The 50,079-nt window shown below is 69.4% G+C and carries 51 protein-coding genes; 8 read left to right on the top strand and 43 right to left on the bottom strand.

Features of this window, described 5'->3' with window-relative positions; all coding sequences use genetic code 11:
• From ACIP94_RS14200 to ACIP94_RS14185, 4 genes are all read right to left on the bottom strand, one after another.
• Nucleotides 1-1,231, bottom strand: a 1,231-nt coding sequence (locus ACIP94_RS14200) for a hypothetical protein (protein WP_402424397.1), incomplete at its 3' end; no start/stop codon positions are given.
• Complete coding sequence (locus tag ACIP94_RS14195; RefSeq protein WP_040896654.1) at nucleotides 1,228-1,872, bottom strand: WhiB family transcriptional regulator; 645 nt, start codon at nucleotides 1,870-1,872, stop codon at nucleotides 1,228-1,230. The genes ACIP94_RS14195 and ACIP94_RS14200, both read right to left, overlap by 4 nt.
• A gap of 155 nt (nucleotides 1,873-2,027) precedes the next feature.
• Entirely contained in the window at nucleotides 2,028-2,744 is a 717-nt protein-coding gene (locus ACIP94_RS14190; protein ID WP_055493677.1) for a hypothetical protein, read from the bottom strand.
• A 2-nt stretch (nucleotides 2,745-2,746) separates the two neighbouring features.
• Entirely contained in the window at nucleotides 2,747-3,634 is an 888-nt protein-coding gene (locus ACIP94_RS14185) for a helix-turn-helix domain-containing protein (RefSeq protein WP_402424394.1), read from the bottom strand.
• Nucleotides 3,635-4,479: 845 nt separating this feature from the next.
• On the opposite strand from ACIP94_RS14185, the gene ACIP94_RS14180 reads away from it, so the two are divergent.
• The 4 genes from ACIP94_RS14180 (at nucleotide 4,480) to ACIP94_RS14165 (ending at nucleotide 8,148) form a co-directional block, all read left to right on the top strand.
• The gene (locus ACIP94_RS14180) at nucleotides 4,480-4,950 is read left to right on the top strand and encodes an XRE family transcriptional regulator (RefSeq protein ID WP_234377040.1); all 471 of its coding nucleotides are present in this window, start codon (nucleotides 4,480-4,482) and stop codon (nucleotides 4,948-4,950) included.
• Between the two features lie 71 nt (nucleotides 4,951-5,021).
• Nucleotides 5,022-5,498, top strand: a complete 477-nt coding sequence (locus ACIP94_RS14175) for a hypothetical protein (protein WP_006143105.1) — start codon at nucleotides 5,022-5,024, stop codon at nucleotides 5,496-5,498.
• On the top strand, nucleotides 5,495-6,703 hold the full coding sequence (locus ACIP94_RS14170; RefSeq protein ID WP_006143104.1) for an MAB_1171c family putative transporter: 1,209 nt from the start codon (nucleotides 5,495-5,497) through the stop codon (nucleotides 6,701-6,703). The genes ACIP94_RS14175 and ACIP94_RS14170 overlap by 4 nt, the downstream gene beginning before the upstream one ends.
• Nucleotides 6,700-8,148 carry an amidase family protein gene (locus tag ACIP94_RS14165; protein ID WP_006143103.1) on the top strand — a complete coding sequence of 483 codons (1,449 nt, stop codon included), beginning with the start codon at nucleotides 6,700-6,702 and terminating at the stop codon, nucleotides 8,146-8,148. The genes ACIP94_RS14170 and ACIP94_RS14165 overlap by 4 nt, the downstream gene beginning before the upstream one ends.
• On the opposite strand, the gene ACIP94_RS14160 is transcribed toward ACIP94_RS14165, so the two are convergent.
• The 16 genes from ACIP94_RS14160 to ACIP94_RS14085 form a co-directional block, all read right to left on the bottom strand.
• Complete coding sequence (locus ACIP94_RS14160) at nucleotides 8,126-8,644, bottom strand: AAA family ATPase (RefSeq protein WP_402424390.1); 519 nt, start codon at nucleotides 8,642-8,644, stop codon at nucleotides 8,126-8,128. The two genes, ACIP94_RS14165 and ACIP94_RS14160, sit on opposite strands and share 23 nt — an antisense overlap.
• Before the next feature lie 39 nt (nucleotides 8,645-8,683).
• On the bottom strand, nucleotides 8,684-9,319 hold the full coding sequence (locus tag ACIP94_RS14155) for a M15 family metallopeptidase (protein WP_040896757.1): 636 nt from the start codon (nucleotides 9,317-9,319) through the stop codon (nucleotides 8,684-8,686).
• 278 nt (nucleotides 9,320-9,597) lie between these two features.
• On the bottom strand, nucleotides 9,598-10,425 hold the full coding sequence (locus ACIP94_RS14150) for an NUDIX domain-containing protein (protein WP_402424387.1): 828 nt from the start codon (nucleotides 10,423-10,425) through the stop codon (nucleotides 9,598-9,600).
• 132 nt (nucleotides 10,426-10,557) lie between these two features.
• Nucleotides 10,558-11,631: an NUDIX hydrolase gene (locus tag ACIP94_RS14145; protein WP_402424384.1), complete on the bottom strand. Its 1,074-nt coding sequence runs from the start codon at nucleotides 11,629-11,631 to the stop codon at nucleotides 10,558-10,560.
• A gap of 374 nt (nucleotides 11,632-12,005) precedes the next feature.
• Nucleotides 12,006-12,620 carry a GFA family protein gene (locus tag ACIP94_RS14140; protein ID WP_402424381.1) on the bottom strand — a complete coding sequence of 205 codons (615 nt, stop codon included), beginning with the start codon at nucleotides 12,618-12,620 and terminating at the stop codon, nucleotides 12,006-12,008.
• 190 nt (nucleotides 12,621-12,810) lie between these two features.
• Nucleotides 12,811-15,135 (bottom strand): methyltransferase, FxLD system, encoded by a 2,325-nt coding sequence (gene fxlM, locus ACIP94_RS14135; protein ID WP_402424378.1) that lies wholly within the window; start codon nucleotides 15,133-15,135, stop codon nucleotides 12,811-12,813.
• A 50-nt stretch (nucleotides 15,136-15,185) separates the two neighbouring features.
• Complete coding sequence (locus ACIP94_RS14130; RefSeq protein WP_402424376.1) at nucleotides 15,186-16,565, bottom strand: phosphotransferase; 1,380 nt, start codon at nucleotides 16,563-16,565, stop codon at nucleotides 15,186-15,188.
• A complete protein-coding gene (locus ACIP94_RS14125; protein ID WP_402424373.1) occupies nucleotides 16,562-17,398 on the bottom strand; it encodes a class I SAM-dependent methyltransferase in 837 nt (278 codons plus the stop codon). Before ACIP94_RS14125 ends, ACIP94_RS14130 begins: the two co-directional genes overlap by 4 nt.
• Nucleotides 17,395-17,928: an HIT family protein gene (locus ACIP94_RS14120; RefSeq protein ID WP_402424371.1), complete on the bottom strand. Its 534-nt coding sequence runs from the start codon at nucleotides 17,926-17,928 to the stop codon at nucleotides 17,395-17,397. Before ACIP94_RS14120 ends, ACIP94_RS14125 begins: the two co-directional genes overlap by 4 nt.
• Nucleotides 17,925-19,157, bottom strand: coding sequence for a methyltransferase domain-containing protein (locus tag ACIP94_RS14115; protein WP_402424369.1), 1,233 nt, complete (start codon nucleotides 19,155-19,157; stop codon nucleotides 17,925-17,927). Before ACIP94_RS14115 ends, ACIP94_RS14120 begins: the two co-directional genes overlap by 4 nt.
• A gap of 191 nt (nucleotides 19,158-19,348) precedes the next feature.
• Nucleotides 19,349-19,798: an NUDIX domain-containing protein gene (locus tag ACIP94_RS14110; RefSeq protein ID WP_402424366.1), complete on the bottom strand. Its 450-nt coding sequence runs from the start codon at nucleotides 19,796-19,798 to the stop codon at nucleotides 19,349-19,351.
• Nucleotides 19,795-21,186, bottom strand: coding sequence for an MFS transporter (locus tag ACIP94_RS14105; RefSeq protein ID WP_402424363.1), 1,392 nt, complete (start codon nucleotides 21,184-21,186; stop codon nucleotides 19,795-19,797). The genes ACIP94_RS14110 and ACIP94_RS14105 overlap by 4 nt, the downstream gene beginning before the upstream one ends.
• Nucleotides 21,187-21,462: 276 nt before the next feature.
• Nucleotides 21,463-23,331: an ABC transporter ATP-binding protein gene (locus ACIP94_RS14100; RefSeq protein WP_402424360.1), complete on the bottom strand. Its 1,869-nt coding sequence runs from the start codon at nucleotides 23,329-23,331 to the stop codon at nucleotides 21,463-21,465.
• Between the two features lie 569 nt (nucleotides 23,332-23,900).
• Complete coding sequence (locus ACIP94_RS14095) at nucleotides 23,901-24,971, bottom strand: DNA-3-methyladenine glycosylase family protein (RefSeq protein WP_402424358.1); 1,071 nt, start codon at nucleotides 24,969-24,971, stop codon at nucleotides 23,901-23,903.
• A 23-nt stretch (nucleotides 24,972-24,994) separates the two neighbouring features.
• Nucleotides 24,995-25,462, bottom strand: coding sequence for an NUDIX domain-containing protein (locus ACIP94_RS14090; protein ID WP_402424355.1), 468 nt, complete (start codon nucleotides 25,460-25,462; stop codon nucleotides 24,995-24,997).
• A gap of 470 nt (nucleotides 25,463-25,932) precedes the next feature.
• Nucleotides 25,933-27,141 (bottom strand): hypothetical protein, encoded by a 1,209-nt coding sequence (locus ACIP94_RS14085; RefSeq protein ID WP_402424352.1) that lies wholly within the window; start codon nucleotides 27,139-27,141, stop codon nucleotides 25,933-25,935.
• Nucleotides 27,142-27,313: 172 nt separating this feature from the next.
• On the opposite strand from ACIP94_RS14085, the gene ACIP94_RS14080 reads away from it, so the two are divergent.
• Nucleotides 27,314-27,814, top strand: coding sequence for an NUDIX domain-containing protein (locus tag ACIP94_RS14080; RefSeq protein ID WP_402424350.1), 501 nt, complete (start codon nucleotides 27,314-27,316; stop codon nucleotides 27,812-27,814).
• Between the two features lie 20 nt (nucleotides 27,815-27,834).
• Here the strand turns inward: ACIP94_RS14080 and ACIP94_RS14075 are convergent, their stop codons facing one another.
• The 21 genes from ACIP94_RS14075 to ACIP94_RS13975 all read right to left on the bottom strand — a co-directional run bounded on the left by ACIP94_RS14075 (nucleotide 27,835) and on the right by ACIP94_RS13975 (nucleotide 44,884).
• Nucleotides 27,835-28,380, bottom strand: coding sequence for an NUDIX hydrolase (locus tag ACIP94_RS14075; RefSeq protein ID WP_402424348.1), 546 nt, complete (start codon nucleotides 28,378-28,380; stop codon nucleotides 27,835-27,837).
• Complete coding sequence (locus tag ACIP94_RS14070; protein WP_402424345.1) at nucleotides 28,377-29,222, bottom strand: class I SAM-dependent methyltransferase; 846 nt, start codon at nucleotides 29,220-29,222, stop codon at nucleotides 28,377-28,379. Before ACIP94_RS14070 ends, ACIP94_RS14075 begins: the two co-directional genes overlap by 4 nt.
• A 60-nt stretch (nucleotides 29,223-29,282) precedes the next feature.
• Nucleotides 29,283-30,212 (bottom strand): DUF2797 domain-containing protein, encoded by a 930-nt coding sequence (locus ACIP94_RS14065; RefSeq protein WP_402424343.1) that lies wholly within the window; start codon nucleotides 30,210-30,212, stop codon nucleotides 29,283-29,285.
• Nucleotides 30,213-30,248: 36 nt separating this feature from the next.
• Nucleotides 30,249-30,941 (bottom strand): dTMP kinase, encoded by a 693-nt coding sequence (locus tag ACIP94_RS14060; RefSeq protein ID WP_402424340.1) that lies wholly within the window; start codon nucleotides 30,939-30,941, stop codon nucleotides 30,249-30,251.
• Nucleotides 30,938-32,017 carry a hypothetical protein gene (locus ACIP94_RS14055; RefSeq protein WP_402424337.1) on the bottom strand — a complete coding sequence of 360 codons (1,080 nt, stop codon included), beginning with the start codon at nucleotides 32,015-32,017 and terminating at the stop codon, nucleotides 30,938-30,940. The genes ACIP94_RS14060 and ACIP94_RS14055 overlap by 4 nt, the downstream gene beginning before the upstream one ends.
• A complete protein-coding gene (locus tag ACIP94_RS14050) occupies nucleotides 32,014-32,841 on the bottom strand; it encodes a hypothetical protein (protein WP_402424334.1) in 828 nt (275 codons plus the stop codon). Before ACIP94_RS14050 ends, ACIP94_RS14055 begins: the two co-directional genes overlap by 4 nt.
• Nucleotides 32,838-33,467: a GTP cyclohydrolase I FolE gene (folE, locus tag ACIP94_RS14045; protein WP_334540804.1), complete on the bottom strand. Its 630-nt coding sequence runs from the start codon at nucleotides 33,465-33,467 to the stop codon at nucleotides 32,838-32,840. The genes ACIP94_RS14050 and folE overlap by 4 nt, the downstream gene beginning before the upstream one ends.
• Before the next feature lie 56 nt (nucleotides 33,468-33,523).
• Nucleotides 33,524-34,267 carry a 7-carboxy-7-deazaguanine synthase QueE gene (locus ACIP94_RS14040; protein WP_334540805.1) on the bottom strand — a complete coding sequence of 248 codons (744 nt, stop codon included), beginning with the start codon at nucleotides 34,265-34,267 and terminating at the stop codon, nucleotides 33,524-33,526.
• On the bottom strand, nucleotides 34,264-34,674 hold the full coding sequence (locus ACIP94_RS14035; RefSeq protein WP_073948153.1) for a 6-carboxytetrahydropterin synthase: 411 nt from the start codon (nucleotides 34,672-34,674) through the stop codon (nucleotides 34,264-34,266). The genes ACIP94_RS14040 and ACIP94_RS14035 overlap by 4 nt, the downstream gene beginning before the upstream one ends.
• A 59-nt stretch (nucleotides 34,675-34,733) precedes the next feature.
• A complete protein-coding gene (locus ACIP94_RS14030; protein ID WP_402424330.1) occupies nucleotides 34,734-35,201 on the bottom strand; it encodes a DUF6082 family protein in 468 nt (155 codons plus the stop codon).
• A gap of 73 nt (nucleotides 35,202-35,274) precedes the next feature.
• A complete protein-coding gene (locus ACIP94_RS14025; RefSeq protein WP_176119292.1) occupies nucleotides 35,275-35,850 on the bottom strand; it encodes a DUF6624 domain-containing protein in 576 nt (191 codons plus the stop codon).
• Entirely contained in the window at nucleotides 35,847-36,419 is a 573-nt protein-coding gene (locus tag ACIP94_RS14020) for a hypothetical protein (protein ID WP_073948156.1), read from the bottom strand. Before ACIP94_RS14020 ends, ACIP94_RS14025 begins: the two co-directional genes overlap by 4 nt.
• 74 nt (nucleotides 36,420-36,493) lie before the next feature.
• Complete coding sequence (locus ACIP94_RS14015) at nucleotides 36,494-36,985, bottom strand: LuxR C-terminal-related transcriptional regulator (protein ID WP_402424326.1); 492 nt, start codon at nucleotides 36,983-36,985, stop codon at nucleotides 36,494-36,496.
• 127 nt (nucleotides 36,986-37,112) lie between these two features.
• Complete coding sequence (locus ACIP94_RS14010) at nucleotides 37,113-38,366, bottom strand: acyl-CoA dehydrogenase family protein (protein ID WP_402424323.1); 1,254 nt, start codon at nucleotides 38,364-38,366, stop codon at nucleotides 37,113-37,115.
• An 87-nt stretch (nucleotides 38,367-38,453) separates the two neighbouring features.
• Complete coding sequence (locus ACIP94_RS14005; protein ID WP_402424320.1) at nucleotides 38,454-39,095, bottom strand: GAF domain-containing protein; 642 nt, start codon at nucleotides 39,093-39,095, stop codon at nucleotides 38,454-38,456.
• A complete protein-coding gene (locus ACIP94_RS14000; RefSeq protein ID WP_402424317.1) occupies nucleotides 39,095-39,727 on the bottom strand; it encodes a GTP-binding protein in 633 nt (210 codons plus the stop codon). Before ACIP94_RS14000 ends, ACIP94_RS14005 begins: the two co-directional genes overlap by 1 nt.
• Nucleotides 39,728-39,734: 7 nt before the next feature.
• Nucleotides 39,735-40,139, bottom strand: a complete 405-nt coding sequence (locus tag ACIP94_RS13995; RefSeq protein ID WP_006143017.1) for a DUF742 domain-containing protein — start codon at nucleotides 40,137-40,139, stop codon at nucleotides 39,735-39,737.
• Entirely contained in the window at nucleotides 40,136-40,651 is a 516-nt protein-coding gene (locus ACIP94_RS13990) for a roadblock/LC7 domain-containing protein (protein ID WP_061916021.1), read from the bottom strand. Before ACIP94_RS13990 ends, ACIP94_RS13995 begins: the two co-directional genes overlap by 4 nt.
• Before the next feature lie 70 nt (nucleotides 40,652-40,721).
• On the bottom strand, nucleotides 40,722-42,239 hold the full coding sequence (locus ACIP94_RS13985) for an ATP-binding protein (protein ID WP_402424314.1): 1,518 nt from the start codon (nucleotides 42,237-42,239) through the stop codon (nucleotides 40,722-40,724).
• Between the two features lie 26 nt (nucleotides 42,240-42,265).
• On the bottom strand, nucleotides 42,266-44,161 hold the full coding sequence (locus ACIP94_RS13980; RefSeq protein WP_402424312.1) for a glycoside hydrolase family 15 protein: 1,896 nt from the start codon (nucleotides 44,159-44,161) through the stop codon (nucleotides 42,266-42,268).
• A 231-nt stretch (nucleotides 44,162-44,392) separates the two neighbouring features.
• Nucleotides 44,393-44,884, bottom strand: coding sequence for a DUF6415 family natural product biosynthesis protein (locus tag ACIP94_RS13975; protein WP_402424309.1), 492 nt, complete (start codon nucleotides 44,882-44,884; stop codon nucleotides 44,393-44,395).
• Nucleotides 44,885-45,073: 189 nt separating this feature from the next.
• On the opposite strand from ACIP94_RS13975, the gene ACIP94_RS13970 reads away from it, so the two are divergent.
• Nucleotides 45,074-46,462 carry a Tat pathway signal protein gene (locus ACIP94_RS13970; RefSeq protein WP_382102953.1) on the top strand — a complete coding sequence of 463 codons (1,389 nt, stop codon included), beginning with the start codon at nucleotides 45,074-45,076 and terminating at the stop codon, nucleotides 46,460-46,462.
• A 72-nt stretch (nucleotides 46,463-46,534) separates the two neighbouring features.
• Nucleotides 46,535-47,035, top strand: coding sequence for an SAM-dependent methyltransferase (locus tag ACIP94_RS13965; RefSeq protein WP_382102928.1), 501 nt, complete (start codon nucleotides 46,535-46,537; stop codon nucleotides 47,033-47,035).
• Nucleotides 47,036-47,097: 62 nt separating this feature from the next.
• Here the strand turns inward: ACIP94_RS13965 and ACIP94_RS13960 are convergent, their stop codons facing one another.
• The gene (locus ACIP94_RS13960; RefSeq protein WP_167794341.1) at nucleotides 47,098-47,607 is read right to left on the bottom strand and encodes an ATP-binding protein; all 510 of its coding nucleotides are present in this window, start codon (nucleotides 47,605-47,607) and stop codon (nucleotides 47,098-47,100) included.
• A gap of 131 nt (nucleotides 47,608-47,738) precedes the next feature.
• On the opposite strand from ACIP94_RS13960, the gene ACIP94_RS13955 reads away from it, so the two are divergent.
• On the top strand, nucleotides 47,739-48,980 hold the full coding sequence (locus ACIP94_RS13955; protein WP_145870868.1) for a helix-turn-helix transcriptional regulator: 1,242 nt from the start codon (nucleotides 47,739-47,741) through the stop codon (nucleotides 48,978-48,980).
• Nucleotides 48,981-49,054: 74 nt separating this feature from the next.
• On the opposite strand, the gene cutA is transcribed toward ACIP94_RS13955, so the two are convergent.
• Nucleotides 49,055-49,375: a divalent-cation tolerance protein CutA gene (cutA, locus tag ACIP94_RS13950; RefSeq protein ID WP_402424305.1), complete on the bottom strand. Its 321-nt coding sequence runs from the start codon at nucleotides 49,373-49,375 to the stop codon at nucleotides 49,055-49,057.
• Nucleotides 49,376-50,079 lie beyond the last annotated feature (704 nt).

Raw genomic sequence — 50,079 nt, 5'->3', positions numbered from 1 at the left:
CCCGGTTCCCGGTGGGCTCGGTCCCCGACTCGGCGGCGTTCGGTCCTGGATGCGAATCAGGGCCTTGAGCAGCTACTTCTCGCTTAGTGCGGTCGGTCCCCACGCCTCCGGCGTCCCCCTGTGAGGCTTCCGGGTCGATGGGACCGGTCCCCGGGACCCCACCTGTGGCTGGAACCTCGGTCCCCACCCTGGTCCCCGCGTTCTCGCCCCCGGTCCCCGCGCCATCCGACGCCTTAGAGTCCGCAATCTTGGGGACCGGTCCCCTCGGGGCGCTCGGTCCCCGGTCCCTGTACGACTCGTGGGGGCCGGGGGGATCGGCTGCGGGGACCGGCGCCGTCGAGGCCGGATGCGAGGGGACGGCGGCTGCCCTCGCGGTGATGTGCGCCGGGGACCAGGGCGAGGGAAGCGGGACCGTGGCGAGCGCGAGTGCGTGCCGGCGCGCGGCGAGCTGGTCGAGCAGCTGTGCGCGCTGGCGGGCGTCGGTCCCGACCGAGGCCCTGCCGACCGCCTTCGACAGGCGCCGCGTCAGCCGCCGGCCGCGTCGGCTCTGCTGCTGCTCGGGTGTGCGTTCGGCGAGGCGGACGGCGAGGGCGACTGCGCGGGCGGTGGCCCGGTCCTGGGTGATCTGTGCGGCGTCGCGGTCGCGTGCGGCGATCCCGAGGCGGGACAGCAGCCGCTCGCGTGCTTCCCGCCCCAGGAGGGCGATCAGTCCGTGGGAGGCGGCACCCGGGGTGCGCAGGCGCAGCTCGATCCCCATGGCGAGGTGCCACAGCATCGCCGCCATGACCGGCCCGACGAAGGCCCTTACCGTTCCGCCGATAGGACCGCTCTCGGCATAGGCGGGGATCACCTGCACTCCGGTGATCATCCAGACCAACGTGCCCGGAAGGCCGGGGGCGCCCTCGGTGGCCAGGTTCTGCCGTGCCATTAGCGCCGTCGCGAAGAGCGCCAGCTCGGCTGCGGCGAACATGCCGGCCCGCTCGGCGGTGCCGGCCATGTCGAGGTAGTCGGCGGCGAACCGCCAGCTCGTGTCCGCGGAGTAGCAAGTACAGCCGAGGGCGGCAAGGGCAGCGACCTTGACCGCCGGACCGCTGAGACGTTTCTGCGGGCGTGTGCCCTGGCGCCGGATCGTCCAGGCGGTCAGCACCAGCACGACGGCGGCGGGCACCACGGCGGCGAGGAGGAGAGAGAGGTCCGGAGCGGCGCCGAGGGACAGGAAGGGGTGGGTCATGCGGCCTTTCCGAGAGAGGCGTGCGCCGGAGTCGACGCTGCCGGGCGGGCTGCTGGCTGCTGTGTGCCGGGTGCTGAGGCGGGCGGGGGGCCGCCTGCTGCTGGGGCGGTCTTCTTCCGCTTCTTCTTGGGCCGCGGCACGCCGTAGGTGCGGTCGCGGTCGAACACCTTGTTGGCCGCCTGCCGCAGCAGGTCGCGTGCGTGCTTGTGGCTGATCTGAAGGGCGGTGGCGAGCCGGTCGGGCCGCCAGCCGCGTACGTAGGCGTGGTCGATGACGACCTGCCGCTCGGCCTCGGTCAGATGCACGTCGCGTCCCAGGAAAAAGGAGGTTACGCGTCGGTAGTCGAGGCGCTGGTGCAGTCCGTCGTGCCAGGGACGCCGCTCGGCCTCGGTGAGGCCGCCCCAGATGCCCTCCTTGAGGACGTTCTCCAGGGCGAAGTTGAGGCAGTCGCTGCGTACCGGGCACCAGCCGCACAGCTCCTTCGCCTCGGCGATGGCTTCGTGGTCCCGCGGGAGCGGGAAGAAGACGGCGTCAGCGTCCTCGACGTCCATGCCGTGGCACGCTCCCTGGGTGTGCCAGTTGGTGTCTCCGATACTGCGCAGGCCGGTGGCCGGCGCGTCGTGGGTGGTGATGTGACGCAAGGGTGGTCTCCGATGTGCTGCCGCGTCGGCCGGCTGGGGCGGTGCTGGGCGCGGCGTCGGGTGGCCGCAGCGCGCGGGCGTGCGCCGCAGCCGGGGCGGGACGGTGATAGGGGGTAGCGGTGCATCGGGCGGGATGCACGCGACCGATGCGCCGGTCAGGCCACGGCGGGCTGCTGGACCTGCTCGCTCGGCTGGGCCTGCCGGGCGGCGGCGAGGTCGACGCGGCCGGGGTGCGGGGTGGCGCGCGGGGCGGTCGTGCGTACCCCGTCGTCGGGACCGATCCGGCGGCGACGACACGGCTCACCGGGCTGGGCCAGGCACCACTCGCACTTGACGCTCAGGGCGTCGGGCAGCCCCTGAGCGACGGCGGCCTCGCGGGCTGCGCGAGCGGGCCGATAGGGGGCGAGGGCTGCGCGGGCGGCGGGCGGTATGCAGGAGCCGATCTGCCGCAGCCTCGCCTCCAGCCTTGGGTCGATGCGGTCGCGACCGCTGGTGATGGCTCTGGCCTGGGCGGGCTGCGCGGTGCCGGCGGCGACGGCGCGGCGGGTGCCGACCAGCTCGGCGGTCCAGGCGGCCTGGTCGTCCGGGTCGGCGGACGGCGTGGGATCGGAGTGCCGGGCCAGGCGGTCGCGACGGTAGCTCTCCCAGGGGCGGGCGACGTCCGCGGGCAGGATCTGGTACGGCGAGACTCTGATGTGCTGGCGGGCGGCGACGCGGGCGTCCCAGCCGTGCGGAGTGGCCATCGGCACGTCGCCAAGCAGCTCGTGCCACTGTGCGAGCTGGTCGCGTGCCTCGCCCTGGTTGGTGCGGATGGTGCGGGGGTCGAGTCGGCCGATGTAGGCCAGCAGGGCTGCGATTTCACGGCGGTCCACGACTACTGCTCCGTTCCGGTCGGCTCGTTCAGGGCGGCGAGAAGTGCGGCGGTGTGGGCCTCTGCCCGCGTCATGCCGCCGGGCTGGCCGGGACCCGTGCCGGGCACGGCGTAGAGGTTCGGGCGGCCAGGGGGGTGCTCCCGGGCGACCCAGGAACGCCAGTCGGCAGCCCACGCAGCCGCCGGCCTCGGCTTGAAGCCGGAGCGGTGGGCACGCCATTTCGCGTCGGCCGCCTGCAGGCCCTGCTCGCCCAGACGGTCGAGGTGCCCCTGCTCGCGGGCCCAGGTGTGGGTGGCTGGGTCGACCTGCCACTCGGCAGCTGAGAGGACGGCAGCACCACCACTGCTGTACCTCCGGTTCAAATCCGGTTCACTACGGTTCTGTGTGCCGGTTGCCGGTACATCGCTGTGCCGGTTCCCGGCACGTCGAGGTGCCGGTTTCCGTCCGGACCTGCTGGATTCCGGTACTGCCGGTTTCCGGGCCCTCGCAGGGGATTCCGGCACCTCACGCGGGCGGATGTTGTAGCGCCGCAGGGCCGAGATCCGGAGCGCCGGGGTGGCTTCGGTCCCCTCCGCCGGCGTCTGGTCGGGGTCTTTGTCGTCCACGGTCTCCGCCAGGACCTTGGCGGCGAGGGGGAGGCGGTAGACGGTGCTGCGCTGCGGGCCGGTGAGGTCTTCGAGCTGCTCCAGCTCACCGGCGTCGACCAGACGGTCGATGGCTTCACGGACCGTGGAGACGGAGGCGCGGGTGCGCTTGGCCAGGCTCGACAGGGAGGCCCAGGAAACGCACTGCTCGTCGCCCACCCGGTCGGCGATCGACAGCAGGACCAGACGCGCCGTCCCCCGGCTGCAACTGTGCTCCCACACCCAGTCGCGGGCTTCGCTGCTCATCGGCAGCTCCCGACGAGCGGGCGGGTCCCGCAGCTCGGCGGGGCCATGAACGTGCGGTCCGGCTCGGGGCGCTGAGGCGCCGAGGCGGAGATGGCTGCCGCGCAGGCCAGGCGAAAGGGCCTTTTGCGCAGGGCAGGAGACATGCGATACTCCCCTTTGCAGTGTTGCCACGCTGACGCGCCCCTTGGAAGGACTCAGCGTGGTGATGGTGGGCAATCTCCGCCCTTGCCGGGGCGGGTATGCCACTTAGCGTTCGGCGTCCGTGAGTTACCGCTCCCGGGCGCCGTCGCTGTTTGTGGACCTTCGCGGTCCGGTCCGTCCTCGTGCTCTCCTCATGTCCGTCGCTGCGGGCGGGCTGCCCGGGGACGACGAACATACGCACGGACCCGTATCAAGATCCAGACTTGGTTCTTAAACTCTGTACTGGTTGCAGAGAGTCATCGGATGATCGTGTGCCGCAAGTGTCCGTACGGCGCGACCTGGGGCGCACCCCCGCGTCGAAGCGCACCGTTGCCGCGGTTGCCTCGAACGCCGAGAGCGTGTCACTGTGTCCGAATTGGAACGGGTGTCTGTTATTCCCTGCAGTGGAAATGCGAGGCGGATGGGGTGTTTCCACTGCCGCCTCCGCGCTTTCCGGTCGAAGATAAAATCCTGCGTGCCAGACGTGACCTATGTCGCTGGCTGTGGCTTGTGCCACTCACCCGGCATACTCCTGCCGGTAGAAACGGACAGGCCGACCTGAAACAGGCGGTACGCGTCACACGGAAACGTGCTGGTGAGGAAGAACTTTCCATACAGTGGATCAGCTCGTCAACTCACGTTTATCGCGGGGTAGGGTGCTTGAAGTGACGACGAAGTCCACCCAGGAAAGGATCATGAAAGACTCGACCGAAGGCCAGGTGAGCCCCAAGGGGCTCATGGACCGCCTAAACCGCCTGTTCGACACAGTGCACCCGCCCGACCGCGGCCCCTTCAGCAACGCCGAGGTGGCCGAACTCATGGAGAAGCGCGGGCTGGGCAAACTGTCGGCCCAGTACCTCTGGCTCCTGCGGACCGGGCAGCGCGATAACCCGACGAAGCGTCACCTCGAAGCGCTAGCAGGGTTTTTCGGCGTGGACCCCGCATACTGGTTCGACGACGTCGTCGCCGAAAAGACCGTGCAGGAACTTGAGTTGCTCGCACTGCTTCGCGACACGAAGATCAAAAACGTGCTCCTTCGCCTGTCCGACGTTTCCGCAGACGGAAAGGATGCCGTCCTGGGAATCGTCGAGAGCGTACGAAAATCCGAGGGGTTGCCACCCTCAACTGGCTCGTAAAACGGCCGCGTTCAGTAAGTGATCAAGGAAAAGCAATGTGGTCCGCACGTAGGCTGCGCCGGCCTGACCTCTTGGCCGAGCTGCAGCTCCCGCACGTCACCAATATCCGCGACCTCAGCGACGAGGTCTCACGCCGCACGGGACGGAAGGTGGTCCTGGAGGCCCGTGAGCAGGCGCCCTCCGTGTGCGGGGCATGCGCCGTCACGGAGAGTGCCTTCCACGTGTACTACGACCCGCGGACCAGCTCCCTGCACCAGGACCACATCATCGCCCACGAGTTCAGCCACCTGCTGCTCGGCCACCACGAGAACCGCCCGGCGTCCGCGCTCTCCTCAACGATCTTCACCAGCGTGGGCTCGGCCACCGTCGAGATGATGCTGGGCCGTACCAAGTACGACGAGGACGAGGAGCGGGACACCGAACTCCTCGCCTCGTTGATCCAGCGCTGGATCATCGACCGGTGGCTGCGCAGCGACGAGTCCTCCGGAGACGAAGTGCAGGACCGGGTCACGCACACGCTGCTGCGCCGACGGGAGGCCCGGCCGTGAAGGACCTGCTCCACCCGATCAGCCTCGTCGTCGCCACGCTCGGCTTCCTCTGCTTGCTGCGGGACGTGCCGACCCGCCGCCGAGACCCCGCCTTCACCGCGCTGGCCGCCGTCTTCCTGCTGTCAGGGCTGTCGTTCCTGTTCTCCATCACACTGATGTGGCAGTACCTCGATCATGTCCTGGGCGTGGTGAACCTCTCCGTACCCCTGGCGATGGGGTGCGTGGTCGCGCTGCTCGCCTGCCAGCAGATCGTCCTCACCTACTGGGGATCACCCCCCGAAGTTGCCCGCAGGAGGGCACGGGAGTGGGTAGCCGCAGGCTTCGCTGTGATCGCAGGGCTGCTGGTGCTGTTCGCCCTGCTGACGCCTAACGCGCCGCGACCGATCAACTTCACGCTGTACTACGCGCATGATGGCTGGTACGCCGCGTATCTCACCCTGTACGTCACGGCCTACACCATCGGCGAACTGTCCCTCGCCCGTGCCTGCTGGCGCCTGGCCCACCGCAGCACACGCGGGTCCGTCCGTATCGGCCTGCGCATCGTCGCCCTCGGCGCGACCGTCACTCTCGGATACAGCGCCGTGCGCATCGGGAACGTGATCGCCGGCGCCTTCAACGCGTCGCTCGCGGAGTGGGAGGGCTTCGCGTGGACCTGCGGCGATGTCGGAGCCATGCTCACGCTCATCGGCTGGCTAGTGCCCACCATCAACGATCAGGCTCAGAGTCTCCAGTACCGGATCAAGCAATACCGCAGCTACTACGGCCTACGCCCCCTGTGGCTGGCGTTCTACAGCGAGGCGCCCGAGATCGCACTGCCGATCGACCGAGTCGACCCGGCCCAGAGGCGCCGCTTCCGCAGCATCTCGATCCGGCTCTACCGCCGAGCAGTCGAGATCCGAGACGGACGGTTCGTGATCCGTCAGTACCTAGATGCCGCAGTCCGCGAAGCCAGCGAAGCCCGCCACCGGGCGCGAGGACTTCACGGAGAAGAGCTGTCCGCGGCCGTCACCGCCGACCAGATCCTCGCCGGAATCGCCGCCCGGGCCGCCGGTACCCGCCCGGAGACCGACCAGCTCACCGAGTTCGCCGACTCCGAACGCCAGACCAGCAGGCCCATGGACGACATCGACGCTCTCCTCGACGTAGCGCGCCACCTGCCCCGCCAGCCCGCACGAGCCCCCCACCTTGAGCAGGTCTCCGCATGACGACCGACCTCACCCACCAGCCCGCCCACGTCCAGCTCCAGGCCCTGGATCGCCGCGAGATCTCCAGCCGCGAACTGCTCGACCTCCACCTGGCGCAGATCGACGCCAGCCAGATCAACGCCGTCGTTACCCGCGACGACAGCACGGCCCGAGCCGTCGCACACGCAGCCGACGAACGCCGCGCCCGCAACGAGAGCACCGGCATCCTCGACGGCCTTCCCCTCACGATCAAGGACAGCTTCGAGACGGCCGGCCTGCGCACCACCAGCGGTGCCGAGGACCTCGCCGATCACGTTCCCGCACACGACGCCGACGCCGTCGCCCGGCTCCGCCACCAAGGCGCCGTCATCATGGGCAAGACCAATACCCCGGCGTACTGCCAAGACCTGCACACCGACAACGTCCTGTTCGGCCCCACGCTTAACCCGCATGACCCCAAGCGCACTACCGGCGGCTCCTCCGGCGGCCCCGCCGCAGCAGTCGCCGCCCGTCTGACCCCCGCCGACCTCGGCAGCGACCTCGCCGGCTCCCTGCGGCTCCCCGCCCACTACTGCGGTGTCTACGGCCTGCGCCCCACGCAGGGACTCATCCCAGCCCGCGGCCACGTCCCTCGCCCGCCGGGGTGGATCACCAGCAGCGACATGGTCACCCCCGGCCCCCTGGCCCGGCACCCCCGAGACCTCGACCTGCTCCTCGCCGCACTGACGACACCGTCACCCGACGAGAACAACCCCTGGAGCGTCACGCTGCCCACGGCGCAACGCGAGATCGGCCAGCTCCGCGTGGCAGTGTGGGCCGACGACGCGAGCTGCTCAGTCGACCGCAACACCGCCGATGCTCTCGCCACCGTCGAACGGACGCTGACCTCCGCCGGCGCAAGTGTCCGCCACACCACGGGGCCGGTCGGCTTCGCTGACTCTCTGCGCCTCTTCGAGCAGCTCCTTTACGCCACCACGACCGCAGCCACCGACGACGACGCCGGCGCCGCCGAACTCGCCGCTGCCCGTGACCTGCACACGGACGATGCGAGCCCTCGAGCCGCCTTCCTCCGCCACCGAACGCAGACACACCGTGTCTGGCTCCGCGCCAACGAGGAGCGCCACCGCCTCCGGCAGACGTGGCACCGGTTCTTCGCCGACGCCCAGCACGACGTCCTCATTACGCCCGCCGCTCCTACGGCGGCGATCCCGGCCGGGAGCCGCTCTCTCGTGGTCGACGGCGTTGAGCGGAGCTTCTTCGACCAGACCGGCTGGGCCAACCTGACCAGCCACGTCGGTCTGCCCAGCCTGGTCATGCCTGCTGCGCGTAGCGCCGATGGCCTCCCGATCGGTGTGCAGCTGGTAGGACCGGCCTATTCGGAGCGGTCCTTGCTCGTGATGGCCGAGCACCTGGCGCCTCTGCTCGGCGGGACGGCCGGGGGCGTCATCGGATCATGGAGCGGATGACCTCTGCGTCGCCGTTGTAGGTGATGACGGCACCTTCATCGTCGGTAGGCGGTTCGAACCGAGCGAAGAAGTCGTCCAAGGCTTCGGAAGTCACGTTCAAGGCATTGGCGTCCTTGCGCTGGTTGCGCGCGGCGAGGCGCCGCAGGAACTCCTCCCTGGAGGCCGGCAGGTAGACGAGCAGCGGGAGTGCGCCCGCGGCCCGGACTGTCTTCTTCCATTCCTCGCGATCGGAACGACGCCACAGGCCGTGGTCGAGGACGACGGCACGGCCCGCGCGCAGGTGCTCCGTGAGCTGCGCACGTACCGTCTCGACCGCAGGAGCCTCGCGCTCGAAATACCCGTGCTCGGGGTAGTCGACCCCATACCGGCCGTGGAGGCGGTGGACCTCCTCGTCAACGCTGAGGCGGACAAGGCCCGTCGCGGCGAGGGCCTGTGCAAGGTGCGTCTTGCCGGAGCCGGTGATCCCGATGAGCAGGACGGCGGTCGGCTTGCTCACGATGTCGCGCTCCCTCGCGGTACTGCTGATAGCTGCTGCTTACGTGCGGTCGCGTGGTCCGTAGACCGCGGCTGCCTGGCTGGTGTGGAGGGCCCAGTATCGGTCTCCATAGCTGAAATGCCACCACTCCGTTGGATAGTTCACAAAACCGGCGGCTGACATGACGCGGCAGAGCGTGTCGCGATGGGCCCGGGCAGCGCCGCTGATCGAGTTCGCGCGGGTGTAGCAGGCGCCGTCGCTTTCCTCTGGGGAGGCGTTCATCCTCGTCCCCATGTCCACCTCCTGGCCGTCCGAGGCCGCGAGGGTCAGGTCGACGGCCGCGCCGGCGCTGTGCGGCGCGATCTCCGGTGGGGAGACGTAGCGGCTTGCGGCCTCGTGGACGCGGCTGTCGCTCCAGTCGGGGTTTCCGCGACGCAGCTCGGTCGCGTACTCCTCGAAGTACGCCCGCTGGAGCGCCGGAGGCCGGTACCCCTCGACGACGAGCAGGCGGAACTCAGTGGGAAGCAGTCGCTGGGCGTGTTCCAGGCGCTCGATGAGCCCGTGCCGCAGGTGCGCGAAGTGGCCGTCGGGGTCCTGCTTGCGTTGATCGACGAGGAACAGGCCGGACGCCCGTATGTCGATGAGTTCCTCGCCGCAGTCCTGAACAGGGATGGCGGCGACCCGAGGGTCGGACATCAGCACGATCTTCAACTACGTCTCCTTCGACAGTAAAAGATGAGCGGTGCCGCAGGCGTACGAGGGTGCTGGCGGTCAGGCCAGGCCGTCGCCCGGCATGGCCGCTGGTCCGGATGCGAAACGCGTGGAGTGCGCTGGTGAGTGGTCGATGGCCAAGTCGGGCCGCCATGCGGTGAGGATCTGGGCGCTGCACACGAACAGGCTGTCGGGGAGCTGATCGAGCGGGTGCCAAGCCCAGTCGCCGACGCTTTCGTCCGGCTGGGTGGGTGCGCTCGGGATCAGGTGTGCGTGGTGAGGTAGGCGGGGCCTTCGCCACGCCGGGCCCGTTCGATGGCGTCGAGGCGAGCGAAGGCGCGCGGCGCCATCAGGCCCTGCCAGGTGGCGAGGTCGTGCACGGCCCACATGTCGTGCTCGGCGGGATCGAGTCGGATCCGACCGAGCTGCTCTGCGGTGAGCCGGCCTCCGTCGAAGATGAGCCCTACCTTGTTCAGCGGCAGGCGGGGCCCGGCGTGCAGGAAGTGCGTCAGGAGTAGCTTCGGCGTATCCAGGCCCAGTTCGAGGCCAGTCTCTTCGACCGCTTCGCGGCGAGCGGTTTGCAGCGGGTCCTCTCCTTGGGCGTCCAGGTTGCCGCCCGGGAACTGCCAGAGGCGCGAGCCGTAGACCGAGCGCAGTTGAACCGGCCGGTCGTGTTCGTCGCGGATGTACAGGCAGCCGTACACCGTATGATGGGGGACGGTCTGCGCGTACTGCGCGGGCGTCATCGGCATCGGTCGGCCTGGCCGTGCAGGGCGGTGGTCGAATGCGAAGGCGAGGACGCCGAGGCCCTCCTTGGCTGGCGGGTAGATGCTGCGCAGGTTGGCGAGCAGTTCTCCGGGCGGCCCGTTCGGGTCGATGCGCCCAAGGTCCTCTGAACTGAGCAGATCCTCGAAGGAGGGGTACGGGGTGATCCGTTGCACGATGACGTCGAGCTCCCGGCCTGTGTCGCGGTCGTGGAAGACGACCGTGTCACCGACGGCAACGGCGCGCTTCTGCGGGGTGGCCGCCCTCACTTCGATCGTCTTGCGCCCTGCCTCTACTTGACGGTAGTACCGCGGGAGCAGGTGCATGTGGTGCTCCCGCGGTCCACCTCCTGTCGCCGGGCTCGGGACAGATGAGATCGCCTGTTGGGTGTCGTCAGGCACGCGTGCCTCCGATCGATGGTTTGGCTGGTCCAGAGTTGAAAAGGGCGGTCGCTCGTGTCAGCTCAGCCGCATCCCCTCCGCAGGGACTTCGTCGATTGCGGTAGGGCGAGCGGTGGGCAGGCCCCAACGCTCTCGGGCTGTCTCAGCGGCGAGTCGGGCTTGCCGCGCTCCTGGCGGCCCCCATCCCAGAAGGGCAGCTGCCTGGGCGGGGGTTGCGAGCAGGCGTGCGAAGGGGTGGCCGGTGGCGGGGTCGACGGTCGCCGGCCCGATATCGGTGACCCGGGCGGCTAGGCGGAGCCGGGCGTTGGGGCCCACTCCGCCGTAGACCTCGCCGGTCTCGTCCAGCACCCAGCCCAGTCGCACCGGGTCGGTCAGGGTGAGCTGGGCTTCCTCGGCGGCTTCGCGGTGGAGGGTGTCCTCGGGTGTCGTGTCGGTCCTTTCCACAGTGACGCCTGGCAGCATGGGCAGCGCGCCCCGGGGGCTTGGGTCGGCGACGAGGACGACCCGGCCGTCGGGCACGAAGCACCACGCCCAGGCTTGCTGCACGGGGAGCCGTTCAGGGACAGGGTCACGGTTGAGGGGGCTGTCCCACAGGGGCCGGTAGCGGACGTGGACGTCATGGCGGTCCAGGGGTGGGATATCGAGGATGTGCCGGCCGTCGGCGAGGTGGGCGGTGGCGGTGTTCCCGAGGCGGGCACGGTAGGCGGCGAGCATGATCTGCCCGTCCACGGGGCGCAGCCGCTGCATCGCGTCCCGCGTTTCGAGGAAGGCGTACTCGGATAGTTCCTCGCGCGGCAGGCGGATCGCCTTCGCCTGGTCAGGGGTGAGGGTTCCGCCGTCGAAGACGTAGCGGATCTCTCCGGGGCATGGGATGCCGCGCCGGATGGCGGCGTGGTGTGACGAGAGGGAGTGGACGGCGAGCACGCTCGCCAGGGGCAGGTTCGGCAGACCCAGTTCTTCGGTGATCTCGCGTCGGCAGGCGTCGTGCGGGTGTTCGCCGGGTTCAACGATCCCTCCGGGCAAGAGCCACCGGTCGTCCTCATGGTAGGTGGGGTGTACCAGCAGGACGCGGCCGACCTGGTCGGTGACGATCGCGGCGGCGCCGAGCCACACCGCATGCCGGGAGGACACGGCGTACTGCGCTGCCGAGAGGGCAGCCCGAGGTGCAACGCGATCCGAAGGAGAAGCGGGGGAGGCCACGTGGCTCTGCCTTTCAGGACGGTGGGCGGGCGTGTCATGGCGCGGACGGGGGAGCGTGGATCAGGCGGCGCCGCCGCTCCGTCGCTGCAGCTCCCACTAGGACTGGAACAGCCTCGGTTCCTGGGTGAGTTGGTCGTAGGTGCTCTCCTGGGTGATCCGTCCTTCGTCCAGGACGCCGATCCGGTTGCCGATGGCCACGTTGGTGAGTCGCGTTGGCCGCAGGGGTGTGGACCGTGCTGCCGATCGGCGTCCGCCAGCGGACGACCGGCACGCCTGGGCCGGCTTCGGCAGCCCGGCGACGGACATCAGCCGCCCGGCGTGCGGGCTAGTGATGAACCGCACGGTAGCGTGGCCGCGGACCGGGGCGGTTCTGGGGCGAGAGTGATCTTCATCCACGGAACGGCGTTCTCTCGGAAGGAATGCCCAACGGGCTCGATACCGCGTTGGTGGGGGAGGTCGAGACTGAAGCCGGTCACCATGATCATGTCCGTGGAGTCAGCGACGGAGATCAGGTGGGTGCCGCAGCGGGGGCAGAACCCGCGGCGAAGGTCTGGCCATGTCGCGTACCAGGTCGGTTCACCGCCGGGGCCTGTCCAGGCCAGCCCGTTCTTGTGGAAGCCGACCCAGAGTACGGCTGGACCGCCGGAGATCCGGGTTTCATGAGGACATGAACACAGATGGGGATCATCCGGGAGGCCGCTTACCTCGTATGAGATGTCACCGCACTGGCATCGGCCGGTTCGGATCTCTGGGGCCAAGAGGGTGACAGCCTGTTCGGTGGCTTCGGATCCGTCGGCTTGCTGGCTGTCGGACACCAGGCGGGACGGTGTGTGCATCAGCACCGGGTCACCGGAAGGACCGCGTGTGGTGTTGCAGATTTCGCGCTCGGCTTGTTCGGAGGGGCGGGTCGTCTCGGCCATGGATCTCCTCGAGGAAACGGGATGCGGACGGCAGGGTCGTGGAGGCTTCTAGCAGGTGCAGGGATAGATGAGGGGTGGGACTCGACGCCCGTGAGCCGGGGTTCCGTCGGGCTCACGTATGCCGGACATAGCAGGCCGTCCCGGTCCGGCGCGCTTCAGCGCCAGCCCCACGTCTTTCGTCCGGCCGGGTCTACGGTGAAGGCACACGGCCCGGCCACTGGAACACGAGGCGGCTGTGGGGCTTGTCCAGGACGTCCCCGGCGGGTAGCTGGCCGTCGGGGGTGCTAGCCGGGTGAACGGTCAGGACAGGGTCGCTTTGCTTGCCGTCGTTCGTGCGTACGTCGCGGTCCCAGGCTCTCACCGTGGCCGCCAGCTGCTCGGCGAGCTGCGGGCCGTGCTGTCCGAAGGCATGGACGACCCACTCCCACTCCTTTTCCGCAGGGCTGTCAGCGCGCCGGGTCTGGACGTGGATGAGGTAGGCCAGTGAGGCGTCGCCGAGGATCGCCGGCGCATCGCCGTCCATCGCGATCTGGGTGACGCCGGTGCCTTTGTCCCGGTGGGCGGACAGACGGACGAAGCCTGGCAATGTGGTGGCCGCGTAGAGCTGCAGCGAGCCGAAGTAGAAGCCCGCCCCCATGGTGACCCCGGTGGCGACCTGGTGGCGCGGCCCGCGCAGCGCCTCTTCCAATCCCTTCGTCGAGGCGGGGGTGCCGTCTTCGAATCGGAGCTTCAGCTCGCCGTCGAGGAGGTCCACGGCCGGGATAGGGCGGGCGTGTTCGCCCTGGGCGCGGAGGAATCCGCAGTGCGTGAACTTCCGCGCGTGCAGTACCTCGCAGCGTCGCTCGAACGCGATCGCCCGGGTGTATCCGTGGATTTCGAGGGGCAGGACTAGGCGCCCGCCCTCAGCTACCTGCTCCCGCCAGGAGGGGGAGATGTCCCAGGAGTTGTAGGTGATCACGATTGCGTCGAAGCCGCCGCGCGGTACGAGGTGTGAGGGGGCGCCGAGTGCCGCATCGCCCTGGAACGCGGTGACACGGCCGCTGCCGGCCTCTGTGGTCAACCGCCGGGTGCGGTGTACGACGTAGGGGTCGATGTCGCCAGTGACCAACCTGCCCGTGGGGCCGGCCACATGGGCGATGAGCTCGGCGTTGTAGCCGCCGGATCCCGCCTCGAACACGATCGCTCCCGGCTTCAGGCACAGGCTTTGGAGCATGTCGGCCTGGAGCCAGGCAGCGGACACCGAACTGGTCGCCTTCCCCGTCTCGTCGCGGCGGGTGACGACGGCCCGGTCGCCGCCGTCGTACGCGGTCTTCAGGGCTTTCTCGGGGACGAAGCGGTGCCGGGGCACCGTGCGCAGCGCCTGCTGTACCGGTTCGGAGGGCGCCCAGCCGCCGTCGATGACCGTCTGGGTCATCTGCTGGCGCAGCCGGACAGCTTCGGCCGGTTCACCGGGCACGGGCGGCTGGTCGATCGCGAGCGGATAGGAGTGGACCGGTGCAAGGCCAGGAATAACCCCGGGCCAGGTCGCGCCCAGGGCCTGCGCGGCTGGAGCGAACACGGGACCGAGGCAGGCCACGGCGTGCAGGTCATGCCACTCCCACCGGTCGAACAACTGCCGTTCTCGGTTGGCGAGGGTGCCGGACCATGCGGTGATACGGACGACCGCGGTGAGCCGCGGCACGCCGTGGCTGTCGTCGGCCAGCATCGTGACCACGTGCGCGTCCGAGGCCGAGGCGGTCAGGCCCGTCTCCTCGGCCAGTTCCCGAACCGCCGCCGCTTCGAAGGACTCCGCACCACTGGTCTTCCCACCGGGAAGTTCCCACATGCCCCGGCGCGAGCGGCCGAGCAGGACCCGGCCGGCCTCGTCGGTGACGACCGCAAGGGCGCCTGTCACAGCCAGACCGGTGGGCGGTCGCTGTCGCTCCACCGCCCGGGTGCCGGTGTGGCACGGGCCGCGCAGGACCAGGACAGCGAGCTGGTCCGCCTCCAGCCGCTCGACGGTCTCCCAGCCTTCGGCGAGCAGGCGGACCTCGTCCTCGTCGAGGGCGATGTCCCGTCGTTCGGCCGGGGTGTGCTCGACCACGGGGGTGATGGCCACAAGCGTGCCGCCGGGCCGCAGTCGTTCACCGAGCCCGTGCAGGACGCGGCTGCGATCGCGCAGGAAGGGGTACATCAGCCGCATGGTGACCAGGTCGTAGCCGTCCTCGTGCAGATCTGCCGGGTCGTCGCGCTCGATGTCCAGGCAGATCCAGCGCACCCGCTCGACGTCGGCGTGTTCGTCCCGGGCCCGGGCGAGAGCACTGTCGGCGAAGTCGACGGCGTCCACCGTGTAGCCGAGGGAGGAAAGGTAGGCGGCCAGGCTGCCGGTGCCGCAGCCCACATCGAGCGCCCGTCCGCCGCCATCGGGAACGGGAGCGTGCTCGGCGAGCAGGGCCCGCTCGCGCTCACCGAGTTCCCGGAACCCCTTGCCGTCGGCATAGTGCTGCTGCCACTGGTAGCGGACGACGTACGCCACGGGCGTGCTCCTCAACTGCTCTTCAGCTGGTGGGTGGTGTGGTGTGCTGGTCAAAGACGGTCCGTTGCGCGGAGCCGGGCCAGGGTGCGGCGGCCTCGCTCGACGAGTTCCGGATCGCCGTGGGCGGCGCCGTATTGGATGCCGGAGACGGCATCCAATACGGACAGGACGACCAGGTGCTCTTCTTCGGCGAGGGACAGGGGGCGGCCGTAGCCGGTCATCAGGGCCTCGTGCAGGTCCGGCCGGCCGTGCCAGGCGTCGGACAGGCGGACGAAGTCCCTGACGGCCGGACCGTGTTCGCTTCTTTCGAAGTCGATCACGTACAACGTGCCAGTCGTCTTCTCCCAGCGAAGGTTCCGCCGCTGGAAGTCGCCGTGCGTGGGAACCCTCTCCAGTGCCGGCAGACCTGCTGCCCCCTTTGTGGTGGCGCGGATGAATGCCTCGTCCCCGGGCTCAAGGTAGGCGCGTGCGCCGTCCAGGTGCCGTTCCAGCTTCTCAAGTGGCATGGAGTCGGGGAGGGGCGGCAGTGCCGGGGCGCTGCGGTGGATGGTTGCCGCGAGCTGCCCGATGCGGTGGAAGATCCGTCGCTCTTGTTCGGGTGGGTGGACGGCGCCGTGCAGAGAACGGCCTGGCACCGCGGTGAGGACGACGGCCCGTAGTGATTCATCGGCGGCCATCAGCCGGGGTGCCATCGGGCCCAGACGGGGGACCCAGCTGCGGAAGGCGGCCACCTCGCGCTGGTGGAAGCGGTCGTTCTGGTGGGTCTTGACGAACCACACCCCATCCTCGGCATCGCGTGCCCGCCACACCTGGCTGCCCTTACGTGCCCAGGAGACATCCGTCCAGTCGGTGATCCGGCCGACCGCCCGCTCGACGAAGCCCCGCACCGCGTCCTCGGGCATCGTGCTGCCTGGGCCGGCGTGGGGGAGGAGGCGCAGCCGGTCGACGGCCGGGTCGTAGGCGATGGGATCGCCGGGCTCCTGGAAGTGCAGGGCGAGCCGGGCTCCGGCCCGGTAGGCGTCCAGCCCGGCCCGGCAGTAGGCCACCATCGGCTGTGGCAGCGCGTCGAGCGGGAACCAGGCCATGGCGTCGCACCGGTCCGGCTCCATGACGCGGGGGCTGCCACGCCAGTGCCGGACCTCGAAGAAGAACCCCACGCGCGTGCCCCCGCCGGGGGAACGGTGGTGCACGGTGACGGCCGCGCGGACATCAGCGGGGTCGACGAGGACGCCCGTCTCCTCTCCGGTCTCCCGCACGAGCGCGGTGACGACATCCTCTCCGGGGTCGAGGTGACCAGATGGGAGGTGCCAAAGTCCTGTCGCGTAGACGTCGCCGGCCCGCCGGGACAGGAGCACTTCGGTGCCGGCCTCGGTATCGCGGACCGCGACCAGGTGCACGTCCAGCGGCTCGGTGTGCCGCCCCCCGCTCACCGGTCACCGCCGGGGCGGCGGGCGAGCAGCACGGTGAACACAGCGTCCTCAATGAGCCCTTCATTTCGTCCGTGTTCCTCCAGCAGCAAATGAGCCTCCTGCTCGAACCGTGCGTGCAGATCGCCGAAGAGCGCCGGGCGGGCGAAGCTCGTGCTGCGCAGATAGCCGACCACAGCTGCGGGTGTCCACCTGCGGCGGACTGGGAACCGGTGCTCGGTGACGTCGCTGAACGCGGACTCGGCGAGGTCGTCCTCGTAACGGCGCACCGGCTCTGTGTACGCCCCAGCGGTGCCGGCCCGTCGCTCGGGGCCGAGGTAGGACTGGATGAGCCGCTTCAGCTCCGTCGTCCATTGCGTTGGGTGGGTCCAGAGGCTGCCATCCCCCATGATCGCCATGCTGACCCCGGGAGCGGTGACGCGGTCGGCCATCGAGAGGACTGCGGGCCGAGGCATCCAGTGAAACGCCCGCGCGCAGGTGACCAGGTCTGCTCGGTAGCCGTCGAACGGCGGCGTGAAGTCTTCGGCTCCGACGCGGTGGAAGCCAGCGGGGCAGTCACCTAGGAGCGGGGCGAGGGTTTCAGCGGCCTCGCGGAGCATCCCTGCGTCCGGATCCACTAAGTCCAGGCGGGCCACATGCGCAAGAGCGGGGAGCAGCGCAGCTGCAACCTGCCCGGTCCCGGAGCCGAGATCGAGCACGACAGGCCGGGCGGCACCTCTCACTGTGCCGGCGAGTAGGCGGACCGCTTCGGACGGGATGCCCGGCCGGTATCGGGCGTAATCGGCCGCAGCAGAGGCGAACAGGTCCCCGGACTCTTCTTCCGGGCGGCCCGTCATGCCTGCTCCAGCAGCGCGCGCAGCGCGGCGGCGTCCGCCTGGAGCTGTTCTTCGTCCTGGCGGTTTGTATCTAGGGCCGTCCACGGGAGCGGCCCGCCTGGCGCCGGGTCGGCGTGGTCGGCGTAGCGGGGAACGATGTGGGTGTGGAGGTGGGGCACCACGTTGCCGAGGGTGGAGTAGTTCATCTTCATCGGCTGGTAGAACGCCGTCAGGGCCTTGCCGAGCGTGAGGGTGTCGGCCCAGTACGCGGCGGCCTGGGCGTCTGAGAGGTCGGTGGGCTCGGCGACGTGCGGTGCGCCGCGGTGAATGAGTACGCAGTAGCCCCGGACCTGGCCCGAGCGCCACAGGTAGGCGTTGGCCACTTCGCCCTGGTGGAGCAGGATGCCCCAGCCGATGTCTTCGGCGGCGAAGTCGTTGTCACACATGGGGCAGCCCTGGCCGTCGCGGTGGCGGAGGAATTCCTCGGACCACCCGGCCGGTCGACTGGGGCCGTCGGCGGGCGGGGGAACGGGTTGCCGTTGCTGGGTCATGGACAACTCCCGAGCGATGGAGACGTCTGGTGGGGGACGGCGGCGAGCGGGGGCAGCGTCCAGGTGAGGGCCATCCGGCCGGGACCGGAGGCGACGCGCTGCGGGCCCCCGCCGTCCGGAATATCGACCCGGTACGTGTCCGGACGGCCCGCCCGCTCCCAAGCGTCGTGGACGTTTTCGAGTTCGGCCCACACGTCACGCGGCCCGTGCACGCGGACCGTGCCGTCGCCGGGGCCGGCCACCGCCCAGGAATCCTCCTTCGGGGCGACGATGGTCATCGTGTCGGCCTGGAAATCCCTGATCAAGCCCGGTGCCAGGTACGCGGCGGCGATCCAGAAGCCGTAGGCGTCATCGTCGGGCGGCGCGAGCCGGGTTGGGCGCGGTCGGCCGGGGTCGGCCTTGACCTGGGGACGGTGGTTCACGGCGGTGAGCCACTCGTAGCCGAGCAGGGGCCGGTGGCCGCGCGGCCGGCCCGTCAGCACCGCCTGAAGCCTGCCCTTCATCGTGCGGGTGGCGCTCATCTGGCCGGGCCAGCTGGGCGTTCTGGTCACGAGCGTGGTCAGCAGCGTTCCGCCGGGGCCGAGCTGCTCCACCCAGGCCAGCGGGATGCAGGGCACGCCGATGCCGGAATGGATCCGGTCATACGGTGCCCCGGTGGCGTGTCCGTTGAGCGCGTCACCTTCGACGACCGTCGCTTCCAGCCCGAGCCGGTCCAGGTTCCGCTGGGCGAATACGCTCATGTGCGGATCGCGTTCGACCCCGGTGGCACGGCCAGGGCCCGTGATGGCAGCGGCGAGCGCCAGGGAGATCCCCGGACCCGAACCAAGGTCCAGGAACCGCTGCCCGCAGTCCAGTTGGAGGCATTGCAACACCTCGACGGTGGCAGGGGCGTAGGTGCTCATGGAGGTCATGTGGCCGCCGGTCACCGGTCCCCGGCGAAGGGCGTCCAGCGGCTCGCCGTCACGCTGGAGCAGGACGGAGTCGCCACTGTGGACGAGGTCGAGCCACTCCGCTTGGTCGTCGGGGTGCGAGCCGTCGAGGAGCCGCCAGTCGATCGGATCCGCGCCTGGGCCGCTGACCCGGACGTACGCGTGGGGGAGAAGCACTTCCCGCCGCACACGTAGGAGAGCATCGCGCAGCCGCGGGTCGGTCAGCACGCCGTCGGCGACGAGGCGGTCGACCATCGCGGTGCGGGCGGCGGCCGTTGCGGCGAACAGGTCAGCGGACATCCTCGGACGCTGGGACGTGCTCGATGCAGAACCCTCTCCTTGTTCCTGACCGGTTCGGCCTACGGCCGTCCTTGCAGTGCTTGCGCCGGGAGGTGCGGGTGTATCCGGGATCTCTGCGCGGTGTTTGCAAGAGGAGTCCGGCTGTTGGGCGGCTTCGGGACCAGGCCAGTGCGTGTCCATTTCCGGGGCGCTCACTTCTGCCGCTCCCAACCGATCTCGGTATACAGCCGGCCGGCACGAATCCCCTCGATGGCTGCTCGGGTGTAGGGAACGGTCGGCTCCGGCAGGCCGTCGACAGGCCACCAGGCCCAACGGAGGCACTTGTCCGGCTCCAGCACGCGGGGCTCGCCCTCCCACCGGCTGGCCTGGAAGAAGAAGCCCACGCGCGGTACGGCGTCCTCGTGGTCGAGGAGGTGCACCGTATGCACGAGGACGAGGTCCTCCTCGGCGACGACCAGCTTCGCCTCCTCCATCGCCTCCCGTGCCACGCAGGTCCGGGCCGGTTCTCGTTCCACATGGCCGGCGAGCAGATGCCACTGGCCGCCCGCGTATGCCGAATCCGGGTGCCGCTGCCCGAGCAGCACCATGCCGTCCCGCTCCAGGTACAGGTGGCCGCCGATCACATTCAGTTCCGCGCTCACGCCGTACCACCTCCGCCCACCGCGGGATTGCGCTGTCCGTCGCCGGCGGGGGCGGCGCCGGGTGAAGGTGAGGGGGAGGGGACGGGTGGTTGCATGAGTGGATCTCCTGGAGGGGAGGGGACGGGCTTGGCTCCGGGCATCTGGCGGAGGCCGCGTAGTGGGGAGCGGTAGAGGACCATGAGGGGGACGAGGAGCAGGCAGGTGCCGACGATCAGGGTGGGCCGTACGCCGATCCGTGTCCCGAGGCCGCCAGCGACCAGGGCGGCCACCGGCCGGGCGCCTGAGGTGAGCCAGGTGCTCACGGCCTGCATGCGGGCCTGCATGTCATCGGCGGTGACGACCTGACGAATGGAGCGCTGGGTGGTTCCCGCCGCCGCGGCGCAGGCCAGCTGGAGAAACAGGGCGGCGCCGATCCCGGTCTGCCAGGCCGGGGCTGGGGAAGCGAGCAGCAGCGGGATCTGGGTGAGCGGGGTGAGCGCGAGCGCGACGAGCATCATCGGCCCGGGCCCGTACCGTCGCGCGAGGGCTGGCGCGGCAAGCGCTCCTGCCGCCGCGCCGAGGGCTCCCAGCCCCAGGACCACGCCGAAGGCGGTCGGGCTCATCGAAAGGGACTTGAGCAGGTACAGGGCCCACAGGGTGTTGAGGAGTGCCAGGGCGGCCGAGGTAGTCGCGTTGACCAGGGTCAGCGTGCGCAGCCGGTGGTCACGGCTTACGTACCGTAGGCCCTCACCGATCTCGGTGTGCAGACGGTCGCTTCCTGCTCGCGCCCGGGCGGTCTCGCGAGTCTGGATGCGGGCGGTGCACCAGGCGCTGACGAGGTAGGAGCCGACGTCACCGAGCAGTGCCCGGGCCGGTCCGAGGAGCGCGGTCAGGGCGGCGCCGAGGTTGCTGCCGGCGGTGGCGGCGACGGCGAACAGGGCGCCGATACGGCTGTTGCTCCGTTGGATCAGGGACCGGTCGACCAAGCCGGGCAGGAGACTGATCGCTGCGGCATCATGCAGCACCCCTGCCGCACCCTGCACCGCAGCGACCACCATGAGCTGAGCCAGGGACAGCCTGTCCAGCGCCGCCGCTGCGGGCACGCTGGCCAGCGCGGCGGCACTGACCAGATCTCCGGTGATCATCTGCTTCCGCTTGGAGTACCGGTCGGCCAGCGCTCCGGCGTGCAGCGCCAGAAGGGCGGGCGGGAGTTGGCCCATGAACGTGATCCAGGCAACCCGGGCAGGGCTGGCATCCAGTACGAGAACGGCCAGCACGGGCAGGGCCATCGCGCTGATCGAGCTGCCGGCCACACTGGCGGCCTGGCCGGTCAGGTACCGACGGAAGTCCTGGTGCCGCCACAGCGACGTCCGTCCGGCCGACGAGACGGGGTCATACGAGGAGGACACGACCTACCCCCTCGGCTCCCGTCGGGCGCACGCCCGGCACGACCGTGGATGCGTGATCTTGTTGCTCGGGCATCCCAGGCACCGCAGTGTCCACGCCCGGGTCGCTGCCCCGGATACAGCCGCGGAGCAGAAACCCCTTCCGCCGCAGAAGGGGGGCGTCAGATGGCTGTGGGCCGGTCAGCACATCGGCATCCGGACGGGCAAGCATGGCGGTGTGCTGTGTGCTCACGGCGGCGGACAGGTCTGTGAGCACGATGCTCTTCCGCGGGCGTGTGCTCATGCGGACGCCTGCCGCTGTTCGTCATCGTCCCGGGCATCCGAGGAGAGCTGGCACGACAGCAGCTGTCGGAACAGACCTGGTTGCTCGGCAAGCTCTTCGTAGGTGCCCTCCTGCACGACCCTGCCCTCGTCGAGAACGACGATCCGGTCGGCTACGGCGACGCTGGTGATGCGGTGGGTCACCAGCAGTACCACCCGGTCCCGGGCAAGACCCCGTAGCCGCTGGAAAATCCGGTACTCGGCAAGCGGATCGAGGTTCGCGGTCGGCTCGTCAAGAACCAAAAGCCCCGCCTGGCGGAAGAACGCCCGCCCGAGAGCGATGCGCTGCCACTGGCCCCCGCTCAGTTCCTCCCCGTTGAGCCACTCGCGGGCGAGAAGGGTGTCCAACCCGGCGCCGAGCTTGTCGACGACCTCGTCGGCGCCAGCGGCCTCACACGCCTCGCGTACCGCTGCGTCCCCACGCGCCGTGGGCTGCCCGAGGGTGATGTTCTCCCGCACCGTCAACGGCCAACGCGCGTACGTCTGTGGCACCAGAGCCACCTGCTGCCACAGCGCCTGCGGATCGGAGTCGCCGGTGGGAACGCCGTCCCACAGCACCTGCCCCTCGGTGGGCAGGTACAGGCCACTGATCAATTTCGACAGCGTCGACTTACCCGAGCCGTTGAAGCCGACAAGGGCGGTGACCTCGCCCTGGCGCAGGGTGAGCGTCACGTCGGACAGAGCGTCTTGGTTCTTGCCCGCGTACCGGTGTGTGACCGACTTGATCTCGATCTTCTTCGGCGGCCCCGGGCGATGTGTGCCCCGGCGCATGCGGAACCCTCCGGCCTTGTCCAGGAAGCCGCTCCAGTCGTCCATGTACAGGCCCGTTCGCACGGCGCGCGCGCCTACCGAGACCAGACCGCGGACCGACTGGCCCACCGTCTGCAGGGCGAAAACAGCCGTCCCGGCATGTCCGACGCTGATGCGGCCGGTGGCCAGCAGCCACACGACCGCCGCCCAAACAACCGCCGATCCCACGCCGCCGCACAGCGCGCCGATCAGGGACATGCGGGCTCCCTTGTCGGCGGCGGCGCGGTCCTCGCGGTTGATCCGGGCGACCGTCTGCCGGTACCGGTCGGAGAGGAAGCCGGCCATGGTGCCGGCACGGATCTGGTCGGCAGCCTCCTTGGTGTAGATGTGCCAGCGCAGGATCGACAGCATCCGCAGGTCGCCGTTGCTGCGCAGATTCGCCAGGTATCGCACCCGTGCGGCGCTGACCTGAGCCAGGGCCTGCGGCAGGCTGGCCGCGACCAGAAGGGGGAGAAGGACCCAGTGCACGCCGGCCAGCACGATCGCACCAGCGACAAAGGAGGCCGACGAAGCGATCAGGTCCTGCCCCTCGTCGATCAGGTCCCCGGTGACCTGCGCCCCACGGTCGGCGGCTTCCCTGTCGTGGTTGAAATCGGGCTCGTCATAGGCGAACAACTCCACCTCGGCGCACCCGGTGAGCAGCATCTGTTCGGCCTCGCGCGACATCAGTGGGCCCAACCGGGAAGACAGCCAGGAGACGGTGATCCCCAGAAGGGCGCGTACGCCGGCGGTGCCGGCCAGCAGGGCCACAGAAGGCCACGCCTGAAGGAGCCGCTGGTAGACGTCTCCACTGGTCAGCAGGGCGGTCAGGGTGCCGCTGATGGCGACCAGGCCGAGGGCTTGCATCACGCCGGTGACGGCCTGGCACAGCAGGAGACCGATGGTCGCTCGGCGGTCGACCCGCCACGCGAGAGCCAGTGACCGGCGTACCAGCTGCGGCAGCCGCCGGGCCATATCGCGCATCCTGATCGAACGGCCGGCCGCTTCACGGCTGCCCGTCAGATCGACATACCGCATCTGCGGCTCCCTGGCAGCCGTTTCCGATGTCTCATCCGGCTCGGCTGTAGAGGACGCGTTGGGCCCGGTCGTCGGTCCGGGAGGCAACGAGGAGGGTGTGGACTTCAGCGGGGGGGTGCGCGGCCCCGGGATGTTGTCGGGTGATGCATCGGTGGGCTCACTCATGCCGCCCACCCCGTATCCGGTCGTGCTGCGCGCTGGGCGGCGGCGTCAACTTGCCGCCCGGATCGTGCGGAGCACGGGACAGCCGGCATAGGACGTTCGAATGCAGCGATGGGATTCGCAGGGACGGGCACAGGGTTCACGGAGTCCTCCAGATGGACGCACGAGGGGTACTGGTGCTCTAACAACGGCCCCCGTACGGGTCTGTCACGGGCAGATCCGGGGCAGGTCGTGGACGGATGTTCTATTGCTTGACTGTGGTCAAGCGGGCCTTGTTGTGGGTCGCGCCGGTGTCGCTCGAACAGCTGGGATCACCCTTTCGCCGGAGATCCCGTCGGGCGCGGTGCGGGCATGGCAACGAGGAGCAGAGGCGGCGGTGGCGCCCGCTGCCCTCGCCCTGGGGCGGGTCAGGTTCCGGTCTTCTCCAGGGCCGCGTTCCAGGCGGTGAGGGCGTCGGCGCCGGAACGCAGGAGCGGGGCGACGGGGTTGGTCAGGTACTCGTGCTCGACGAGGTAGAGGCCGGCGGTGCCGGCGTAGCCGGGGAACAGTTCGTTGAGGCGGGTCATCACGGTCTCCGGCGCGGCGTCGTCAGCGTCGAGGAGGCGGCGCGCAAGGATCTTGCGGTTCCACACGTCGATGCCGAAGACGGCAGGGTCGCGGGAAGCGTGGGAGGCAATTACCGCGGCGGTGTAGGGGCCCACTCCTTTGATTTCCTGGACCGCCTCCATCAGGTTTCCGGCGGCTTTGAGGTCCTCGGTGCTGTGGTCGCGGAAGTAGGCCGCGTAGTGCGGAAGGCTTTTGGCACGAAAGCCCAGCCGGTCCCGCTCCTTCAGCGTTTCCGGCGGGACGTGGGCGATCTCGTCTGGGGTGAACCAGGCCCGCAGCGTGATCCCGTCGAAGTGGACAAGACGGCCGTAGTGGACCAGCAGATTGCGGGTCATCTGGGCGGTGCGGCGGATGGTGACGTTCTGGAGCAGCAGGGCGATCACGGCGATCTCGAAGTGGTCCTCCGGGCACGACTGCCGCATCCCGCCCAGGGCTGCGAGTGCCTCGCGCATTGCGGGCACTCGGGACGCGAGTTCCGTGAACGCCGCCTGGTCTTCGTCCAGCCCGTATGAAGAGATGAGCCGGCGCGTCAGCTCCTCGCGGTCGGCGGGCTTGAAGTCACCGTCGCTGTAGATGTCGGCGATCACTGTGCGGTCCTCGGCACGCAGCCGGACTCCCACCACGAGGTCGCCAACTCGGAAGGTACGCCAGCTGCACGACTCGGTGTGGGCTTCCAGACCGGTGGCGTAGTGGGACGGCTTCCAGAAGGTGTGCAGGGCGTTGAAGGGACCGTCGCCGGTGACGGGCAGTTCAAGGGTGTCGGTGTGGTCGAGGGTGCGGGGGTTCACGTCATGCTCCTGGGTGGCGGCCGTGGGTCGCAGGGGGCCACCGAACAGCTCGTGTTCGGCGTCGGAGACCTGCGGATCAGCCATCGTGACCGGGGCGAAGAATCTCTTCACCGGGCGCCTCTCGCAGGCCAGTTGATGGCCCGGTAGGACGGGCCGTGGGTGAGCATGTGGAAGATGGTGGCGGTGTAGGGGTGACAGTCCGGCGACGGTCGTTCCATCGGCACCCAGAAGAGCCCTTCGTGCTTGTGTGGCTCGGCGTTGTACGGCTCACCCGTCCACGACTGCGCCACGAACACGGCGGTGATCCGGTCCAGGCCACCGTCGGTGTCGTGGTGGTGGATTAGCCCGCAGAACTCCTGCTGCTCAGCAGTGATAAGGACCCCCACCTCCTCCATGGCCTCGCGTCGCGCAGCATGGTCGAGTGGTTCACCGACTTCCAGGTGACCGCCCACGACAGTGAGCTGTCCCGGTGCGAGGGCGGCGTCCAGTGCGCGGCGTACGCACAGGGCGGCGCCGCTCGTACGGAGCAGGACCTGTGCCACGTCGGCGATCAGCTGGTGGGGTGAGTCGCTCACGAGCGGCCCTCCTGTACCAGGCGTTCTACGGTGTGCCGACCGTTGGTCACGAGGGCACCGCCGTGCCGAAAGCTATGGGTGAGGACGGAGGACGAGAGAGGTGTGGGCTGCGTCATGCCAGGTACCTCGTCTCCGGTCGTGACCTGTCGGCGAGCAGAGCTGCGCGACTGGAGGTGAGGCGAAGGCTGGCGCCCGAGGGGGTAGTGGCATTTTCGAACGCAGGATGAACGAGTCCAGGGCGGCGTACGGGATGCATGGGGACTCCTCGGGGTGAGATGCGGACAGGTGATCGGGTAACGGCGGTCCTGCTGTAGCCGTAACGGGTGGAGGGGAGCGAAATCTAGAACGTGATTTCGAATACCGGGCTCTCTCCCTGTGCGGTCGGGCGGGGCGGGCTGTGATGCAGTGTTCGATCACTCATGTGGGTTGCGGTACCTCCTGCGGGGGATTGCCGGGGGGCGCTTGGTCAGTCATGGCGTGGCGAGGTCCGGGCGGAGGGCGACGGCGTCGCGAAGGAAGCTGCGCTTGGAGTAGAAGGTGTGCTCGGCGGCCCAACCGTGACTGGCGAGGTACTCGCAGAGCCAGCTGTCGATCCGCTTCATCTCGATGAGGATCTCGTCCTGGTCGTGGTCGAGGATTCTGCGTGAGCGGAGGTACTCCAGCTCGCACTGGGAGAGCACCACGTCGGGGGCCGCCAGGAGGGCGCAGCGGTCGAGGAAAATGCCGTAGACGTGTCCGGTGCGCAGCGACTCGCACTGGATGTCGTAACGGACGCGCTGGAAGGGCGGCATGGCCCGGACCTGGAGGTTCAGGTCTTCGCGCAGGAACGTCTCGAAGCGGTCGGGGGTGATGTCGAGGCCAGGGGTGAGTTCCTCGCGGCGGGCGAAGGCGTCCTCGGTGAACCACTTTCGTTTGAGCACGTGCCCGGCGGTGACGGTGGGGATGAAGGAGGCGTAGCCGATCTCGGGCTCGGGGCCGGTGACGTCGAACAGATGGTTCTCGGTGTGGTGGATCTGGAACTCTTCCCGGTACTCCGGACGGCAGCCTTCCAGCTTGCCGTCGCGCAGTGCCTTGAGCAGTTCCATGGACGCGGACCAGATGTCCGGTGCCGGGGCAAGGGTGTACTTGAACTCCAGCTCGGTGCCGGAGAAGTGCTTGCGGAAGTACCGCAGATGGTTGTTGAGCGCCGTGCTCGACTCTGCGTGCGCCGTCAGCACGGGGTCGAACCAGCGCAGTTCCTCGACCGGGCCGTGGCCGACTGGTTCCCGGGTGGTGCGGACGAAGCAGGCGTCCTCGGGATGGAAGCGGATCTGCGCGTACGCGTGGTAGCCGCCGCCGGGATGTTCAGCCAGGTAGCACAGCGGCACCAGGCCGGGGGTGTCCTCGGTACCGACCAGGCCGCGCAGGGCGCGACCGGCGATGGCGTCGGGGAACAGTTCGCCGCCGTCGATCCTGGCCGCCCCGAGCCGGGTGCCGCCGGAGTGCAGCGCTTCGGCCGGGCAGGGCCCCAGCGCGTTCCAGCGGACGATCACGGTGGTGGCCGGCTGGCATACCTCCTGCGGTGGCACCCGGACGAGCACGATCGGCTCGTCTGGTCGCCGTGGCGCGGTGCCGTTGAGGAGGTGGACGCCGCCGAGGACGACCCAGGCTCCCCGGTCCGAGGGCTGCTCATCGGGCACGCTGGTCTCCTTCGTGTGAAGCGGGTGCCACGGGTGATCGCCCTGCAGCCCGAAGGGGCCACCGGGTCGGCCGGACATCCCCGGATGGCTGCCTGCTCGTCGCTGCGACGTCCGGCCGGTTCGTCGGCCTAGGGTGGGGCGGGTGAGTCATGGTGAAGTCGGTCAGGTGATCTTGGACGAGGCTGTTGCGGATGCCCGCCTCGCCGCGTGGGAGTTCGACGGTGCACGGGCCTGGCTGGAGGAAGCCCGCCGACATCCCATGGAGCCGCTGGCGGCCGAGGTGTGGGTCACCGACCCTGCTTTCGAGCACGTCCTGCTGGTCAAGCACCGCGTGCGCGGATGGGTGCCGCCCGGTGGCAAGGTGGAGCCGGGCGAGGCGCCGCGTGCGGCGGCGGCACGAGAGCTGCTGGAGGAGACCGGCCTGCGCACCGAGTTGCTGCCCGAGCCCGCTGCCGTGGCGGTGCGTTCCTACCGGGCCGACTGGTCTCCGACGCTGGGCCTGTCCTACGCCGCGATCGTGGGCCGTGACGTGCCGCTCGCCGGGGAGCAGAACCAGCCGGCGGCATGGTTCCGCCTGGACACAGGCTGGGACAGTGTCTTCCCCGAAGACCGCGAGCGGATCCGTGCGCACGCTTGCCGTCTGGCAGCCGGCCGGGCGGTCGGCTCCCGCTGAGGTAGGCCCCTGGCCGCCGTTCACAGGAGGGCCTCGATCCGGTCGAGGTCGGCCGAGGGCAGGGTGACGAGCTCAAGGTCGTGCAGGAAGCGGCACCACACCGGCTCCAGGCCGGGTGCGCGTTCGAACTCCTCACGGTCCAGGCATCCGTTGGCGTGCGCGGCGGTCTGCAGCGCGTGCTGCTGCAGCTGGGCCGGGTGGATCCACCGAGGGGCGCGGACCTCCCGGGGCGAGGGGCACAGCGACCCGGAAACCTCGGCCTGGAAGATCCACCAGTGGTGGCCGACCGGACCGCTGGGCGTGCGGTGGCAGTGGTTGGGCCGCCACTGGTCCAGCAGCAGGTGCAGGTGGGTGACGGTGAGACCGACCTCTTCCGTGACTTCGTCGCGCGCGGCCTGCTCGGGGCCGCCATGCTCGTCGATGTGGCCGGCGACCGGGGCGATTCCGGCCGGAGGAATCGCCCGCTCGAACACCAGCAGGCCGCTCGGGGAGGAGATCAGTACCCCGACGCTTGCGTGGTCACAGAGGCGGGCCCCGCCGCCGGGAGCCGGGGCGGCCGGAGTCATGCGGCGGCCTTTGGCCGTTGGGCGACGACGACGAGCCAGCTCGTCACGGCCGGGGCATCGGGGGTGGTCATGGCGTAGGCGGTGTCGAGGATCTGCATCCGCTGGGCGTGGGTGAAGTCGCCTTCGGGCCGCGCGAAGACGGGGATGGACAGCCACGCCTTCTTCTCGGCCATGGTGCTGTGCTGGGCGGTGAGCTCTGTGCCGACGATAGTCAGTCCGGCTGCGGTCAGCTGCTCGGTGACTGTTTTCAGCGGCAGCTTCGGCGGCCTGTCCGCGTCGCGCGGCGGTGGGGTGTATCCGTGGGTCTCAGCGGCGACTTGGCGGATGAGGGCGTTTAGGGAAGGCCCGGTGCGGGTTGACAGTTCGTCGGGGTGCCGGACGCCGGCGAAGCCGCCGCCGATGTTGAAGACGAAGTGCCCGCCTGGGCGCAGGATGTGGGCGACGGCTGCGAACACTGCGGCGGTGTCGGTCTTCCAGATCGCGGAGTTGCACACTACGGCGTCGGAGCTGCTGGCGTGCAGGTGGTCGGCGAGCCGTTCGGCCGGGGAGGTGATCCAGGTCAGGCGGGCGTCGGTCAGGGTGCGGCGACCGACACGCTGCATCGCGGCGGCGTTGTCGACGGAGACGACCCGAGCGCGGGCCGGGATCACGTCGAGGATCGCGCGGGCGGTCGCGCCGGCGCCGCCGCACAGGTCGACCACCAGGCTGGCGTTGTCCAGATGGCCTCGGCGGGCAAGGTCGCGGCTGGTCGCGTCGTACATGGGATGGGCGCGGGTGAAGGCGTTGTATGCCTCGGCGTTGCTGTCCTCGTCCCAGCCGAGGATGGCGTCCTGGGGTGCCATGTTGCTGTGGCCTCGCTTCTCAGAGCGGCCCGGCAGTGCAGGCCGGGTGTTCGGGCAGGGTCAAAAGAGTGCGGCCTGTACGGCGGCGGGCGGTGAGGAGAACTGTGCGCCGAGGACGATGCGCCGGCCCTTGAGGGTGCCGAGGTCGAGCAGGTAGGGCAGTTGTTCACCGTCGCCGTCGAGGGTGGCGAGGACCTGGGAGCCGAGGCAGGAGAGCACCGTCAGTCCGTGCTCACCGGAGCGTGGGTCGTGCGGGTACAAGGCGCGCCCGGTCTTCGGCGTGCGCAGCAGTTCGCCTTCGCCGGACGGCGTCCACGGCTCCGGTGTGGCCGGGACGTTCAGGCCGCTCAGGGCCGCGGTGGCGCGGTCGAGGTGCTGATGGTGGGCGGCACCGGCCGGGGCGAGGTCGCGCAGCTCGGCCAGGGCCGTCAGCTTGGCCGCGGCTCGCACGGTCTGCGTCAGGCCGAGGTGGCGGGTGAGGGCATCCTCCAGGAACCGCACGGCGCGGCCGTCAGCACTCCGGGCGAGGTAGGTAGCGATCAGGGCACCCTGTTCGTCGAGGCGGGAGCGCTTACGGGGTTCGGCCGCGGTGCCGATCTTGGTGGTGCCGTCGGCGAACGTCGCCAGGTACAGCCAGTGCGGCTGGGCCATGTACGCCGCCAGGGCGTCGGGAACGTGCCCGCCGGAGTGGAACCGGTGGGCGAAGCGGAAGTCGTCCCGCCCGGCGCAGGCCGCGCACTGGCTGCCCGCCTCGGCCGGGGCCCGGTCAGGGCAGGCGACCGCCTCGACGCGGACGCGGTCGGCGAACCGGTACCGGCCGGTGCACCACCGGCCGGTACCGCTCACCTGGTAACTCAGGCGCCTGCCCATGACCGGGGCGTAGACGAGTGGTCCGCCGGTCACGGGGGCGAGCAGAAGGCGGGGGTCTGCGCTCGCCCAGGTGATGCCGTGACAGACGTATGTCCCGCTGACGGGCAGGGCCTGGTCCATGGTGCGTTCCTTGTCGATCGGGGAGGGAGGGCCGGTTTAGACGGTCAGGCGCAGACGGTCGGCCAGGGCAGCGGCGGCGGCCTTGAAGACCTGGTCGCGGTCCAACTGGGCGACGTCCAGCGTCAGCCAGGCGCCGCGCTCCGCCTGTTCGCGCATCTGGTCCAGGACGGTGTCCTGGTAGCGGATGAAGTCCTCGTCACCGCCGCCGGCGTGGCCGGCCTCCAGGGAAGTGAACGAGCCTTTGCGGACGAGAGCCTCGCGAGCACCGATGTTCAGGAAGAACACCAGGTCCGGCTTTGTGAGATGCGCGAAGACCTGCTCGCACAGGCGGGGGGAGACCTCGGGGTTGACCGCGTACCGAGCGAGGATCTTGTGGTGCGCGTTGTCGAGGATCACGTGGGTTCCCGCGGCGAGGGCCGGCTGGATGACGAGCCGGTCCTGCAGGGTGTACCAGGAGGCCAGGGCAAGCAGCCAGTAGTGGTCGCCGCATGCCTGGGCGACGCCGGCGTCGCGCCGGTAGACCAGCGCGTTGAGGCGGTCGAGGTAGGCGGACAGCTCCGGGTCTCGGCGGACGTCGGTGCTGTGCTTGCCGATGAGGACTGCCGTGTGGCCGGCGTCGTTGAGGGCCTGGTGCAGGCGGGCGGCGAGGGTGGACTTGCCGGCCCCGTCACCACCGACGAAGGTGATCAGCTTCCCGGCTGCGGTGGTGGTCGGCGCGTTCGCCGTCATCGGGATTCTCCCAGGGGGTGGGTCGGGCTGGCGGTCAGGCGGCCGGTGATGATGGTGCGGATGCGGTCCACCAGGACGGCGCGCTGGCGCAGGACGTCGCTGTGACGCTCATTGGACAGGTCGGCGGGATAGTGCGTGGCGAGGTTGTTGGAAATGACGTGGAGGTAACCGAATCTGATCCCCGCCTGGCGCGCCGCCGCCCCCATGGGGCCGATCTCCGGGTCGACGAAGGCGTACGAGGCGGTGTGCTGGGCCAGCCAGTCGCGGTTCTCCAGCAGGATCGACGGGGAGGACACGTGCAGGCCGCTGCGCACCCCGTCGTGGGCGGCGGCGTAGTCGCCGAAGAAGTCGTCCCAGCTCACCATCGCCCCGCGTACCAGGCTGGTGTTGCCGGTCGCCAGCCAGGCGTTCGGTTCGACGCCGGGGGTCAGCGAGCCGACCTTGCCGACGTAGACGACGTCGCCTGCGCCGAGTTCGGCAAGGCGCGTGACGACCCGTCCGGCCACGTCTCCCCAGATGCTGTGGAGGAACCCGAGGTAGACCACGCGACGGCCGGCGACGTCGAGGCGCTGCCAGGCGTAGCCGGGTCCGCGGGTCCACACTCCGTTCTCGGGAGCGAGGTACTGAAGGCCCCAGCCGACGATCACCAGGTCGCCGTCCAGTTCCAGGTCGAGCGCGTCGAGCGCCGTTCGGCACTCCTCCTGCTCGGGCGGCTGATAGGTGACGGTGCCGACTGGGCGGCCGGTCATGGCCAGATACGTGGCGATGATCAGGGCGTAGTGCTGGACGTAGTCGGCTCCGGGGAACGCCTTGACGATGAGGTCACGGCCGTGGATCTCTGCGGTGGGCCGTTCGATGTTGAACAGCTTCCCGGTCTTCTCGTACCGGGAGATCACCGCCGTGCGGTCGTAGCCGCCGATGACGCGGATGCTGTCCCAGTCCTGGTCCTGGATGAGGTGGTGGACCTTGATCTCCAGGTAGCGCAGCAGCCTCGCGTGGGTCATGGTGTGCCCGGCCGGCTCGATCGGGGCGGCGTGCAGGAGTCCGGGGGTCGGGTCGGCGAGTAAGGGCGTCATCGGTGCTCCTCGGCGATCGTCACGGTGCTGCCGGCCGCCGCGCGAACGACGGAGATGTTCTTCCGGATGAGGTCGAACCGGTCTTCGGGGATCGGGCCGAGCTTCTCGATGCGGGGCGTGGAGGGCTTCTCGTATGGCCCTTCGGGCAGCAGGGCGATGCCCATAGCGCCGAGGATGACCGGGGCTGCGCCGTCCACGGAGGAGATCCACTCGTGCTCGCGCTGCTCGATCAGCTCCAGGTGCCCGGTCCGGCCCAGACCGAGCAGCCGGTAGATGAGCAGATCGTCGACCAGGCCGCGATCCTGCAGGTAGGCGGTCGCCAACCAGCGGGTGCGGCACAGTTGCTCGTCGGGATCCGGTCGACGCGAGGCCGGCAGGGCGATGGCCCCGGCCCAGCCGCTGGTCACGAAGGCGTCGTAGGTGCGCAGCCACTCGTCGTCGTCAGCGGCGTGCAGGACAGCGCACAGCCGGAATGCGTCGCCGGACAGCTTCCGGATCTCTCGCGCGGCCTTCTCGCTCGCCTTCAAGGTCGCGGCCCCGACCCGCATGACGTCCGGCAGGATGATCTCCCTCGCGGATACCGCCAGCGCGGCTTCGACGAGGCTTTCCGCCGGCAGGGCGTAGCCGAGGTCGAAGAGCCCGTTGTCGATGATGATCTCGGCGCCGCGCTCGGCCTCGTGAGCGAAGAAGGCCCGGTAGCTCTCGTCGGACAGCACGTGCTGGGCGGCCACGTGGTGGACGCGGGCCGGCTCCTGGGCGACGAAGTTCTTCAGGTAGGCAGGCGGAGCGATGACGGAGAAGTCGATGCCCGCGGTGGTGATCACGACGCCCCCCACAGGCCGGTGGTGAGGGTGAGGAACTGCTGGGAAAGGACGGGGTCGGTGCCGAAGCGCCCGCCCGAGTGCACCGTGGTGGTGCGAGCCTCCTCCATCCGTACGCCCCGCATGCTCATGCACAGGTGCACGCCGCGTACGGCGACGGCGATGTTCTCGTGTCCGATCACGCCGTTGAGGTATTCGGCGACCTGGCGGGTGAAGCGTTCCTGGACCTGCAGTCGGCCGGCGAAGTGCTGGGCGATCCGACCGAACTTCGAAAGGCCCACCACCTCGCCATCCGGCACGTATCCAGCCGTGACCTGCAAGTTCATGGGCAGCATGTGGTGCTCGCAGAGCGACCACACGCTCATGCCGCCCACGATGACCAGCTGACCACCCAGCTGGGACTCGGTGAAGCAGGTGGCCGTTTCGGCGCCGTCCGGGGACAGGAAGGCTCTCCACCAGGCCGCGACGCGGTCCGGGGTGCCGGTCAGCCCCTCGCGGGCGGGGTTCTCGCCCAGCTCGACCAAGAGCTGGTGGATCAGGCCGGCGACCCGGCCGGTGTCGATGACCGCAGCGGGCCCGGCGACGGCAGCGGTCGGCGCCGCCGCAGGGCTGGCGATAGAGGTCGTCATGGGCGTCTCTCGTTTCCGGGGACTGGGGAACGGATGGGGCGTGGAGTCGCGTGCGGTCAGCGGCCTCGGGCGTCCGCGAAGGCCAACACGTGAAGGCGGGTGGTGAAGTGCCAGTGCCGGGCCGCGACCCCGTCCGCGAGGACCCGGGTAGTCGCGGTGATCACCTCGGGGGTGGTGCCCTCCGGCATCACCCACACCGGCGCGAGCCGGTGGGCGTCGGCCAGCTCGGCGATCCGGTCGAGGTCGTCCACCGTGGAAGCGACGAACTTGAACGCCGCCCGCCCGGAGGCCACAAACGCCTCCAGCGCGGCTGGCACGATGCTCTTGGTCTCCTTCACGCCGAAGCTGGCAAGCTTGGGCGAGACGTTGAACCGGACCCCGTCGGCCACCAGCTCGGGAGTGGGCGCGATGGTGCCGTTCGTCTCGCACTCGATCCGCTTGCCGGCTGCTATCAGTCCCCGGACGAGAGGCACCAGTCGCGCCTGCTGGATCAACGGCTCGCCGCCGGTGATCACGACCAGCTCGACCGGTGAAGACGTGGCCCAGGCCACCAGGCCCGCGACGGATTGCCTCGTCGACTCCTCGTGCGGGTCGAACCGAGACCAGTCCCAGGTGTACTTCGTGTCGCATCTCGTGCAAGTGAGGTTGCACCGGGACAGGCGGATGAACAGGGCCGGGTGTCCACAGCTTGGGCCCTCGCCCTGAAACGTCGGCACCTCGGTACCGAAGCACTCCGCGACGATCAGGGATTCGCCTTCGGCAGCTTCCGGTTCGAGGTTGAGCCGCTTGGTTGTGGTCATTGGCCCACCACATCGAAGCGGGCCCAGCTGCTTGCGGTCTCGCGGACCAGGACGGCGACAAGGCGGCCGGGGATCTCCGATTGGAGGTTCTGAACGAACCAGCCGGCCAGGAACTGGGCCAGGCGCTCCGAGGTGGGCTCGAAGGGCAGGATCTCGTGCAGGTTGTGGTGGTCGAGCTCGGTGTCCAGGAACGACTTGAACGGGGCGAGCGCACCGAAGTCCGTGACAAAGCCGGGATCCTCCAGCGCGGATGCAGTGAGGATGACCTCAACCTCGTAGCTGTGCCCGTGCTGGCGGGAGCACTTGTGCTCATGCGGCAGCCGGGGAAGCCGATGGCCAGCCTCGAAGGCGAACTTCTTACCGATGGTGAAAATGCCGGGCGGTAGTGGAACCGCAGTGAAGCCCATTCGATTTCTCCGAGAGGTGAGGGTGTGGCGGATTCGGGCGGGGTGGGGCAGCCGCCTCTTCAGGCGGCTACGGGCTGTGCCCCCAGGTGGTTCTTCGCGGCCTTGTCCAGCACCTTGGTGAAGTGCTCGGCGCGCTCATTGGCCTCGGCCTCCTGAGCGCGGAGGCCGCCGAAACGGGCCCAGTACCGCCGGCAGACGTCCCTCTCCATCAGCTTCGAGGCGTAGAACGGCAGACGCCCCTCCCGGATGAAGCCGAGGCGGTCGCGCAGGCTGAGCATGCAGATGAGCTGGTTGGCCTTCAGCAGCTGCATGTACTCCTCGACGTCCAGGTCCTCGGGCGTCCAGAGCTTGGCGAGGTCAGGGTTGGCGGACATCTGCGTCAGCCAGTCGAGTTGGTTGCGCGCGACGGTCGCCTCGTTTCGTTCGGCCTGGTGCCGCGCGTCCTGCCTCAGCCGGGCGGCTCCGACCACGACGGTGGCGAGGGAAACCGCGGCGCCGGCAGCGAGGACGGCGGTGGTGAGCTTCATGCTTTAACGGTCCTTTCACGCAAAGTGATCTGGGGCGAGGGCGGGTCTGTGGAAGCCTGCGGGGCTCGCTGCGTCATGCGACCCCCGCTAGCACGACGGCCGGTGAGCCGCCGACAATGCGATCCAGGGCGTACCGGCGGCGCACAGTGTCCAAAGCGACGGCGATCGGCGGCAGTCCGACGGCGGCCCTTCGCTGGTCCAGCAACTGCGGCGCACGCAGTGGGCACAGCTCCACCCCTGCTGCGCTGAGGACGAGTTGCGTCCCGAACTCTTGGGGGCGCCCGCTGTTGACCAGGGCGCGGTCGTGAAGGTGGGCCCAGTGCTGGATGCGCGCATCGCCGTCCTGGACCGCACGTTTCAAAAGGGTGGTGGCCGCCCGCTGGAAGTCGGGTTCGTCGTCGGCGTGAAGAGCGATGCTCCAGGCGGCACGTGCTGCGTCGGGGCCCACGAGACGGTGGCCGGGCCAGTCATGTTCGGCCAGGATGCGGCGCAGCACTTTGGTGTCGGCGTGCTCAGCGTGACGGTCCTGGCCGAGGTGGACGGCGTCGAGCTGGTTGCGTACGCGTCTGGCCCGGCGTGCTGCCGACTGTGCGGCGCGGGCGATGAGTTCGCGGGCGAGGTCCGGCCGCAGCGGTTCCGCGGTCCTCACGCGATACTCCGCTGGTCGGCGGCGGACTGCGGCTCGTGGACCTGGCAGCCGATGAGCGCGCTCAGCCCAGGCCGAAGCTCAGCGGTGAGTTCGAGGCGCGCGACTCGCTCATGGTGCTGTCCGGTGCCCGATCCACGGACGTCCCAGCCCATGTCGGTGAGCCGACGAAGGAATGTGGCGATCGGATCGACGTCGAGAGGATGGCGGGCCATGGCCTCGGCCCGCACAAGCGGTACCTCGAGCCGGGCGGCGAAGTCGGAGGCCCACAGAGTGATCAGCCGGACGGTGTCATCGGAGTGACCGGGCAGGGTGTGGACGCAGTCCAGGAAGAGGCACGGGCCTTCGCCCCATCCGAGGTCGGGCCCGCGTTGCGGGATCATGCAGGCCAGCAGCAGCCCGTCCTCGAACAGTCCAGCCGGTTTCACCTGCGGGGCGCGGAACAGGGCCGGGATATCGGACCGGGCGGGTGTAGGCACCCCGCGCATGGCGAGCCAGCGCTGACGGTCCTGGACGAGGGCCGCGGCCTCGTCCCGTTCGGCGTCGGTGCGCAACGACCGCATCTCGTACACGGCCGGTAACCCTTTCGCGCACTGGCTTCGAGGCGCGGGGGAGGACTCGATGGCCGCAGAAGCGGGTGAGGCATTCACTGGCTCGCTCCGCTCTCCATCGTGGTGGCCCGCCTGGCGCCCAACAGGCCCCACGCGTGGGCCCAGGCGACAAGTTGGGTGGTGTTGGCCGCCCCGGTCTTGTCGAGCAGTTCGTCATGTGCGGCTCGCACGTCGGCGGGCGCGATCTTGGCTATGGCAGCAATGTCGCTGGGATTGCTGTGCTCAGCGACCGCCCGCAGCAACAGTTGCTGCTCTGGACTGAGTTCCGGCATTGGCCTGTCCGTTGTGGGCGGAGCGACCTGCCGGGCGTTGCACAGGAAGTGCACGATCACCGGGGGCTTGCAGCGGGGCGGGCAGTGGAGGCTCTCCCGGATGTCGCGTACGTACTGGCGGACGGTCACGGCCGACAGCCCGGTCCTCGCGGCGATCTCTTGAGGGCCGAGGCCGTCCACGAGGTGCTGGGCGACGCGCTGCTGGGTCGGGGTCAGGGGGGTGATCGGTGCGCTGGTCATCATGCGTGGGGTCACGGGTGTCTCTTTCGCGGCTGGGTTGAGGGATACGGGTGGGGTGTCGCCGGACCCCGCGGGGGACGGGGGCCGGCGACACGGGCCCGTGCGCGGCGGTCTGGATTCACGGGGCGCCGCACACGGGGGCTCATGCGGCTGTCGGGTCGGGGCGGGCCCACGCCGCTTCGGCGGCGAGACGTTCTGACCACTGGATGTGGGCCTCGTCGAAGGCGGCGTCGGCGAGGCGTATGCGCTGGACTTCGCCGGTTCCGGCCGGTGGGTAGGTGAACTGGATGTCGCGCCACAGGCGCTGGAGGATGTAGTCGCCGTTGAGGGCGTGGGCGCCGTGCAGCTCCATGGCGTCCTGGGTTGACTGCATCGCCCACTGGTGGCCGAGGTACTTGGCGTTGATCAGGTCGGTGTCGCAGGGCAGGCCCTGGTCGAGGAGGTGCACGGACTGATAGGCCAGGATTCGCCCGGCGCGCAGGCGGGCCTCCATGTCACCGATGCGGTCCCGCAGAACCGGCAGATCGGAGAGGGCGCCCCGGTAGCGGGAGCGCGTCTTGAGGTAAGCGGTCGAGGTGGCCACGACTGCCTCGTGTATTCCCAGGCTGACTGCGGCCAGGTTGGGACGGCCGTACAGGATGCTGCTGCTCTGCGCTACGCCCAGCCCCTGGCCGATCTCTCCGACCACGTTTTCCTCGGGGACGCGGACATGATCGAGGTCGAGGCGGCCGGCGGAGAAGCCGTGCAGGCCGAGGCCGGGACGGTGGTCGGCGACTGAGAGCCCTCGGCGCTTGGATTCGACCATGAACGCGGTCAGCGCCTGGGAGGTGCTCACGCCTGCCTTGGCGGTCCGGGCGACCACGAGGTGGGCTCCCGCGAGGTGGCTATTCCCGATGTGGATTTTGCTGCCGGTGATCACCCATTCGTTGCCGACGCGCTCGGCGATGGTCTCGATGCCGCCGATGTGTCCGCCGGCTCGCGGTTCGGTCACGGCGATCGACAAGAGCAGTGAACCGTCCGCTACGCGGGGCAGCCAGCGGCCCTTCTGCTCGTAGGTGGCGAAGTGCAGCAGGGCGCCGACGGGGATCAGCGTGGCCTGGAGGATGGCCGCCGCAGCCGCCGAGACGCGGGCAATGCGGTGGACGAGGATTGTCTTGGCCACGTGTCCGGCGTCCAGCCCGCCGAAGGAGGACGGGACGCTGACGGCGAACCAGCGTCGTGCGGCCATCAGGTCGGCGACCTTGCGCTCCACCCTGCCGGGGGCGGCCTCCATGCGTGCGGCGCGCGGCGCGATGTGCTCGGCCGCGAAGGCGTCCGCCTCGTCCCACAGCAGTTCGTGGCGGGCGTTGAGATAGGGGCGCAGCGCCGGCGGCGGCGTGGTGGGTGTGGCGGGCATGGTCCTCTCCCTCTCCCTGGATGAAGGTCGCACGGTGGAGCGGCCGGGGATCGCCTGCGGCTCCCGGGTGGGGGGTCGTGCAACGGACTAGCGGACGGGCGCGCGGGCGATGTGGTCCATCACCCGGACGCCGGCGTTGATGACGATGTCTCTCAGCCGTCGGGCCTCGCTCAGGGGCCGCTTCTCGGGGTCGATGACGCACACCGTGCCCAGCACGGTGCCGCTGTCGTGGATGAGCGGGGCACCGAAGTAGGAGCGGATCCCGACCGCATCGACCACGGGGTTGCCGCTGAAGCGCGGGCTGGCGTGCACGTCGTGCAGCGGAAGGGCCTTCTTGCGGGCCATGACCTCCGGGCACCAGCCGTGGTCGCGGCTCATGGTGCGGCCGACGATGACGTACCCGCTGTCCGCGGACGGCTGGTGCAGACCGACGAAGGTCTGCTCCTCCAGGAAGAGGTTGACGAAGCCGTACAGGAACCCGGCTTGTGTTGCCATGCCGCGGGCCAGTTCGTCGAAGTCCTCGCTGGCAGCGGTGGGCACGCCTAGGCGATCCAGCAGCTCGTACCGCTGCGCCAGCTCGGTCGCCTGCTGGGCCTGCGGGACGGGGACGGCGGCGCCGGCGGGGAGGGATGGCCCATGGGTGACGTCCCGCATGGTACGTCGCGGCAGCGACTGCGTGAGGGGGGCGGTCTGCCGCGCGCGGTAGGGGTCGTTGGGCTGATACGACATCAGGCGTCCTGAAAGGTGGTAGTGGATGCGGGGCGAGCGGGGCTTGCCGATGCGCTCTTCAAGGCGTGACCAACGAGGGTCAGCAGGACGCCAGCGACGTGGTTCGGATCGCGGGCGTCGCAGGTGACCACCGGCACAGAGGCGGGCAGTTCGAGGGCGGTGCGGACCTCATCGGGGTGGTAACGATGTGCTCCGTCGAACTGGTTCACCGCGACGACGAAGGGCAGGCCGATGTCCTCGAAGAAACCGACGGGGGTGAAGCTGCTTTCCAGGCGGCGGGTGTCGACCAGGACGACCGCGCCGACGGCTCCGCGACAGAGGTCGTACCAGAGGTCGACGAACCGGTCCTGGCCGGGCGTGCCGAACAGGAACAATTCCAGGGGCACGGGCGCGTAGGGCAGGTTGAGGCGACCGAAGTCGAAGGCGACCGTGGTGGTCTGCTTGGCCTCGACGCCCGCCAGGCTGTCCACGTCCGCGCTCGCCTCGGTCAGGTACTCCTCCGTGCTCAGCGGCGTGATCTCACTGACGGCACCCACGGCGGTGGTCTTGCCCGCGCCGAAACCGCCAGCGATCACGACCTTAAGCACGGTCGGTGCACCGGTACGCGGGCGCGACGACGGCCGCAGCACCACGGCCGGGTCACCCGGCCTGGGGGTAGGCGATGGCATCGGGCCACTTCCTCTTCAGGCCCGCAGATAGGGCCGCCAGCAGTTGTGCAGAGGGACGTGCATGCGCGTCGGACGCGGCATAGGCGGTGACGGGGACGACCAGGGCGTCGGCGTCCAGGAGGTCGGAGATGAGGATCTTGACGGCGGTTACGGGACGGCCGAGTCGGCCCGCCAGCTCGGTCACCGAACGCCGGTGCTCCCGGCACAGGGCGAGGATCTCTGCGCATTCTTCGGCCTGGCCCGGGCCGGGCCGCCCGGGTCCAGCGTCCAGCACCGTGTCCAGGCCGAGCAGATGCCGTGGCCGGGTGCGACCGCGCGTCAGGGTGTAGGTCCGCACGAATGTCGAATCCTCGGCCGCGCTCCCGTGTGCGGTCACCGGACCTCATCACCCGTGCCGACGCGGACGGGGATCTGCATGTAGGGGGCGAACTTCTGCACCAGGCGCCCCATCTCGAACCCGACGGTGCCGGCATCGGCGTCCATGGTCGCGATCACCGCGAGGACCGTGTCCACCACTCCCCGTTCGTTGCCGGGATGGCCCTCGAAGGCCGCGCTGCGACCGGAACTCTGGACGAAGATCAGACAGTCGTCTCGCTCGATGACGACCTGCCTCGCCGGCCTCTTCTTGTGGGTGGGACCGGTGATGTTCGCCGCGAGTGAGGCCACTCCGCTGATGGCGGCCGACAGTTCGTCCGCCCAGTCCTTGTCGACGTCGCTGTCCAGCAGCCGCAGTCCGTCCCGCGAGAGCAGGACGGCGTGCGTGACGCCCGTCGTGTCGGAGGCGAACTGCCGCAGCAGCCACGCCATGTTGTCCCGCTGTCCGCTTGCCGTTGTCTCGGTTGCGGGTGCGTCGCCGGTCACGTTGTTCATCGCGGGGTGGGTACTCATAGGGATCGCTCCAGAAAGGGGGGAAGGGCCAGCGGATGTAACGGCCACCGGGAACGTGGAGGGACGAGGTTCAGGGCCTGGGGTGCTCTGTCGAAGCGGTGGGAGAACCGGCTTGCCCGCCGGCCTGGATGCCGGTGCGGAAGGCGGCTGCGAGCCCTGGCGTCGCCGCGGTCACGGGGGCTTGCTCCCGCTCGTGTGGCGGATGGAAGGTGCCGGCCTGGCGTCTACGCATGGGAAGGGCGGGCGCATCAGCAGAGTGATCTGCCCGTGCGGGTTCCGGAGCCCCTGCGGTACCGGGGTGTGGGACCTGCCCCGGCCTCGGAGTGGCTGGGGTCGCGGCAACCGGCTGCGGTTGCGGCGCCAAGGGGCGGGCGTCCTGGGGCAGCGCGCTCGCATCGTCGACGGAGGGAATCGCTACTAGGAGCCGTGCCGGGATGACCACCAGGGCGGTGGTGCCTCCCGTCACGTTCTCCTGCAGGAGAACGGACAGCCCGTGCGACTGGGCGATCTTCGCGGCGACCAGCAAGCCGAGCTGCCCCGCTCGCACCTGGCCGCTGACGTCGACCTCTTCGGGGGCCTGGAGCAGGTGGTTCATCTGCGCCCGCGTCTGCGGATGCATGGGGATGGCCCGGTCCTCGACCTCGACCGCCAACCCGTTCGCCACCCGCTGCGCACGCACCATCACCTTCGTAGCCGGATCGGAACACTCACAGGCGTTCTCGATCAGCTCAGCCAGCAGGTGCGTCAGGTCCGAACCCACATGGCCGGGAAGGCCCAGCTCCGCGCCCACGGACCCCGCCGCAACCGCCACCCGCGGATACTGCACGACCTCGGAGACGGCGCCGCGCAGCACGCTCTTGACGGGAACGGGCCGACGCACGCTGCGCAGGGACTGCCCGCCCAGCACCGCCGTGCTCTCGACCTGGCGACGCATCCGCGTCACGAGGTGATCGATCTCGAAGATCTTGGCGAGCAGCTCCGGGTCGTCGGTCAGCATCTCCAGCTGGCTCAGTGCCTCAAGCGCCTTACCGACCAGCGCGTGCTCGCGCATGGCCAGGCGACGCAGCACTTCCAGGAGTACGACGGACTGGGACTCGTCGTGCACCCGTATCAGCGACGCGATGGCCTGCACCTGGAGGGCACTCAACGCCTTGTTGATCTCGACGTTCGGACTGGCCGATGGTGGCACCTGCAGGTCCGGCAGCGGAGGCCGTCCCCCGCGGCACAGCTCGTCTGCCGACCACTGCACCGACTTTTCGACGGCCGCCGCTGCTCCTGCGATCGCTGCCAGTGCCGCTGCCTGGGCATGCTCCGCAGCCGTCTGCACGGCCCCTGCAGCCGTTCGCGCTCCGCGAGCCGCCAGCGTGGCGACCCCCGCCAGTCCGCAGACCAGGCCGGCGAGGAGCCAGCCGGGGCCCACTGCGGACACCGACCAGAGGATGAAGGCGGCACCAAGCAGTGCGGCAAGGAGCACTAGGGGCAGTGCGACGGCGCGGTGGACACGGTGCAGCGTGAACGCGTCGATCTGAGGCCGCCGTCGGCGGTGGCCGGTGGCGGCTGGCCCTGCCGCAAAGGCGCTGTCAGGCATGGGAATCCTCGTCAGGGTGGGGGTGGCTAGGCGTGCTGCGGCGTCAGGTCTGCGCAGGTCTGGTGTGTGCTGCGTGGGGTCGAGCTGGGTGACGGAGACGCGACCGGGCTGCGGTGGGGGGACTGCGTCGCCAGGAGTTGAAGGAGCCGGGCGCTCTGGATCAGCCCCATGTGGCTGAATGCCTGCGGGAAGTTGCCGAGCTGGCGCTGCTGGACGGGGTCGTACTCCTCGGCCAGGAGGCCGAGGTCGTTGCGCAGTGCGAGGAGGCGTTCGAACAGGGCGTGGGCCTCGTCGAGGCGGCCGGTCAGGGCCAGGGCGTCGACGAGCCAGAAGGAGCAGAGGACGAATGCGCCCTCGTCTCCAGTCAGACCGTCCATCCCGGTGTGGTCGCCGATGGTCGGGTACCGGCGTACGAGTCCGTCTGACGTGGAGAGTTCACGACGCACTGCGTCCACGGTGCCGATGACGCGTGCGTCGTTGGGCGGCAGGAAGCCAACGCGGGGGATCAGCAGTGTGGCGGCGTCGAGTTCCTTGGAACCGTAGGACTGGGTAAAGGTGTTGCGCACCGGATCGAAGCCCCTGGTGCAGACCTCGTGGTGGATGGTTGCCCGCAGCTCGGTCAGGCGGGCCAGGTCGATGTCGAGCGCGCCGGCTTCGGCCAGGCGGATGGTGCGGTCGATCGCCACCCAGGCCATCACCTTGGAGTGGACGAAGTGCTGGCGTGCCCCGCGGATCTCCCAGATCCCCTCGTCGGGCTCCCGCCAGCGCTGTGCCAGGTGCTCGACGAGCCGCTGGTGCAGGACCGCGGTGTCGGCACAGTGGGCCACACCGCTCTCGTGCGCGAGGTACAGGGTCTCGATCACCTCGCCGTACACGTCGAGCTGGAGCTGGTCCGCCGCCCCGTTCCCGACCCGCACCGGCGTCGAGCCCTCATACCCGGGCAGCCAGGGCAACTCCCGTTCCCGAAGATCACGCTCCCCGGTGATCGCGTACATGATCTGCAGGTTCTCTGGGTCGCCGGCCACGGAACGCAGAAGCCAGCGCCGCCATGCCTGCGCCTCCTGCCGGTAGCCGGTCTCCAGTAACGCGGCCAGGGTCGTAGCGGCGTCGCGCAGCCAGGTGAAGCGGTAGTCCCAATTGCGTCGGCCGCCGATCTCCTCGGGCAGCGAGGTGGTCGGCGCGGCGACGATCCCGCCGCTCGGGTGGTAGGTCAGTGCCTTCAGTGCGATCAAGGAACGGACCACGGCCTCACGGTAGGGGCCGTCGTAGGTGCACTGCTGCGTCCAGTCCTGCCAGAAGGCGAGCGTCTCGGTGAGCGCCGCGTGCGGGTCGGGGATCTCCGGAGCCGGTGCGTGGGACGGGCACCAGCTGAGCACGAACGCCACGCTCTGCCCGGCGCGGATGGCAAAGGCACTGACGACGACCCCGTCCTTCTCCGCCTGCGGGACGCAGGTGTCGAGCCACAGTGCGTCCGCGCCGGCCTCCGCGACCATGCGCCCATCGGCCTCGTGGATCCACGGGCTGACGCTGCCGTATCCCGGCCGCGGACGCATGGCCGAAACCATTGCCACCTCACCGGCCAGACCCTCGACGATCCGGATCACCTGCGGTGCCCCGTCGCGAGGCGGCATGAAGTCCAGGACGCGGACCGACCCGGCCGGTGTGCGCCAGATCGATTCGAGGACGAGAGTGTCACCGCGGTACCGGCGCTCGGCGACCGCTTCGGGCCCGAAGGGGCCAGGCGCGGCCGGGGCGATCCGCCAGGTGCCGTGCTTGTGCGTGCCGAGCAGGCCGGCGAAGACGGCCGACGAGTCGAACCGGGGCAGGCACAGCCAGTCGATCGAACCGTCGTCGCAGACGTGGGCACTGGTCTGCATGTCGCCGATCAGGCCGTACTGCTCGATGCGCGGGAGGCGTTTCATCGTGTGGGTCTCCGTAGTCCCCGTGGACCCGGGGGTGGCTTCGGGGCCGCCGGGGCGGCCGGGAAGTGTCGGTGAGAGAGGCACGGTGGTTACCGGTCCGGGGGAGGTCTGTTCTGCCTCGGCCGGGGATCCAAGTCCCGTGGAGCATGCGGCCGGATACTCGCTCACCACGAAGAGCCAGCCACGCCATGGGACCGAGAATCAGCGCGATCAGAACTGCCCCGGCGGCGGTCATGTCCGGGGCACCGACGCGGCCAGAACCACGCACGCGAGGGCGAGAGCGAAGACCGCGCCGCGCAGCACGTTGATCGGCGGCTTCCACCAGCGCCGTCTCTGGACCGACTTCGCAGGGGCCACGTCGTGGGCCTGCACGGCAGCGATAAGGTCTTGGGTCGCCTCGACCAGCCTGACCAGGTGAACCCTGCTGGGCATGTAGCCATCGGGGAGGCCGCCCGAACAGAGCTGCTGCGCACGGAGCAGGGCCGGCTCTTGCGAAGGCGTCAGAGCTCCGAGCTGGCTGACGTGTCCTCGCAGCCGCAGTGCGAGGTCCTCCACATCGGCGGCAGTATCGGGTAACGGCGAGTCCTCGCCCAGCACGAGCGCCACCGTTTCCGTCGCCGAGGCCGCCGGGTCCCGTCGCAGGATGGGCTCACCAAGGGCGTGGCTTCTCCTTCCTTGATCACTGAGTTGGCACGCCCGGCGAAGGGCCAGCGAGGGACGCATGACGCAACTCCTAGATGAATCAAGCCAACTTGAGCGAGGAACGCTGTGCACCGCAGGCGACTGACGTGCAAGGTGAGTGATCCTGCGGCTACGTTGAGCGAACCGCGAATCCCTGTCAGGCGGTATGCCTACGCGGCCCTCAAGGCCGTCAAAGGCGTCAAAGATCATTTCGGAACCGAGGGGCAGTACATGGCCCGTGAGAGAAACGTCGCCCTTGCCGCGCTCCTGCGCGAAGCGGGCTGGTCCCAGCCCCAAGCAGCCGCCGCGGTCGCTCGCGTTGCCGCGGAGAGCGGTGTACGCGAACTGGAGGCCATTTCCCGCTCTCACATCGCCATGTGGGTCCAGGGCACGAAGCCCAGTGGACGAGCGCCTCATATCCTGCGTGAGACGCTGTCCCGCAGGCTCGGCCGACGCCTCACCCTCGCTGACCTCGGACTGGAAGATGGGCCGACAGGCTCCACTGCCAGTAGTTCTGACTGGAGCGTCGACCCTCTGACCGTGCTGGCCGAGCTGGGAAGCGACGATCTGGACATGCACCGACGCAAGCTGTTGGCTACCACCGCGTACTCGGCCGCCGGCCTCGTCCTGCCTGCCGCTCCATGGTGGGCAGCCGCCCCGGCCGCGGCGGCCTCGCGCCCTGCAGTCTCCTCCCGGCTGGTGACTCAGGCTGACATCGACGACGTCCGCAAACTGACCACCTTCTACTCCGCGAGGGACCAGCAGCGCGGTGGAGCCTCGGGGCGCTCGGCCCTGGCCGGCCATCTTCGCGACGAAGCGGTGCCGCTCCTGGGCAGCAGGTTCCAAACGGAACAGCACCGCCGGGATACGTACTCGGCCGTGGCAGAGATGACCTACCTCGCCGGCTGGATGGCCTTCGACGCCTCCGAGCATCGAACCGCCCAGCGCTACCTCACCCTCGCCGCACGCATTGCGGCCGAAGCCGCAGACGGACCGCTGGGCGGCCACATCCTGCGTGCCCTCGCCCACCAAGCAGTCGACCTCGGGCACCCACGTAGAGCACTCGACCTGGCTGACGCCTCCATGTCCCGCACCCACTACGGCCAGGCCAGCTCGCGGGAGAAGGCCCTGCTCGCGGTAGTCCATGCCCGCGCCCTGGCCGCCGACGGCGACCGCCGCGGCAGTCTCGCGGCCATCAGTCGCGCGGAGAGGGACCTCGCACGTGCCGATAACGAGGATGCCCCCGACCGCGTCAGCTTCTTCCAGGAAGCCTCCCTCGCTCACGAGACTGCCTGTGCCTTGCGGGACCTGGGAAATCCTCTCGACGCGGAGTTGCATTTCCAGCGCAGCGTCGCCACCCGCCGGCGGCAGCAGTATGCCCGTACCCACAGTGTGACCCTCGGCTACCTCGGTGCCGTCCAGGTCCAGCAGGGACGCCTCGATGAGGCATGTGGTACCTGGGGACAAGCACTGGACGCCATGGCTGGCGTCCAGTCCGGCCGCGCCCGCGACGTCATCGTCCGCATGCAGAGCGACCTCTCGCCTGTTCGGCAACGTGGTGGCCGCCACGTCGCCGAACTGGACCGCCGGGCGCGGGAAATGCTGCGCGCCATAGGCTGACCACAGGGCAGGTCCGCAGCTATTGACGGCAGCTGCTGAACACGCGCCCCCGTTAGAGAGGAACGAGCGCCGATGGCAACGTACGAGGTCGAATCGATCGCAACGGTTGTCGGGGGCCACACCCGCGTCCAGGACGATTACCAGGGCGGCGTCGAGTCGGTCATCCGACTCAACGAGGCGTACCCCCTCGAGACGCTGCAGGGAATCGAAGAGTTTTCCCACCTGACGGTGACCTGGCTCTTCCACCTGGCGCGACCGGAAGACGTCCAGCTCCACGCACGCAGCCCCCGCGGGAATCCGGACTGGCCGCCGACCGGTACCTTCGTCCACCGCAACCATCGGCGTCCCAATCAACTGGCGATCAGCTACCCGCGGCTGCTCAAGGTCGAGGGACGGGACCTGTTGGTTACCGATCTCGATGCTGTAGACGGAACGCCCGTGATCGACTTGGCACCGTACTTCGAACAGATGGGGCCTCGTGGCCCGATCCGTCAGCCCGCCTGGCCCGGCGAGATGCTCGAACCGAATTACTGGGCGAAGGCAAGCGAACGGCCCTCGGAGCGCCCTGTGTGACAGAAGCGACTGAGCTGCCCGGCTTGCCATTTGCATCGTCGGCAACCAACTGGAGGTCTGGCTCAAGCTGCAGCCCTCGCGTCTTGGAACTCACACCACGTCTCCTCGCCGCTGCTCTCCCATGCGTCTGAGATCGCGTCGACCAGCCGGATCCCGCGCCCCGATTCACCGTCGGGTCCGGCTTCCTTGAGCACAGCGGGCGCCGGGTTGTGGTCGGTTACCGAGACACGCACCACGTCGACGCCCACCGTGATGCGGAGCACGACTTCGCCCTCACCGTGGACTACGGCGTTGGTGACCAGCTCCGAGACGGCCAGTACGACGAGCCCCGCCACCGGCTCCGAAACACGGCACCGCCGCAGGAATGCCCTGGCTATGCGCCGCATCTCCCCGACCTTCGCGAGGTCGGGGAGAAGGGCCGCCTGACAGGCATGGGATGCCGCCGGTACCTCTGCCCTCGCCCATGCGCCGGGCTCGTCTTCCTGAACCGGCCTGACGCATGACGCGCCTGCTGTAGCCGCACAGCTACGGATGCCCCCGCCGGGCGGGGCCGCCTCTTGGAGCCTGGTCATGTGGGCTATGGCACCGCGCGGCGACGCCGTCGACCAGGGGAATCCAGAGGGGGAAAAGTACGGCAAGGGGGAAACTGCAGGGGGGAATTGAGGCCATGATTGGGTTCCGCCCACCAACAGAGGTCACACTCATGCCAGACCCGTTCGCCGACCTGCTCCTCCGGCTTCGGCAGGAGGCGGGCCGGACTCAGGAGGAGCAGGCGGAGGCGATCAACGCTGTCTCCGGCCGGGACACCATGACCCGCCGAGAGATCAGCCGTTATGAGAACTTCGAGAACATTCCTACCAACCACACGATCGGGCACATCGCGGCGGCCTGTGGTGTCCCCTTCGAGGAACTACAGCGAGAGGCCAAGGCCGCCCGCGCTCGGAAGAGAAAGGGGCATGCCGATGCAGGGGAGGAGCAAGACGCCGTGAAGCGTCGCACGCTCCTGGGTAGCGCCACCATCGGCGTGAGCGTGGCCGCCGAGCCCTGGGGGCGCCTCGCCTTCGCCCTCAGCAAGGGGGCCAAGATCGATTCGCCCGCTGCCGCCGCGCTCATCGACCGAGCCGCTGAACTGCACGTCCAGGAACTCAACCTCAGCGCGCGGCGGCTACAGAAAACGGTCGAGTCGCATCTTGACGCGATCACTGCGGCCCTGCCTCGTGCAGGCGATCACGAAGGCGCTCTCACCATCGCCGCCGGAGAAACCGCCGCTCTGGCCGGTTGGGTGGCCTGGGACCTGGGGGAGCACGACAAAGCCAACGCCTACTACAAAGTCACGTCGCAGTGCGCGGCGGCTGCCGGGCATCCTCCACTCCGAGCCCTGGCCCTGACCTACAGCAGCTACGGCGCTTTGACGCCAAAGGCGAAGATGGAGTTCCTCTCCCAAGCCGCCAACGACGTGCGCGGCCACGGTAACGCTACTGCTGCCGCCTGGGTTCTCGGTAGGCGTGCGGAAGAAGCTGCGGCGGCCGGCGACGAGGTGGGGGCGCTCCGGGCGTTAGACCGAGCGCGCTTCGCTTACGATTTCGCGGACCACGCCAGCGAGCAGGCATGGGTCAGGTTCGTGACCCCATACCGCATGGACTCGTTGGCCCTGTCCGTGTACGGCCAGCTGAGGCGTCCCGAGCTCACGTCCACAGCTGATACCGCGGTCGACCGCCTCGGAGACGGACTACCGGACGGGGGCGTCGTGGTCCTCGGTGATCTCGCTTCGGCCCTACTGCGTGGGGGTGACGTCGATCAAGGGGTGTACGTGTCACGTCAGTTCGTCGCAGCTGCAGAGGCCAAGCCCAACACGATGGGCAAGGAGCGCGCATCGACTATCGCCTCGTCGCTCCCTGACAGTGAGCAGGAACTCGGCCGCCATCTACGGAAGTTCGCATCCTGAGACCCCACACGCAGTAGGCGGGTAAGCCCAGGACGCGAGCGCCGTCGTACGGGCGGCCCGGCGCTCCGCAGAACCTATGCCGTCTCCTCGATAACCCAGGACAGGTACGCCTCCGACCCGCCGGTCACGGGCAGCGTGATCCACTGGGGAACGTCGTAGGGGTGCTTCTCGTGCAGCCACGCCTCCAGTGCCGGGAGACGGTCCGTCGTAGTCATGTACGAGATCCGCCACTCTTGCGCCGTCTCGACCTTCCCCTTCCACCAGTAGAAGGCTGTGATCGGCGCATCAATGTGAACGCCCGCTGCCAGCTTGCTCTCGACCGCACCACGGGCCAACGCCTTCGCATGATCCTCGTTGTCGCTGGTCGTCTGCGCGATCACAATCTCGTTGGCCATGCAATTACCTCTCCAGTTCAGTTACCGCGACTCTACCGAGCCGTCAAGGGCACACGTCACGCTGCTGAAACAGCATCATCCTGGCCCGTGCCGGACCATCCGCTAAACAGAGCGGCGTGATCATGCGGGTCACCGAGCCATCGAGGCGGCGACGCCCCTGTCCGAGGACGGTCACGGGTAGTTGCGGCATCGAAAGCGGAACCCCGCAATTAGGGGGCACAGAGCCGCGGGCACACCCGAGTGCGTGACCTGTGAACGTCGACCGCACGACGGCCCGTCCGCTACTGATGGACTTCAAGCGGGTCGCCGTCGTGCCGTCGGAGTGTGATCTTGACTCTATGGCCGCGGAGATGACGACGGCCAACGCGGCCACCGACACCGAGTACGCCCAGTTTCGCGAGACGTACGGCACGGACGTCACCGAGGTGCGAAGGATACGAGTTCCTCCTCGCGAGTTGCGCATGGCAACCTACAAGCCCCGTATGAGGCCACGCGACCGAGTGGCAAGCAGAGGCTCAGTACCGTGTCGACTGCCTGCATGGCCGTGCAGCGCCGTGACCCTGGAACTGGAGAGGGATCCATGTAACCCTCACGAACACTCCGACACTCAGAGGTCGTTTTCACCTGCGATGCGTGCTTTGGCCTGGTCTTTTCGGCCGGCGGTTGGCGTCTCGGCGGGGCTGGTGGAGTGGTTGCGGCACATG

It is taken from the genome of Streptomyces sp. NPDC093261 (assembly GCF_044753645.1).
Classification (GTDB): Bacteria; Actinomycetota; Actinomycetes; order Streptomycetales; family Streptomycetaceae; genus Streptomyces.
This window is presented reverse-complemented; position numbering and strand designations above follow the sequence as displayed.

Bases quoted from the DNA above. Each gene is read 5' to 3' on its own strand.
- ACIP94_RS14185 (WP_402424394.1), bottom strand. From the start codon at position 3,634: ATGAGCAGCGAAGCCCGCGACTGGGTGTGGGAGCACAGTTGCAGCCGG.
- ACIP94_RS14165 (WP_006143103.1), top strand. From the start codon at position 6,700: ATGACGACCGACCTCACCCACCAGCCCGCCCACGTCCAGCTCCAGGCC.
- ACIP94_RS14155 (WP_040896757.1), bottom strand. From the start codon at position 9,319: ATGTCCGACCCTCGGGTCGCCGCCATCCCTGTTCAGGACTGCGGCGAG.
- ACIP94_RS14150 (WP_402424387.1), bottom strand. From the start codon at position 10,425: ATGCACCTGCTCCCGCGGTACTACCGTCAAGTAGAGGCAGGGCGCAAG.
- ACIP94_RS14140 (WP_402424381.1), bottom strand. From the start codon at position 12,620: ATGGCCGAGACGACCCGCCCCTCCGAACAAGCCGAGCGCGAAATCTGC.
- ACIP94_RS14125 (WP_402424373.1), bottom strand. From the start codon at position 17,398: ATGACGGGCCGCCCGGAAGAAGAGTCCGGGGACCTGTTCGCCTCTGCT.
- ACIP94_RS14120 (WP_402424371.1), bottom strand. From the start codon at position 17,928: ATGACCCAGCAACGGCAACCCGTTCCCCCGCCCGCCGACGGCCCCAGT.
- ACIP94_RS14115 (WP_402424369.1), bottom strand. From the start codon at position 19,157: ATGTCCGCTGACCTGTTCGCCGCAACGGCCGCCGCCCGCACCGCGATG.
- ACIP94_RS14100 (WP_402424360.1), bottom strand. From the start codon at position 23,331: ATGCGGTATGTCGATCTGACGGGCAGCCGTGAAGCGGCCGGCCGTTCG.
- ACIP94_RS14095 (WP_402424358.1), bottom strand. From the start codon at position 24,971: ATGGCTGATCCGCAGGTCTCCGACGCCGAACACGAGCTGTTCGGTGGC.
- ACIP94_RS14075 (WP_402424348.1), bottom strand. From the start codon at position 28,380: ATGACTCCGGCCGCCCCGGCTCCCGGCGGCGGGGCCCGCCTCTGTGAC.
- ACIP94_RS14070 (WP_402424345.1), bottom strand. From the start codon at position 29,222: ATGGCACCCCAGGACGCCATCCTCGGCTGGGACGAGGACAGCAACGCC.
- ACIP94_RS14065 (WP_402424343.1), bottom strand. From the start codon at position 30,212: ATGGACCAGGCCCTGCCCGTCAGCGGGACATACGTCTGTCACGGCATC.
- ACIP94_RS14060 (WP_402424340.1), bottom strand. From the start codon at position 30,941: ATGACGGCGAACGCGCCGACCACCACCGCAGCCGGGAAGCTGATCACC.
- ACIP94_RS14055 (WP_402424337.1), bottom strand. From the start codon at position 32,017: ATGACGCCCTTACTCGCCGACCCGACCCCCGGACTCCTGCACGCCGCC.
- folE (WP_334540804.1), bottom strand. From the start codon at position 33,467: ATGACGACCTCTATCGCCAGCCCTGCGGCGGCGCCGACCGCTGCCGTC.
- ACIP94_RS14040 (WP_334540805.1), bottom strand. From the start codon at position 34,267: ATGACCACAACCAAGCGGCTCAACCTCGAACCGGAAGCTGCCGAAGGC.
- ACIP94_RS14035 (WP_073948153.1), bottom strand. From the start codon at position 34,674: ATGGGCTTCACTGCGGTTCCACTACCGCCCGGCATTTTCACCATCGGT.
- ACIP94_RS14030 (WP_402424330.1), bottom strand. From the start codon at position 35,201: ATGAAGCTCACCACCGCCGTCCTCGCTGCCGGCGCCGCGGTTTCCCTC.
- ACIP94_RS14010 (WP_402424323.1), bottom strand. From the start codon at position 38,366: ATGCCCGCCACACCCACCACGCCGCCGCCGGCGCTGCGCCCCTATCTC.
- ACIP94_RS14005 (WP_402424320.1), bottom strand. From the start codon at position 39,095: ATGTCGTATCAGCCCAACGACCCCTACCGCGCGCGGCAGACCGCCCCC.
- ACIP94_RS13990 (WP_061916021.1), bottom strand. From the start codon at position 40,651: ATGAGTACCCACCCCGCGATGAACAACGTGACCGGCGACGCACCCGCA.
- ACIP94_RS13985 (WP_402424314.1), bottom strand. From the start codon at position 42,239: ATGCCTGACAGCGCCTTTGCGGCAGGGCCAGCCGCCACCGGCCACCGC.
- ACIP94_RS13980 (WP_402424312.1), bottom strand. From the start codon at position 44,161: ATGAAACGCCTCCCGCGCATCGAGCAGTACGGCCTGATCGGCGACATG.
- ACIP94_RS13975 (WP_402424309.1), bottom strand. From the start codon at position 44,884: ATGCGTCCCTCGCTGGCCCTTCGCCGGGCGTGCCAACTCAGTGATCAA.
- ACIP94_RS13970 (WP_382102953.1), top strand. From the start codon at position 45,074: ATGGCCCGTGAGAGAAACGTCGCCCTTGCCGCGCTCCTGCGCGAAGCG.
- ACIP94_RS13965 (WP_382102928.1), top strand. From the start codon at position 46,535: ATGGCAACGTACGAGGTCGAATCGATCGCAACGGTTGTCGGGGGCCAC.
- ACIP94_RS13960 (WP_167794341.1), bottom strand. From the start codon at position 47,607: ATGACCAGGCTCCAAGAGGCGGCCCCGCCCGGCGGGGGCATCCGTAGC.
- ACIP94_RS13955 (WP_145870868.1), top strand. From the start codon at position 47,739: ATGCCAGACCCGTTCGCCGACCTGCTCCTCCGGCTTCGGCAGGAGGCG.
- cutA (WP_402424305.1), bottom strand. From the start codon at position 49,375: ATGGCCAACGAGATTGTGATCGCGCAGACGACCAGCGACAACGAGGAT.